General features: G+C 62.8%; 57 protein-coding genes (2 of these 57 only partly in view). 25 read left to right on the forward strand and 32 right to left on the reverse strand.

Translation table 11 applies throughout. The features are described 5' to 3' along the window. Positions 1-893, forward strand: the 3' portion of a protein-coding gene (locus tag AC1DXM_RS08850; protein ID WP_477232702.1) for an apolipoprotein A-IV repeat region-like domain-containing protein. Its footprint begins 5,167 nt before the window's first position; the window shows 893 of its 6,060 coding nt (coding positions 5,168-6,060); the start codon falls outside the window, past its left edge; it ends in the stop codon at positions 891-893. A gap of 263 nt (positions 894-1,156) precedes the next feature. Here AC1DXM_RS08850 and AC1DXM_RS08855 read toward each other — a convergent pair whose 3' ends face one another. Genes AC1DXM_RS08855 through AC1DXM_RS08870 form a run of 4 tightly spaced genes read right to left on the reverse strand, consistent with a single transcriptional unit; the run spans position 1,157 to position 5,231 of the window. Next, positions 1,157-1,798: an ABC-type transport auxiliary lipoprotein family protein gene (locus AC1DXM_RS08855; RefSeq protein WP_477232952.1), complete on the reverse strand. Its 642-nt coding sequence runs from the start codon at positions 1,796-1,798 to the stop codon at positions 1,157-1,159. Between the two features lie 37 nt (positions 1,799-1,835). Continuing rightward, positions 1,836-3,209, reverse strand: coding sequence for an MlaD family protein (locus AC1DXM_RS08860; RefSeq protein WP_477232703.1), 1,374 nt, complete (start codon positions 3,207-3,209; stop codon positions 1,836-1,838). Positions 3,210-3,223: 14 nt separating this feature from the next. After that, the gene (locus AC1DXM_RS08865) at positions 3,224-4,039 is read right to left on the reverse strand and encodes an ABC transporter ATP-binding protein (RefSeq protein ID WP_203279395.1); all 816 of its coding nucleotides are present in this window, start codon (positions 4,037-4,039) and stop codon (positions 3,224-3,226) included. A gap of 4 nt (positions 4,040-4,043) precedes the next feature. Beyond that, positions 4,044-5,231: an MlaE family ABC transporter permease gene (locus tag AC1DXM_RS08870; protein ID WP_477232704.1), complete on the reverse strand. Its 1,188-nt coding sequence runs from the start codon at positions 5,229-5,231 to the stop codon at positions 4,044-4,046. A gap of 77 nt (positions 5,232-5,308) precedes the next feature. Here AC1DXM_RS08870 and dgcA point away from each other — a divergent pair, with 77 nt between their 5' ends. Further along, positions 5,309-6,292 carry an N-acetyl-D-Glu racemase DgcA gene (gene dgcA / locus AC1DXM_RS08875; protein WP_477232705.1) on the forward strand — a complete coding sequence of 328 codons (984 nt, stop codon included), beginning with the start codon at positions 5,309-5,311 and terminating at the stop codon, positions 6,290-6,292. On the opposite strand, the gene AC1DXM_RS08880 is transcribed toward dgcA, so the two are convergent. Together AC1DXM_RS08880 and AC1DXM_RS08885 are read right to left on the reverse strand one after the other, a co-directional pair. Further along, entirely contained in the window at positions 6,263-7,477 is a 1,215-nt protein-coding gene (locus tag AC1DXM_RS08880; RefSeq protein WP_203279326.1) for an MFS transporter, read from the reverse strand. The genes dgcA and AC1DXM_RS08880 overlap by 30 nt on opposite strands. Before the next feature lie 102 nt (positions 7,478-7,579). Then, positions 7,580-8,395 carry a UDP-2,3-diacylglucosamine diphosphatase gene (locus AC1DXM_RS08885; protein ID WP_376740440.1) on the reverse strand — a complete coding sequence of 272 codons (816 nt, stop codon included), beginning with the start codon at positions 8,393-8,395 and terminating at the stop codon, positions 7,580-7,582. A gap of 119 nt (positions 8,396-8,514) precedes the next feature. On the opposite strand from AC1DXM_RS08885, the gene AC1DXM_RS08890 reads away from it, so the two are divergent. After that, positions 8,515-9,294: an SDR family oxidoreductase gene (locus tag AC1DXM_RS08890; protein WP_477232706.1), complete on the forward strand. Its 780-nt coding sequence runs from the start codon at positions 8,515-8,517 to the stop codon at positions 9,292-9,294. 176 nt (positions 9,295-9,470) lie between these two features. Continuing rightward, positions 9,471-11,795 carry an NADP-dependent malic enzyme gene (locus AC1DXM_RS08895; protein WP_477232707.1) on the forward strand — a complete coding sequence of 775 codons (2,325 nt, stop codon included), beginning with the start codon at positions 9,471-9,473 and terminating at the stop codon, positions 11,793-11,795. 5 nt (positions 11,796-11,800) lie between these two features. Here AC1DXM_RS08895 and AC1DXM_RS08900 read toward each other — a convergent pair whose 3' ends face one another. Then, on the reverse strand, positions 11,801-12,418 hold the full coding sequence (locus tag AC1DXM_RS08900) for a DUF1287 domain-containing protein (protein WP_477232708.1): 618 nt from the start codon (positions 12,416-12,418) through the stop codon (positions 11,801-11,803). Between the two features lie 212 nt (positions 12,419-12,630). On the opposite strand from AC1DXM_RS08900, the gene AC1DXM_RS08905 reads away from it, so the two are divergent. Continuing rightward, a complete protein-coding gene (locus AC1DXM_RS08905; protein WP_477232709.1) occupies positions 12,631-13,833 on the forward strand; it encodes a DUF2865 domain-containing protein in 1,203 nt (400 codons plus the stop codon). On the opposite strand, the gene gltX is transcribed toward AC1DXM_RS08905, so the two are convergent. Both gltX and AC1DXM_RS08915 read right to left on the reverse strand, forming a co-directional pair. Continuing rightward, entirely contained in the window at positions 13,751-15,124 is a 1,374-nt protein-coding gene (gltX, locus tag AC1DXM_RS08910; protein ID WP_477232710.1) for a glutamate--tRNA ligase, read from the reverse strand. The two genes, AC1DXM_RS08905 and gltX, sit on opposite strands and share 83 nt — an antisense overlap. Positions 15,125-15,230: 106 nt before the next feature. Next, positions 15,231-15,359: a hypothetical protein gene (locus AC1DXM_RS08915; RefSeq protein ID WP_477232711.1), complete on the reverse strand. Its 129-nt coding sequence runs from the start codon at positions 15,357-15,359 to the stop codon at positions 15,231-15,233. 578 nt (positions 15,360-15,937) lie between these two features. Here AC1DXM_RS08915 and AC1DXM_RS08920 point away from each other — a divergent pair. From AC1DXM_RS08920 to AC1DXM_RS08930, 3 genes are all read left to right on the forward strand, one after another. Further along, positions 15,938-19,711, forward strand: coding sequence for a vitamin B12-dependent ribonucleotide reductase (locus AC1DXM_RS08920; RefSeq protein WP_477232712.1), 3,774 nt, complete (start codon positions 15,938-15,940; stop codon positions 19,709-19,711). A gap of 83 nt (positions 19,712-19,794) precedes the next feature. Next, a complete protein-coding gene (locus AC1DXM_RS08925) occupies positions 19,795-20,415 on the forward strand; it encodes a DUF5343 domain-containing protein (RefSeq protein WP_477232713.1) in 621 nt (206 codons plus the stop codon). Beyond that, on the forward strand, positions 20,405-20,983 hold the full coding sequence (locus tag AC1DXM_RS08930; RefSeq protein ID WP_477232714.1) for a Swt1 family HEPN domain-containing protein: 579 nt from the start codon (positions 20,405-20,407) through the stop codon (positions 20,981-20,983). The genes AC1DXM_RS08925 and AC1DXM_RS08930 overlap by 11 nt, the downstream gene beginning before the upstream one ends. A gap of 86 nt (positions 20,984-21,069) precedes the next feature. Here the strand turns inward: AC1DXM_RS08930 and AC1DXM_RS08935 are convergent, their stop codons facing one another. Both AC1DXM_RS08935 and AC1DXM_RS08940 read right to left on the reverse strand, forming a co-directional pair. Continuing rightward, a complete protein-coding gene (locus tag AC1DXM_RS08935) occupies positions 21,070-21,681 on the reverse strand; it encodes a hypothetical protein (protein ID WP_477232715.1) in 612 nt (203 codons plus the stop codon). A gap of 24 nt (positions 21,682-21,705) precedes the next feature. After that, positions 21,706-22,680, reverse strand: a complete 975-nt coding sequence (locus AC1DXM_RS08940; protein WP_477232716.1) for a DUF3592 domain-containing protein — start codon at positions 22,678-22,680, stop codon at positions 21,706-21,708. A gap of 249 nt (positions 22,681-22,929) precedes the next feature. Here AC1DXM_RS08940 and AC1DXM_RS08945 point away from each other — a divergent pair, with 249 nt between their 5' ends. Further along, positions 22,930-23,871, forward strand: a complete 942-nt coding sequence (locus tag AC1DXM_RS08945) for a phosphoribosylaminoimidazolesuccinocarboxamide synthase (RefSeq protein WP_477232953.1) — start codon at positions 22,930-22,932, stop codon at positions 23,869-23,871. Between the two features lie 33 nt (positions 23,872-23,904). Here AC1DXM_RS08945 and AC1DXM_RS08950 read toward each other — a convergent pair whose 3' ends face one another. Then, a complete protein-coding gene (locus AC1DXM_RS08950) occupies positions 23,905-24,513 on the reverse strand; it encodes a class I SAM-dependent DNA methyltransferase (RefSeq protein ID WP_477232717.1) in 609 nt (202 codons plus the stop codon). A gap of 40 nt (positions 24,514-24,553) precedes the next feature. After that, positions 24,554-24,727 carry a hypothetical protein gene (locus AC1DXM_RS08955; protein ID WP_477232718.1) on the reverse strand — a complete coding sequence of 58 codons (174 nt, stop codon included), beginning with the start codon at positions 24,725-24,727 and terminating at the stop codon, positions 24,554-24,556. A gap of 104 nt (positions 24,728-24,831) precedes the next feature. On the opposite strand from AC1DXM_RS08955, the gene AC1DXM_RS08960 reads away from it, so the two are divergent. Continuing rightward, entirely contained in the window at positions 24,832-25,776 is a 945-nt protein-coding gene (locus AC1DXM_RS08960; RefSeq protein ID WP_477232719.1) for a LysR family transcriptional regulator, read from the forward strand. 4 nt (positions 25,777-25,780) lie between these two features. Here the strand turns inward: AC1DXM_RS08960 and AC1DXM_RS08965 are convergent, their stop codons facing one another. Both AC1DXM_RS08965 and AC1DXM_RS08970 read right to left on the reverse strand, forming a co-directional pair. Then, positions 25,781-26,284, reverse strand: a complete 504-nt coding sequence (locus tag AC1DXM_RS08965) for a DUF2314 domain-containing protein (protein ID WP_477232720.1) — start codon at positions 26,282-26,284, stop codon at positions 25,781-25,783. A gap of 155 nt (positions 26,285-26,439) precedes the next feature. Continuing rightward, positions 26,440-27,525: a glycoside hydrolase family 25 protein gene (locus AC1DXM_RS08970; RefSeq protein ID WP_477232721.1), complete on the reverse strand. Its 1,086-nt coding sequence runs from the start codon at positions 27,523-27,525 to the stop codon at positions 26,440-26,442. A 234-nt stretch (positions 27,526-27,759) separates the two neighbouring features. Between AC1DXM_RS08970 and AC1DXM_RS08975 the strand changes: the two genes are divergently transcribed. Beyond that, on the forward strand, positions 27,760-28,674 hold the full coding sequence (locus AC1DXM_RS08975; protein ID WP_477232722.1) for a hypothetical protein: 915 nt from the start codon (positions 27,760-27,762) through the stop codon (positions 28,672-28,674). Position 28,675: 1 nt separating this feature from the next. Here the strand turns inward: AC1DXM_RS08975 and AC1DXM_RS08980 are convergent, their stop codons facing one another. Both AC1DXM_RS08980 and AC1DXM_RS08985 read right to left on the reverse strand, forming a co-directional pair. Then, positions 28,676-28,873 (reverse strand): hypothetical protein, encoded by a 198-nt coding sequence (locus AC1DXM_RS08980; RefSeq protein WP_477232723.1) that lies wholly within the window; start codon positions 28,871-28,873, stop codon positions 28,676-28,678. A gap of 119 nt (positions 28,874-28,992) precedes the next feature. Further along, complete coding sequence (locus AC1DXM_RS08985; protein ID WP_477232724.1) at positions 28,993-29,391, reverse strand: GFA family protein; 399 nt, start codon at positions 29,389-29,391, stop codon at positions 28,993-28,995. A gap of 199 nt (positions 29,392-29,590) precedes the next feature. Between AC1DXM_RS08985 and AC1DXM_RS08990 the strand changes: the two genes are divergently transcribed. Continuing rightward, on the forward strand, positions 29,591-30,625 hold the full coding sequence (locus AC1DXM_RS08990) for an isopenicillin N synthase family dioxygenase (protein WP_477232725.1): 1,035 nt from the start codon (positions 29,591-29,593) through the stop codon (positions 30,623-30,625). A gap of 63 nt (positions 30,626-30,688) precedes the next feature. On the opposite strand, the gene AC1DXM_RS08995 is transcribed toward AC1DXM_RS08990, so the two are convergent. Together AC1DXM_RS08995 and AC1DXM_RS09000 are read right to left on the reverse strand one after the other, a co-directional pair. Continuing rightward, positions 30,689-31,645, reverse strand: coding sequence for an alpha/beta fold hydrolase (locus AC1DXM_RS08995; RefSeq protein WP_477232726.1), 957 nt, complete (start codon positions 31,643-31,645; stop codon positions 30,689-30,691). A gap of 118 nt (positions 31,646-31,763) precedes the next feature. Continuing rightward, a complete protein-coding gene (locus AC1DXM_RS09000; protein ID WP_008875526.1) occupies positions 31,764-32,012 on the reverse strand; it encodes a ParB N-terminal domain-containing protein in 249 nt (82 codons plus the stop codon). A gap of 155 nt (positions 32,013-32,167) precedes the next feature. Between AC1DXM_RS09000 and AC1DXM_RS09005 the strand changes: the two genes are divergently transcribed. Genes AC1DXM_RS09005 through AC1DXM_RS09030 form a run of 6 tightly spaced genes read left to right on the forward strand, consistent with a single transcriptional unit; the run spans position 32,168 to position 38,207 of the window. Next, positions 32,168-33,808, forward strand: coding sequence for a N,N-dimethylformamidase beta subunit family domain-containing protein (locus AC1DXM_RS09005; RefSeq protein ID WP_477232727.1), 1,641 nt, complete (start codon positions 32,168-32,170; stop codon positions 33,806-33,808). A gap of 10 nt (positions 33,809-33,818) precedes the next feature. Further along, positions 33,819-35,186: an aminotransferase family protein gene (locus AC1DXM_RS09010; RefSeq protein WP_477232728.1), complete on the forward strand. Its 1,368-nt coding sequence runs from the start codon at positions 33,819-33,821 to the stop codon at positions 35,184-35,186. Positions 35,187-35,194: 8 nt separating this feature from the next. Continuing rightward, the gene (gene kce, locus AC1DXM_RS09015) at positions 35,195-36,121 is read left to right on the forward strand and encodes a 3,5-dioxohexanoate:acetyl-CoA acetone transferase (RefSeq protein ID WP_477232729.1); all 927 of its coding nucleotides are present in this window, start codon (positions 35,195-35,197) and stop codon (positions 36,119-36,121) included. Between the two features lie 35 nt (positions 36,122-36,156). Continuing rightward, the gene (locus AC1DXM_RS09020) at positions 36,157-36,654 is read left to right on the forward strand and encodes a 2-thiouracil desulfurase family protein (RefSeq protein WP_477232730.1); all 498 of its coding nucleotides are present in this window, start codon (positions 36,157-36,159) and stop codon (positions 36,652-36,654) included. Positions 36,655-36,657: 3 nt separating this feature from the next. Then, on the forward strand, positions 36,658-37,182 hold the full coding sequence (locus AC1DXM_RS09025) for an N-acetyltransferase family protein (RefSeq protein WP_477232731.1): 525 nt from the start codon (positions 36,658-36,660) through the stop codon (positions 37,180-37,182). Next, positions 37,179-38,207, forward strand: coding sequence for a histone deacetylase family protein (locus AC1DXM_RS09030; protein WP_477232732.1), 1,029 nt, complete (start codon positions 37,179-37,181; stop codon positions 38,205-38,207). The genes AC1DXM_RS09025 and AC1DXM_RS09030 overlap by 4 nt, the downstream gene beginning before the upstream one ends. Before the next feature lie 4 nt (positions 38,208-38,211). Here AC1DXM_RS09030 and AC1DXM_RS09035 read toward each other — a convergent pair whose 3' ends face one another. The 3 genes from AC1DXM_RS09035 to AC1DXM_RS09045 form a co-directional block, all read right to left on the reverse strand. Then, positions 38,212-39,474 (reverse strand): cysteine desulfurase-like protein, encoded by a 1,263-nt coding sequence (locus AC1DXM_RS09035; protein ID WP_477232733.1) that lies wholly within the window; start codon positions 39,472-39,474, stop codon positions 38,212-38,214. A 52-nt stretch (positions 39,475-39,526) separates the two neighbouring features. Then, positions 39,527-40,594 (reverse strand): aldo/keto reductase, encoded by a 1,068-nt coding sequence (locus AC1DXM_RS09040; protein ID WP_477232734.1) that lies wholly within the window; start codon positions 40,592-40,594, stop codon positions 39,527-39,529. A gap of 119 nt (positions 40,595-40,713) precedes the next feature. Continuing rightward, positions 40,714-41,181: a hypothetical protein gene (locus AC1DXM_RS09045; RefSeq protein WP_112561460.1), complete on the reverse strand. Its 468-nt coding sequence runs from the start codon at positions 41,179-41,181 to the stop codon at positions 40,714-40,716. Positions 41,182-41,580: 399 nt separating this feature from the next. On the opposite strand from AC1DXM_RS09045, the gene AC1DXM_RS09050 reads away from it, so the two are divergent. Further along, the gene (locus tag AC1DXM_RS09050; RefSeq protein WP_192253608.1) at positions 41,581-41,745 is read left to right on the forward strand and encodes a hypothetical protein; all 165 of its coding nucleotides are present in this window, start codon (positions 41,581-41,583) and stop codon (positions 41,743-41,745) included. 58 nt (positions 41,746-41,803) lie between these two features. Here AC1DXM_RS09050 and AC1DXM_RS09055 read toward each other — a convergent pair whose 3' ends face one another. After that, positions 41,804-42,310, reverse strand: a complete 507-nt coding sequence (locus AC1DXM_RS09055) for a DUF1993 domain-containing protein (protein WP_477232735.1) — start codon at positions 42,308-42,310, stop codon at positions 41,804-41,806. A gap of 140 nt (positions 42,311-42,450) precedes the next feature. Between AC1DXM_RS09055 and AC1DXM_RS09060 the strand changes: the two genes are divergently transcribed. Further along, positions 42,451-43,500 carry a DUF1176 domain-containing protein gene (locus AC1DXM_RS09060; protein WP_477232736.1) on the forward strand — a complete coding sequence of 350 codons (1,050 nt, stop codon included), beginning with the start codon at positions 42,451-42,453 and terminating at the stop codon, positions 43,498-43,500. 15 nt (positions 43,501-43,515) lie between these two features. On the opposite strand, the gene AC1DXM_RS09065 is transcribed toward AC1DXM_RS09060, so the two are convergent. Genes AC1DXM_RS09065 through AC1DXM_RS09095 form a run of 7 tightly spaced genes read right to left on the reverse strand, consistent with a single transcriptional unit; the run spans position 43,516 to position 49,870 of the window. Continuing rightward, the gene (locus tag AC1DXM_RS09065) at positions 43,516-44,412 is read right to left on the reverse strand and encodes an alpha/beta hydrolase (RefSeq protein ID WP_477232737.1); all 897 of its coding nucleotides are present in this window, start codon (positions 44,410-44,412) and stop codon (positions 43,516-43,518) included. Between the two features lie 32 nt (positions 44,413-44,444). Continuing rightward, on the reverse strand, positions 44,445-46,055 hold the full coding sequence (locus AC1DXM_RS09070) for an NTP transferase domain-containing protein (RefSeq protein ID WP_477232738.1): 1,611 nt from the start codon (positions 46,053-46,055) through the stop codon (positions 44,445-44,447). Continuing rightward, positions 46,052-46,756, reverse strand: a complete 705-nt coding sequence (locus AC1DXM_RS09075; RefSeq protein ID WP_477232739.1) for an XdhC family protein — start codon at positions 46,754-46,756, stop codon at positions 46,052-46,054. Before AC1DXM_RS09075 ends, AC1DXM_RS09070 begins: the two co-directional genes overlap by 4 nt. Positions 46,757-46,762: 6 nt before the next feature. After that, a complete protein-coding gene (locus AC1DXM_RS09080) occupies positions 46,763-47,101 on the reverse strand; it encodes an XdhC family protein (RefSeq protein ID WP_023734542.1) in 339 nt (112 codons plus the stop codon). Between the two features lie 44 nt (positions 47,102-47,145). After that, on the reverse strand, positions 47,146-48,411 hold the full coding sequence (locus tag AC1DXM_RS09085; RefSeq protein WP_477232740.1) for a vWA domain-containing protein: 1,266 nt from the start codon (positions 48,409-48,411) through the stop codon (positions 47,146-47,148). 5 nt (positions 48,412-48,416) lie between these two features. Then, positions 48,417-49,346: an AAA family ATPase gene (locus AC1DXM_RS09090; protein ID WP_023711480.1), complete on the reverse strand. Its 930-nt coding sequence runs from the start codon at positions 49,344-49,346 to the stop codon at positions 48,417-48,419. Next, positions 49,343-49,870, reverse strand: coding sequence for a flavin reductase (locus tag AC1DXM_RS09095; protein ID WP_477232741.1), 528 nt, complete (start codon positions 49,868-49,870; stop codon positions 49,343-49,345). The genes AC1DXM_RS09090 and AC1DXM_RS09095 overlap by 4 nt, the downstream gene beginning before the upstream one ends. A gap of 180 nt (positions 49,871-50,050) precedes the next feature. Between AC1DXM_RS09095 and AC1DXM_RS09100 the strand changes: the two genes are divergently transcribed. Together AC1DXM_RS09100 and AC1DXM_RS09105 are read left to right on the forward strand one after the other, a co-directional pair. Then, complete coding sequence (locus tag AC1DXM_RS09100; RefSeq protein ID WP_477232742.1) at positions 50,051-51,121, forward strand: branched-chain amino acid ABC transporter substrate-binding protein; 1,071 nt, start codon at positions 50,051-50,053, stop codon at positions 51,119-51,121. Continuing rightward, entirely contained in the window at positions 51,121-52,140 is a 1,020-nt protein-coding gene (locus AC1DXM_RS09105) for a P1 family peptidase (RefSeq protein ID WP_477232743.1), read from the forward strand. The genes AC1DXM_RS09100 and AC1DXM_RS09105 overlap by 1 nt, the downstream gene beginning before the upstream one ends. 13 nt (positions 52,141-52,153) lie before the next feature. Here the strand turns inward: AC1DXM_RS09105 and AC1DXM_RS09110 are convergent, their stop codons facing one another. Next, complete coding sequence (locus tag AC1DXM_RS09110) at positions 52,154-52,408, reverse strand: DUF2171 domain-containing protein (protein ID WP_112561447.1); 255 nt, start codon at positions 52,406-52,408, stop codon at positions 52,154-52,156. A 138-nt stretch (positions 52,409-52,546) separates the two neighbouring features. Here AC1DXM_RS09110 and AC1DXM_RS09115 point away from each other — a divergent pair, with 138 nt between their 5' ends. From AC1DXM_RS09115 to purB, 3 genes are read left to right on the forward strand one after another with little or no spacing between them, the layout of a single operon-like run. Next, positions 52,547-53,272, forward strand: coding sequence for a DUF2259 domain-containing protein (locus tag AC1DXM_RS09115; protein ID WP_477232744.1), 726 nt, complete (start codon positions 52,547-52,549; stop codon positions 53,270-53,272). A 56-nt stretch (positions 53,273-53,328) separates the two neighbouring features. Then, positions 53,329-53,793, forward strand: coding sequence for a hypothetical protein (locus AC1DXM_RS09120; RefSeq protein WP_477232954.1), 465 nt, complete (start codon positions 53,329-53,331; stop codon positions 53,791-53,793). Between the two features lie 59 nt (positions 53,794-53,852). Continuing rightward, positions 53,853-55,160: an adenylosuccinate lyase gene (gene purB, locus AC1DXM_RS09125; protein ID WP_477232745.1), complete on the forward strand. Its 1,308-nt coding sequence runs from the start codon at positions 53,853-53,855 to the stop codon at positions 55,158-55,160. 75 nt (positions 55,161-55,235) lie between these two features. Here purB and AC1DXM_RS09130 read toward each other — a convergent pair whose 3' ends face one another. After that, positions 55,236-55,353: the 3' end of a VOC family protein gene (locus AC1DXM_RS09130; protein WP_477232746.1), read on the reverse strand. The gene runs 695 nt beyond the window's last position; 118 of the gene's 813 nt are visible here — the last part of the coding sequence; the start codon falls outside the window, past its right edge; its stop codon occupies positions 55,236-55,238.

Here is a 55,353-nt window from a genome sequence, read left to right on the forward strand (position 1 = left end):
TCGTCGATTCGGCAACCAACCGGTTTGCCGATGCGACCGAGGAGATGCGGCGCACCGCAAGCTCGATCAAGAGCGAGCTCGACCTCACACGCGCCGAGCTCAAGAAGGGCGTCATCGAGATGCCGGAAGAGGCCAAGGAATCGACCTCGGCGATCCGCCGCGCCGTTTCCGAGCAGATTAACGCGCTCAAGGAACTTTCGGATATCGTTGCGAAATCGGGCCGCGGTGGTGGCGACATTTCCGAGCCCCGTAATTTGCGCCCGGCGCCCCAGGCGCCGGTCCAGCGCCCGGCCGAACCTGTACGCCGCCCGCCGCCGGCACCGCAGGCCGAGCGTCCGGCTTCGCCGGCGCCGCTCGGCGGTCTGCGCGGCACGCTCGATATCGAACGTCCTGCCGAAGCACCGCGCCAGCGCGACGCCAACGCCCGCACACCGCAAGGTGGCTGGGTGCGCGACCTCCTGACCGGGGCATCGCGCGAGGAGGACGTTGCCAGGCCGGCGGCGCCCGCGGAAGCACCGCGCGCGGCTCCCGCCCAGCGCTCGCCGCTGCATGTCATGGAGTCGCTCAACTCGCTGTCGGTCGACATTGCGCGGGCGATCGACCATGACGCCTCGATCGAGCTGTGGAACCGCTACCGGCGCGGCGAGCGTGACGTGTTCACACGCCGCCTCTACACGCTCAAGGGTCAGCAGACCTTCGATGAAATCCGCCGCAAATATCAGGGAGAGGCGGAGTTCCGCGCCGCCGTCGACCGCTACTGCGACGATTTCGAAAAGCTGCTCAAGGATGTCTCGCGCAATGACCGCGACAACATCATGGCGCAGACCTACCTGACGTCTGACACCGGCAAGGTCTACACCATGCTGGCCCACGCCAGCGGCCGGTTGCACTGATTGGTGCGACGATTAACTGAACCAGGGCGGGCCACGGCCCGCCTTTTTCGTTCAGGCCAGGTTCGTGTCACTGCCGGAAAGATCACAATCTGTCAGCGCTGCCCCTCATCTGCCTGCCGGCATCTTCTCCCCGTATAGTGACGGCGAGAAGGGGGCTGGCCGCAACGCCGGCACTCTTCCTGTAACGCCGGTGATTGGCGGCAAGGCAATGAGGGGCGGCGCAGACCGACGATCTTGAGTCGATGCGTCGTCCGCTCGGCGATTCAGATCACCGAATCCGTCCAGCGCACGATGTCCTTCGCCGCCTCGCCGAAGGCGCTGTCGAGCGCGCTGACATAGGCCGCATTGCCGCTGCCCGAGACGGGAGCGGATGCAGTGAAGCTTTTTGAGGCGCGCACCTCGCCGTTGCGGTCGTTCAGGATGCGCACGAAGAGGTTGACCTCGGCATGCTCGCCGCCATTGACGCGGACTTCGAAGGAGCGGATCTCGACGATCACCTGATAGTCGATCGCCAGCCCCTCGCCCGGCTTGCCGACGCCGGCAAAGCTGCCGGAGCGCTGGAAGGTTTCGGCGAGCCTTGCCTGCACAATCAGCGGCAGCCGGTCGGCCCATTGCGCGCCCTTTAGATACTGGATCGAGCGGTCCGACGGCTTGATGACGATGTTCTGGCTGTCCAGCGCCTTGAGCGCGGATGGCTGGGCGATCAGGATCTGGCGGCGGCTGTGGCCATGCGCGTCGATCGACGGGGCGGACAGCTCGAACGTATCGAGCGGCGCCGGCTTGCCTCCCAATGCCGCGCAACCGCCAAGCGTCAGCGCAACCAGCACGACAGCAGATTTATACCCACCCAACCTGAACGTCACGCGCGATCCCCGTTGTCCCCGGATCGTAAGACCAACCCGTATTCGCGGTTCAACTTCTTGCGGCGGGCGGGCACGGAAGTCAACGCCGCGCCCTGCCATCGAATTGCCGAACCTCGCCGTCGCCACCCGTCAGGATGCGCTGCGGGTTGCGGCTGAGATCGGTCACCGCCTCTTCGATGCGGCTGATCGAACGCCGGCTGTCCTGAACCAGCGCTTCGACATTCGACAGGCCCTGGCCGGAGAAGCGCGCCAGATTGTCGGTGATGGTGCCAAGCCGGGCATTCAGCGTGTCGGCGACCTGCTTGAACGATTTCAGCGTGTCCCTGGCATCGGCCATCACGCCGTCCGCTTGGCCCGAACCAAGCAGCGTGTCGACCCTTTTCAGGATGCCGTCGACTCGCACCGAGGCATCGTTGAGGCGCTGTGCCAGCTGTCTGGCGTCCTTGATCGTCTCGTCGATATCGTCGGCCCGGTCGGCGAACTTGTCGGTCACCTTGGCGATGTCGGCGGCGGCCTGGTTGGCGTTTTCGCTGGCCTTCTGGATGTTGGCGAGTGCGGTGCGCACTTGCGCCGGATCGATACCGTCAAGCACATTGTCGACCTTGGCCAGTGTTCCTTGCGTTCGCGTGGCGAAATCAGTGACCGAGCCGACCGCCGTGTCGACGTTCTTGATCACGCCGTCGAGCTGCTTCGAGGTATCCTTGAGGTTCCCCGTCACCGTGTCCACATTGGCGACGATGCTCTTGATCTTGTCCTTGTCGACGGCATTGAGCAGGCCTTCGGCGGCCTTCAGCGTGCCGTCGAGCTTGCCGGAAACACCCTTCAACTCGTCCGACAGCGCGCTGACGGCGGTCAGGAACTTGTCGATGCCGTCGGCATTCTTGGCCAGCGCATCGGAAAATGTCTGGGCGTTCTTGACCGTCTGCGTCAGCGGCCCACGCACATCCTTGGTGAAGCCTTCGAGATCGGAAAGCACCTTGTCGGCGCGGGTGAAGATGTTCTGCGCGGTCTGCAGGAGATTGTTGACGGCAGAAGGGTTGGCGACGATCTCGGCGGTCCTGCCTTCCTTTTCCGCCTCTTCAAGCAGGTTCGGTTCCTTGGGATTGGCGCCCTTCAATTCGATGTTGACCTGGCCGGCAAGGCTGGCGATGCCGATATCGGCCTGCGTCGATTTGGTAAGCGGCGTTGTCTTGTCTATCTCGGTCGTGGCAATGGCGGCACTCGGGTCATTGCGGTCGAAATAGACGCGCTTGACCACACCGACCTTGACGCCGTTGAACAGCACCAGGCTGCCGGGGCCAAGGCCTGAGGCTGAGCCCTGAATGCGCACGCGCAACTGGGCCGTTTCGCCCCGATCGCCGATCTGGGCGGTCCAGTAGACGAACGCGAAGGCCGCGAGGATCGCAGCCAGGGTAAAAATCCCGACAATTACGTAGTTGGCTCTGGTTTCCATTGCCCCACTTATCGCTATGCGCGCGCCGCAAGATCAAGTTGCCGGGCGCGTTTTCCGCGGAAATAGGATTTTACCCACGGCTCCTCGCTCTTCAGCATGTCGTCGATCGTGCCTTCGACCAGGATTTTCTTGTTGCCGAGCACCGCCACCCGGTCGCAAGCGGTAAACAGCGTGTCGAGATCGTGTGTCACCATGTAGACCGTCAGGTCCATCGTATCGCGCAGCTTGACGACCAGTTCGTCGAACTCGGACGCGCTGATCGGGTCAAGGCCGGACGTCGGCTCGTCGAGGAAGACGATGTCGGGGTCGAGCGCCAGCGCACGCGCCAGGGCGGCGCGCTTGATCATGCCGCCCGAAAGCTCCGAGGGAAATTTTTGCGCCGCGTCCGGCGGCAGGCCGACCAGTTCGATCTTGAGCAAGGCCAGCTCGTCCATCAGCTTCTTCGGCAAATCGAGATATTCACGCATCGGCACCTGCACGTTTTCCTGCACTGTGAGCGCCGAAAACAGCGCGCCATGCTGGAAAAGCACACCAAGCCGCATGTCGATGCGCAACCGCTCGATGTCGCTGGCCTTGTCGAGGTCGAGACCAAACAGCTTGATCGTGCCAGCCTGCTTGTGCAGCAGGCCGAGAATGGTGCGCAGCAGCACCGATTTGCCGGCGCCCGAGGCGCCGACGAAACCGAGGATCTCGCCGCGCTTGATGTCGAGCGCCAGTTTGTCGAGGATCAGCTTGTCGTCCAGGGAAACCGTGATGTCGCGAACGGAGAGCACGATATCGCCCTCGTCCGTTCCTTGCGCAGCCTTGATCGCCTTTGAGGTCTTACGCATCATGTCAGAACTCGATCGAGGCGTAGAAGATGGCGAAAAGGCCGTCGAGGATGATGACGACGAAGATCGACTTCACCACCGAGGCGGTGACGTGCAGGCCCAGCGATTCGGCGCTGCCGCCGACCTTCATGCCTTCGACGGAAGCGATGATGCCGATGATCATGGCCATGAACGGCGCCTTGATCAGGCCGGCGAATATGGTGCTGATATCGATCGCGCCGCGCAGGCGGTCGATGAACGCGGACGGCACAATGCCGGAATAGAGCCACGCCGCGAGGATGCCGCCGCCAAGCGCTGCGAAATTGGCGATGATGGTGAGACAGGGCAGCGCGATCACCAGTGCCACCAGGCGCGGAAACACCAGCACGCCGATCGGGTTGAGACCGATGACCTTCAGCGCGTCGACCTCTTCGCGCATCTTCATCGAGCCGATCTCGGCGGTGATGGCGCTGCCGGAGCGGCCGGCGATCATGATTGCCGTCATCAGCACGCCGAGCTCGCGCAGGATCAGCACGCCGACCAGGTCGACAACGAAGATGTTGGCGCCGAAATAGTTGAGCTGGTAGGCGCCCTGCTGGGCGACGATGGCGCCGACGATGGCCGACATCAGCACCACCACCGGTATGGCGCCGACGCCCATGCGATCGATCTGGTTGAAGATCGCCGCCGGGTTGATGGCATGGCCGCGCCCGAGCTTCATCTGCGCACCGCCGATGGTGGCGCCCAGGATGTTCATCGAGGCGAGGAAATCGTCCCGCATCTCATAGACCCGGCGGCCAACTGCCTCCAGCGCGCGGAGAATGATGTTGGGGCGCCGGACACCACGCGATTCGTGCTCGCGCCGGACGGCTTCGCCGACGGCGCCGAGCAGGATCGAGGCGACATCGCTTTGCCCCTGCATCTTGATCTCGACGCCCTTCTTCTCGAAGACGCTCACCAGGCGGTCGATCAGCCAAGCTCCGGCCGTATCTATCTTCTCGATGTGAGAAAGGTCCAACGCCAGCGTCTGAAAGCCTTTGCGCTGTTCGATCTTGCGCATCTCGGCGTCGATCAGCGCCACTGTCGATGTCGTCCAAATTCCGGAGAAAGCGCAACCGAGGACGCCGCCCTCCTCGCCGACCGCGACGCGGGGCTGGTGGTCGGCCTCCTTGGCGGCCTTGCCGCTTGCGTCGCGTTTGCCGATGGTCAACATGGCGTCCTGTTTAGCCTGACGGGTCGAACCTGTCGATTTGCCGACAGGCTGATGTTGCATAGCCGGAGCAGAAAAATATGGCGCGTGTCATTTCGGTTGAGGCCGAGCGTTTTCCCATCGCCGGCACCTTCACCATCTCACGCGGATCGAAGACCGAAGCCGAAGTCATCACCTGCACGATCAGGGATGGCGATGATCGCGGGCGGGGCGAATGCGTTCCCTACAAACGCTATGGCGAGACCATGGAGGGCGTACGCGACGCCATCGAGGCGATGCGCCGGCAGATAGAAGCCGGCATCGGCCGCATCGGGCTGCTCGATGCGATGTCGGCGGGTGCGGCCCGCAACGCCATTGATTGCGCTTTGTGGGACCTGGAGGCCAAGATCGGCGGCCAGCCGGTTGCCGCCGATATCTGTCTGGTGGCGCCCAGCCCGCTCGAGACGGCCTACACGCTGTCGCTGGGCGAGCCGGAGGTGATGGCCGCGCAAGCCCGCGCCAATGCCGGGCGGCCGCTGCTCAAGGTCAAGATCGGCGGCGACAACGATATCGCGCGCATCCGCGCCGTGACCGAAGCGGCGCCAGACAGCCGCATCATCCTCGACGCCAATGAAGGCTGGACCGACGACAACATCGTCGAGAACCTCGCTTTCGCGGCCGAACACGGCATCGCCCTGATCGAACAGCCGCTTGCCGCCGGCCATGACGCCATCCTGCGCCACATCGCGCATCCTGTGCCGATCTGCGCCGATGAAAGCGTGCACGAAGCGAAGGACCTTGAATCGCTTGTCGGCCTCTATGACGCCGTCAACATCAAGCTCGACAAATCCGGCGGCCTGACTGCTGCGCTCACTCTTCGCGACCGCGCCCGCGAACTCGGGTTTGGTGTGATGGTCGGCTGCATGGTCGGCACGTCACTGGCGATGGCGCCGGCCGTGCTCTTGGCGCAGGACGCCGACTTCGTCGATCTCGACGGTCCGCTGCTTTTGGCCCGCGACCGCCAACCCGGTCTCGTCTACCGTGGATCGCTGGTCTCACCGCCTGACAGGATGCTGTGGGGCTGAGCGCGCGGCGAGCCCGATCAGCGCCAGGCCGATGATGGCGATCGGGATCATCGCCAGGAAGCCGTCGACGCCGTAACGCTCGTAGAGCGGGCCGGATGCCAGCGTCACCGCGGCCATGAAGAAGCCGTTGAAGAAATAGGCAATGCCTTGCGCAGCACCCGTGCGCTCTTCCGAAACCGTCTCGCCGATCATCTTCTGCAGGCCGATCAGCACCATCGCCACCGACACCGAATGCAAGGTCTGGACGCCGAAGAAGCCGATAACGCCAAGCCCGAGCGGCCAGATCAGCGGAAAGGCGATCCAGCGCACGATGGAGCCGATGCCGGCGATCAGCATCACCTTGACGACCGATACGGAGGCGAAAATACGATTGAAAAACAAAAACATGCAGACTTCGGCTACGACGCCCCAGGCCCACAGCAAGCCGATGACGGAGCCGCTGATGCCGATCGACTTCCAGTAGATGGAGACAAAGCCGTAGAGGAAGGCATGGCTGGCGGTGATGATGCCGACACCGAGGGTGAAATAGAGGAAGTACGGATTGAGAAGGCTGGGCGCCGAATGCTGGATGTCGGTGGCGGACAGCGGCGAGGCCCGGCGTGGGCGGCCAAGGCGGGGCGCCAGCAGCCCGGCGACGAGTGCGGCCGCAAGCGAGACGAAAATGATCACTGGCACGGCCTGCACACTTGTCCAGTACAGGATGAAACCGCCCGCGGCATTGGCGCAGAGATAGGAGATCGAGCCCCATTTGCGCATGGCGGTGTAGTTAGAGCCGAAGCGGCGCACGCCCGACAGCGCCAATGAATCGGCAATTGGCGAATGCGGCGTCCACACCACCGTCAGCGCAAGCGAAACGGCCAGCACCATGGCGTAGGTCGGCTTAAGGAAATAGCCGGCGGAAAGCACCATGGTCGCGGCCACCAGCGCGATATAGACATCGGCCCTGTCCTTCGCGCGGTCGGCAAGCGCGGTAAGCAGCGGCGTTGTCACCACGCGCAAAAACATCGGCGCCGCCAAGATGATGGCGATCTGCTCGGCATGAAAACCCTGGGCCTGCAGCCAGAGCGGGAAATACGGCAGATGCGTTCCCAGCGACACGAAGAGTGTCGCGAATATCAGGCTCATGCGCAGTTCGAAATGGCGCGGCTTGACGAGTTGTTCGGGAGACAGTGGCGGCAGCGACATGAATCGATCCAATTACGCTGCACAAAGGGCTGCAACGCAGATCGATCCCTTAACATGAGGCAATGCGGTCCGAAACTGCTGGACTAACCGATTAACCGGGGTTCACGCCGCTTCGACGACCCTGTCGTCGATCAGCATCGGGATGAAGGGCTCGTCCGGCGCTTCGGGCAGGATTTTCGCCCAGTTGATGATCTCCATCCGGCCGTCGAAATGCTCGACCACAGCCGTGCAGCTCTCCACCCAGTCGCCGGTGTTGATGTACTGCACATCCCCGTAATTCTCGATCGCGGCATGGTGGATATGGCCGCAGATGACACCGTCGACATGCGAGCGGCGCGCCTCCTCCGAGAGCACGGTCTGGAACGAGCCGATGAAGTTGACCGCCTTCTTGACCTTGACCTTGGCCCAGGACGAGAACGACCAGTAGGGAAGGCCGAGCAGATGGCGGAGCTTCGTCACCACGCGGTTCACCATCATGGCGGCGTCATAGGCGTAGTCGCCGAGATAGGCCAGCCAGCGCTGATTGTGGACGACGGTGTCGAACTGGTCGCCATGGATGACCAGCAGACGCCGGCCGTCGGCGGTTTCGTGGATGGCGCGGTCGGCAACGACGATGCCGCCGAAATGCACGCCCTGGAATTGGCGCGCGAACTCGTCGTGATTGCCGGCGATGTAGGTGATCGAGGTGCCCTTGCGCGCCTTGCGCAGCAGCTTCTGGACAACGTCATTGTGGCTTTGCGGCCAATGCCAGCTGCGCCGCAGTCGCCAGCCGTCGACGATGTCGCCGACGAGATAGATGATATCGGCGTCGTGATACCGCAGGAAATCGATCAAGAACTCGGCCTTGGCCGCCTTCGATCCGAGATGCAGGTCGGATATGAACATGCTGCGGAAAGTGCGGGTTTCTGTGCTGGACATCAGATTGTCACCGTTGCTTTCGCGCAGGCTATGCCCCGATTCATGCAACAACCGTATGACGGTTGCGATTGGGCCAGCCAAAGTACTAGCCTGCCGCGCCAATCAACGGAGAAATCGGCATGGATCTCGGTATCAGGGGCAAGAAGGCCATTGTCTGCGCTTCGAGCAAAGGGCTTGGCCGTGGCTGCGCCATGGCGCTGGCCGAAGCCGGTTGCGATCTCGTGGTCAACGGTCGCAACGCCGAACTGGTGGCCAAAACCGCCGCCGAACTGCGCGAACGCTACGGCGTCAAAGTGACCGAGATCGTCGGCGACGTCTCGAAAGCCGAGGTGCAGAAGGCGCTGCTGGCAGCGTGCCCCGACCCGGACATTCTGGTCAACAACAATGGCGGTCCGCCGCTGCGCGATTTCCGCGAGCTCGACCGCGCAAAGATCCTCGAAGGCGTGACGCAGAACATGGTGACGCCGATCGAGCTGGTGCAGGCCGTCATCGACGGCATGGCCAAGCGCGGCTTCGGCCGCATCGTCAACATCACCTCGCTGTCGGTCTACGTGCCGATCCCCGGCCTCGACCTTTCGTCCGGCGCGCGCGCCGGCCTGACCTCGTTCCTGGCCGGCGTGGCGCGCACGGTGATCGACCGCAACGTCACCATCAACAGCCTGCTGCCGGGCAAGCTAGACACCGACCGGCTGCGCGGCCCGCATGAGGCCGGCACGACTGAAGACCCGACTGCTGCCGCGGCGCGCAAGACCCGCATCAGCGCCGACGTCCCGGCCAAACGGCTTGGCACGCCCGAGGAATTCGGCCAGATCTGCGCCTTCCTGTGCTCGGTCCATGCCGGCTATCTCACCGGCCAGAACATCCCGGTCGATGGCGGCCTCTACGTCAGCGCCTTTTGACCAACGCGCCTGCGAAGCAGCAGGAGTCGTTCGCGATGAAATCGGCATAAGCATCTGATGCAACAGGACTTTCAATGCACCGCAGCAGAATGCTGACGACGCGTCATTTAGCGTCGCGACAAACCTTGGCCGCATGCTAAAAGACTCGTCAAAGCAGGTTTTGAGGGAGCGGCCGCATGGAAGGCGAGAACAAGAAGACGGCACGTTCGGACCTCGACGAAGCCGCCCTCTACTTCCACAAGCATCCAAGACCGGGAAAGCTCGAAATCCAGGCAACCAAGCCGCTCGGCAACCAGCGCGACCTGGCGCTGGCCTATTCACCGGGTGTCGCCGCACCCTGCCTTGAAATCCGCGACAATCCGGCGACCGCCGCCGACTATACGGCGCGCGCCAATCTGGTCGGCGTCGTCTCCAACGGCTCGGCCGTGCTCGGCCTCGGCAATATCGGCCCGCTCGCCTCCAAGCCGGTCATGGAAGGCAAGGCGGTGCTGTTCAAGAAGTTTGCCGGCATCGACGTCTTCGACATCGAGATCGACGCGCCCGGCATCGAGCGCATGGTCGAGACGATCTCGGCGCTTGAGCCGACCTTCGGCGGCATCAATCTCGAGGACATCAAGGCGCCCGAATGTTTCGAGGTCGAGGCGCAACTGAAGGCCCGCATGGGCATACCGGTGTTCCACGACGACCAGCATGGCACCGCCATCATTGTCGCCGCCGCTGTGCTCAACGGGCTGGAGTTCGCCGGCAAGACCATTTCGGACATCAAGATCGTCACCTCCGGCGCGGGTGCCGCCGCCCTCGCCTGCCTCAACCTTCTGGTCTCGCTCGGCGCCAAGGTCGAAAACATCTGGGTCACCGACCGTTTCGGCGTCGCCTACAAGGGCCGCACTGACGAGATGGACCGCTGGAAAGACCCCTATGTGAAGGATACCGAGGCGCGCACGCTGGCGGACGTGATCCCGGGCGCTGACGTCTTCCTTGGCCTGTCGGCCGCCGGCGTGCTGAAGCCGGAACTGCTTGCACATATGGCGCCGAAGCCGCTGATCCTGGCGCTGGCCAACCCCAATCCCGAGATCATGCCGGAGGCGGCGCGGGCGGCACGACCGGACGCGATGATCTGCACCGGCCGTTCCGATTTTCCCAATCAAGTCAACAACGTGCTCTGCTTTCCTTACATCTTCCGCGGCGCGCTGGATTGCGGCGCCAGCGCCATCAACGAGGAGATGAAGATGGCCGCGGTCAGAGCGATCGCCGCCCTTGCCCGCGAGGAACCGTCTGACGTCGCCGCGCGCGCCTATTCCGGCGAGACGCCGATTTTCGGGCCGGATTTCCTGATCCCCTCGCCCTTCGACCCGCGCCTTATCCTGCGCATCGCACCGGCGGTGGCAAAGGCTGCCTGCGACACCGGTGTCGCGACCCGGCCGATCACCGACTTCGCCGCCTATATCGACCAGCTCAACCGCTTCGTCTTCCGCTCTGGCCTGGTGATGAAGCCGGTGTTTTCGTCAGCCAAGGCGTCGACCGCCAAGCGCGTCATCTATGCCGATGGCGAGGACGAGCGCGTGCTGCGTGCAGCCCAGGTGGTGCTGGAGGAAGGCATCGCCGAACCGATCCTGATCGGCCGCCCGCATGTCATCGAGGTCAGGCTGAAGCGCTATGGCCTGCGCATCAAGCCGGGCGTCGATTTCGGTCTGATCAACCCGGAAGACGATCCGCGCTACCGCCACTATGTCGACCTTTTGATCGAGCTCGCTGGCCGGCGCGGCGTGACGACGGAGGCGGCGCGCACCATGGTGCGCACCGACAATACGGTGATCGCGGCGCTGGCGCTGAAGCGCGGCGACGCCGACGCCATGGTCTGCGGCCTCGAAGGCCGTTTCGAGCGGCATCTGCGCAATGTGACGCTGGTCATAGGCGCTCGCCCCGGCGTCAAGGACCGCGACCTGTCGACGCTGTCGATGCTGATCTCGCAGCGCGGCATCATCTTCCTCACCGACACCCATGTCTCGGTCGATCCGACAGCCGAAGAGATCGCCGAAATGACCATTCTGGCGGCGGAGGAAATCCAGCGCTTCGGCATCGAACCGAAGGCAGCCCTTTTGTCGCATTCGGATTTCGGCTCGCGCGATTCACCCAGCGCCCTGAAAATGCGCCAGGCGGCGGCGATCCTGGCGCGCGTTGCGCCCGACCTGCAGTGCGACGGCGAAATGCATGCCGATACCGCTCTGTCGGAGCATCTGCGCCAGCGCGTCTATCCGCATTCGCGGCTGAAGGGCGAAGCCAATCTGCTGGTGTTCCCCAACCTCGACTCCGCCAACATCACGCTCAGCGCGCTGCGAACGATGATGGATGCGCTGCACGTCGGACCGATCCTGCTCGGCACCGACAAGCCGGCGCATATTCTGACGCCGTCGGTGACCTCGCGCGGCGTCGTCAACATGACGGCGCTGGCGGTGGTGGAGGCGGCGCACAAGGCGCAGGCGGTAGTTGATTTCGGCTGAGCCCCTTAGGCAGGCGCAAAGCGGTAATGCCCGGTCTGCCGGAAGGCGAACAGCGTGTCCTCCTGCCGGGCGCCCGCCCCGATATTGTGGATGACCAGCGGCCTTTCCGGCACGTCCGCCGAACGGTCGGATGAGACGATGACGATGTGCGGCAGGTTGCCTGGCAGCATCTGGGTGACGAGATCGCCCGGTTGAAAGTCGGCAAGGTGCTCACTGGCGGGCAAGGAAACGCCGTTGCGCGCGAAAAAGGTGGCTAGGTTGCCGACCCGGCGGTGATCGATGTTGCGGTCGGTCGCTTTCAGGCCCCAAATCTTCGGATAGGCGGCGAAATTGGCTGCCATATCCTCATGCACCAGCTTCTGCAGATCGAGCCGAAAGGCGCGGCGATAGGCGCGCACGATGACGTCGGTGCATACGCCCCGATCCGGCGCGACATCGCCGCCGGGATAGTCGAGACGGACATAGGTCGGATCGTAGAAGGTGGTCACGCCGATCTGCTCGCGCGCGGCTTCGACCAATGTGCTACGCCAGTCCGGCGCGGCCAATGCCTCCTGCGCGAGGGCGGGAGCCGCCAAGCACAACACACCGAACTGCAGGGCAGTTCGACGGCTAATCGTGGTCATGCCAGTCCCCGGGGGCAGCGCTTCATCGAAGCCTATTTTCCGGCCGATTGCGCCTTTTTCATGCAGCGACGGAGATCGCCCAGTTGCCACCTTATCCCAACGCCTCGTGCACCTCGTCTATGGGCTAAGACCATCTTTGGTTGTAGATTGAGGGAACGGTTAACCGCGAATCCGGTAGCATCGCGACAGGGCAGGCAAGCGGGGTTCGGACAATGACAGGCGGACGGTGGAAGCTGATGCACCTAGCTGCGCTGCTTGGCGCGCTTGTGCTTTCGGCCGTCGCCATCACCGAGCCGCAAGCCGCTTCGCGGGTCTGCCGGCAGCTGGAAGCCGAGCTTGCTTCTTCATCCAATGGCGGCGGCAATTCCGGCATGGTGCGGAAATACGACAACGCCATCGCCCGCCAGCTCGAACAGCTATCAAAGGTGCGCGGTCGTGCGAGCGATGCGAATTGCGGGTTTTCGCTGTTTTCGCGCAACGTCAGCCAATGTGCTGCGCTGAACAGCAGCATCGATCGCATGAACGCCAATCTCGACGCGCTGCAAGCCAAACGTGCCCAGCTTGCCGGCGGCGGCTCGCGGCGCGACCGCGGCCGCATCCTGGCCGCGCTCGACGCCAATGGCTGTCGCGACGAGCCGGTTGCGCCGCGCCGGCAGGAACCGGTGCAGGAAGCCAGCCGCGAACCGGACGACGGCAACCTGTTCGACCAGCTTTTCGGCGGCAACAGGCAGGTCGACACGCTCGACGATCCCGACGATCCCGGCGAGGAGCGCAATGTGCGCCGCGTGCTCAACCAGCCCGGCGTTCCGGATTTCCCGGCGGTCGGCGGCGAGTTCCATACGAGTTGCGTGCGCACCTGCGACGGCTATTTCTTCCCGATGTCGAATTCGGCCTCGCTCGGCGATTTCGAGCGCGACCAGAAGAACTGCGAATCGAGCTGCCCCGGCACCGAGATGCAGGTGTTCTATTCAAGCGGCATGGATGACGATTCGGCCAACATGACCTCGTCGGTAACCGGCAGGCCCTACAGCGAATTGCCGACGGCCTATCTCTACAAACAGCCCAACATGTCGCGGCCGCCGACCTGCGGCTGCAATGCGCAGGCTGGAAATTTCGAGATCATCGGCGGCAACCCGCCACCGCCCGAGCAATCTCAGCCTGATGTTGAGACGACGCCCTTCATTCCGCTGCCGGCGGCAAAGCCCGATCCGGGCGCGGATCCGGAGACGCTGGCCAACATGCAAGGCGGGCTCGACCGGGACGCCATCAAGCGCCTTGCCGTCAAACCGGTGGTGTCGCCGGTATCGCTGATCCCGCCGGACCAGCGCAAGGTCAGGGTCGTCGGGCCAGCGTTCCTTCCCGACCCAGCAGCGGCAATAGATCTGCAAGCTCCGGCCCGGAAGCAAGTCCGGTAAGCGCTAGCCTCAGCGGCATGAACAGCGCCTTGCCCTTGCGGCCACTTGCCTCCCTGATCCTGGCCGTCCAGTCCTTCCAGACAGTGCCGGTCCATGGCTCTTCCGGCAACAGGTCGAAGGCCTGCTGCAGGAAGTCGCGATCCTCGTCGGAAAACTCCGGCGCGGGCTGCGGTCCGTCGGCAAGGATACGCCACCAGCCGACCGCATCGCTCAGCCGGTCGATATTGCCGCGCACCGCCAACCAGAAAGGTTCGGCCTTGTCGCCGGAGATGCCGAGCACCATCAGCCGGTCCTGCGCTTCGGAAAACGGCATGTGGTGCATGAGCGCGCGGTTGAGCACGAACAGCTCGTCCGGGTCGAATTTTGCGGCCGATTTCGACGTTGCGGCGGGATCGAAGCGCTCGGCGAGCGCCGGCATGTCATGCATCGCCACGACATTTTCCGAGGTTCCGACAAGCACGGCCAGCGATGCCACCGCCATCGGTTCGATGCCGTCCTCGCGCAGGCTCTCGATCGACAGAGCGCCAGTGCGCTTTGACAGCCCCTCGCCCGAAGCCGTGGTCAACAGATTGTGGTGGCCGAAGACCGGCGGCTCTGCACCCAGCGCCTTGAACAGCGCGATCTGCACACCGGTGTTGGTGACGTGGTCGTCGCCGCGGATGACGTGGCTGACCCCCATGTCGATGTCGTCGACCACCGAAGGCAGCGTGTAGAGATAGGTGCCGTCCTCGCGCCGCAGCACCGGATCGGACAGCGAGGCCAGATCGACGGTCTCCTCGCCACGCACGAGATCGTTCCAATGCACTTCGGTGCGTTCCGGTTGCAGCGGGTCGCTGGTGAAGTTGGGCAGCAGGAAGCGCCAGTGCGGCCGGCGGCCGTCCGACCGGTACTCGGCGATCTGCTCCTGCGACAGCGTCAACGCCTCGCGGCCATAGACCGGCGGCAGGCCGCGTGTGCGGCGCACCTTGCGGCGCAGGTCGAGCTCCTCAGGGGTTTCGTAGCAGGGATAGAACACGCCGGTCGCCTGCAGCCGTTCCACCACCGCATCATAAGCCTCGAAGCGCCGCGACTGGTATTCGGTGGCGTCGGGGAAAATCCCCAGCCAGTGCAGGTCGTAGAGGATGGCGTCGGAAAATTCCTGCTTCGAGCGGGCAATGTCGGTGTCGTCGAAGCGCTGGATGAAACGGCCCTTGTTGTTCATGGCAAACAGCCAGTTGAACAAGGCGGTGCGGGCATTGCCGATATGAATGCGGCCGGTTGGTGAGGGGGCAAAACGGACGGTAACTGTCATGGGCGGGGCGTAACGGATGCTCTTAGGATTGACAAGACGCGCCCCCGCGCGACGCGCAAGACATAATGCACGCCAGCTAAAATGAAAAGGCTTGTAACGCCGGCACTTACCCCTCGCCGCGACGCCAGCCGAGCCGTGTCTCGATGCGGCTGGCGCTTTGCCTGACCAGAGCGGTCAGATCGGGGTCTTTCTGCCTGAGCTTCAGGTCGGGCACGACGATCGAGATCGGATCCAAGCGAATTCTGCCTAGGCGGTTTTCTGTCCCCGTTATCCACATATGTGACACACAAGATGTTGGGGTCACAAAAGCTACGCAAACGAATCCTTGACGACGCAAACCGAGTCGCCTTTTATGTGCCATGTGCTCTTGTTGAGGGCGCGACCGGAGAGTTCAGAGCCCGGTCTTTTTTCCCGGATTTTGTGCGTTTTTGCCCAGATTTCCGCCTGTTTACGAGGCTGGCGGAAGCGTTGGGATCGTGGGGGCTTGGGTGGCGAAAGGGAGAATTGTCGGACTGGAAAAAATCATCTGTTAACACTATATTTAGTGTTTGCAGGCAGTCTCGACGCTAGATAATGTGAACCTCCCTCGAACGAGGGAATCGATCAAAGTTTCAGTTGAGGGACCCGCAAGGGTCGGTCTGCAGCCCGGGCAAACGCTGGGGAAGGCGTATTGCTGTCTGCATGCCGGCACTTGCGAAAAGGAGAGTGCCGGCGCTGCTCGCAATGCCGGCAAATGGCGGACTGCGTTTTTCGGCTTGTGGGGCAGAAATCCCTGGGGAAAAGCGCTATATATAGACAAAAGGGACCGGACCAATGCGCATCGAGCGTCGCTTTACCAAGCCAGGACAATCAGCCTATGCGGAGATCGAATTCCGCAAGGCGCTTTCGGAGATCAAGAATCCGGATGGCTCGGTGGTGTTTCGTCTCGATAACATCGATGTGCCGGCGCAATTCTCCCAGGTTGCCGCCGACATTCTGGCGCAGAAGTATTTCCGCAAGGCCGGCGTGCCTGCGCGCCTGAAGAAGGTCGAGGAGAACGACGTCCCCTCCTTCCTGTGGCGCTCCGTCGCCGACGAGGCCGAGCTGGCCAAGCTGCCGGAAGCCGAGCGCTACGGTTCCGAAATCGACGCCCGCCAGGTTTTTGACCGGCTGGCCGGCACCTGGACCTATTGGGGCTACAAGGGCGGCTACTTCAAGTCGGAAGAAGACGCCCTCACCTTCCGCGACGAGCTTGCCTACATGCTGGCGACGCAGCGCGTGGCGCCGAATTCGCCGCAATGGTTCAACACCGGCCTGCACTGGGCTTACGGCATCGATGGTCCGAGCCAGGGGCACTATTATGTCGACCCGTTCACCGGCAAGCTGACCAAGTCGAAGTCCTCCTACGAGCATCCGCAGCCGCATGCCTGCTTCATCCAGGGCGTGCAGGACGATCTCGTCAACGAAGGCGGCATCATGGACCTGTGGGTGCGTGAGGCCCGCCTGTTCAAATATGGCTCGGGCACCGGCTCCAACTTCTCGCTGCTGCGCGGCGAAGGCGAAAAGCTGTCGGGCGGCGGCCGCTCGTCCGGCCTGATGAGCTTCCTGAAGATCGGCGACCGCGCGGCGGGCGCCATCAAGTCGGGCGGCACGACGCGCCGCGCGGCCAAAATGGTCATTGTCGACGCCGACCACCCCGATATCGAGGAATTCATCGACTGGAAGGTCAATGAAGAGCAGAAGGTCGCCTCGCTGGTCACCGGCTCCAAGATCGTCAAGAAGCATCTCGAAGCGATCATGAAGGCCTGCATCAATTGCGAAGGCAATGCCGACGATTGCTTCGACCCGGCGCTCAACACGGCGCTGAAGCGCGAGATCAAGGCGGCCAAGAAGTCGGCCGTGCCGGAGAACTACATCTACCGGGTCATCCAGTTCGCCAAGCAGGGCTACACCTCGATGTCGTTCAAGACCTACGACACCGACTGGGATTCCGACGCCTACCTCACCGTCTCCGGCCAGAACTCCAACAATTCTGTGTCGCTGAAGGACAATTTCCTGCGCGCCGTCGAGGACGATGCCGACTGGCACCTGACCGCCCGCAAGGACGGCAAGGTGCTGAAGACGCTGAAGGCCAGGGACCTGTGGGAAAAGATCGGCTACGCCGCCTGGGCTTCGGCAGATCCCGGCCTGCATTTCAACACGACGATGAACGACTGGCACACCTGCGCCTCGGCCGGTGCGATCCGGGCCTCCAACCCGTGCTCCGAATACATGTTCCTCGACGACACCGCCTGTAACCTGGCCTCGATCAACCTTTTGCCCTACCGCAATGCCGACGGCACGATCGACATCGCTGCCTATGAGCACACGGTGCGGCTGTGGACCGTCGTTCTCGAAATCTCGGTGATGATGGCGCAGTTCCCGTCGAAGGAGATCGCCAAGCAGTCCTACGAATACCGCACGCTCGGCCTCGGCTATGCCAACATTGGCGGCCTCTTGATGACGTCTGGCATTCCCTACGACTCCGACGAGGGCCGCGCCATCTGCGCAGCACTCACCGCGATCATGACCGGCGTCGCCTATGCCACCTCGGCCGAGATGGCCGGTGAACTCGGCGCCTTCGCCGATTACGACCGCAATGCGCAGAACATGCTGCGTGTTATGCGCAACCACCGCCGCGCCGCTTACGGCGAAAAGGGCGGCTACGAGAAGCTGGCCGTCAATCCGGTGCCGCTGGTCGCCTCTGACCTGAAGCAGCAGGATCTGGCCACACACGCCAAGGCCGCCTGGGACCGCGCCATCGAACTCGGCGAGGAGCATGGCTACCGCAATGCGCAGGCGACCGTGATCGCGCCGACCGGCACGATCGGCCTCGTCATGGATTGCGACACCACCGGCATCGAACCCGACTTCGCGCTGGTGAAGTTCAAGAAGCTCGCCGGCGGCGGCTACTTCAAGATCATCAACCGCGCCGTGCCGGAAGCGCTGCGCACGCTGGGTTACTCCGAAAGCCAGATCGCCGAGATCGAGGCCTATGCGGTCGGTCACGGCAACATGAACCAGGCGCCGGCGGTCAACCCCGGCTCGCTCAAGGCGAAGGGCTTCACCGACGACAAGATCGCGGCACTCAATGCGGCGCTGAAGTCGGCCTTCGACATCAAGTTCGTCTTCAACCAGTGGACGCTCGGCGCCGACTGGGTGAAGGAGACGTTTGGCTTCACCGACGAGCAGCTCAACGACTTCTCGTTCGAGATGCTGCCGGCGCTGGGCTTCTCCAAGAAGGACATCGAGGCCGCCAACATCCATGTCTGCGGTGCGATGACGCTGGAAGGCGCGCCGTTCCTGAAGGCCGAGCACCTCGCCGTGTTCGATTGCGCCAGCCCGTGCGGCAAGATCGGCAAGCGTTCGCTGTCGATCAACAGCCACATCCAGATGATGGCGGCGGCACAGCCCTTCATCTCGGGCGCCATTTCCAAGACCATCAACATGCCCAACGATGCGACGGTGGAAGACGCCAAGGGCGCCTACATGCTGTCGTGGAAGCTGGCGCTGAAGGCCAATGCGCTCTACCGCGACGGCTCAAAACTGTCGCAGCCGCTGAACTCCTCGCTGCTCGCCGATGGCGAGGACGACGAGGACGATGCAGTCGAGCAGCTGATCGCAGCACCTGCGGCAGCGCGCGCGGCGCAGATCACCGAGCGGATCGTCGAGCGCATCATCGAGCGCGTGTCGCGCGAGCAGGAAAAGCTGCCGGGACGCCGCAAGGGCTACACCCAGAAGGCAAAGATCGGTGGCAACACCATCTTCCTGCGCACCGGCGAATATGACGATGGCCGCCTCGGCGAGATCTTCATCGACATGAACAAGGAAGGCGCCACGCTGCGCGGCCTGCTCAACAACTTCGCCATCGCCATCTCGCTTGGCCTGCAGTATGGCGTGCCGCTCGACGAATATGTCCACGCCTTCACCTTCACCAAGTTCGAGCCGGCCGGCATGGTGCAGGGCAACGACGCTATCAAGAGCGCGACGTCGATCCTCGACTACGTGTTCCGCGAGCTCGCCATCTCCTATCTCGGCCGCAACGACCTCGCCCATGTCGACCAGTCGGACTTTTCCAACACGGCACTGGGACGCGGCATCAGCGAAGGCAAGACGGATGCGGTCTCCAAGGGCCTGACCCGTGGCGCCTCGCCGGTGAAGCTGGTGTCGCGAGTGACCGGCAGCGAGCCGAAGGGCTTTGCCGGCGCCGGCACCCCTGCCCGCTCGGCACCCACCGCCTTCTCCGGCTCCAACGTGCTGGCGCTGAAGCCGGCCAGCGACGAGGCGGTCGCCTACAAGCGCGACTATGAGGAGCGAGCCAAGGAATTGGCCGAGGACATCGCCTTCGAGGAGGACGCGGCTTCCACCGACGCCACCGCGGCGCTGTTCACCGACGCTGCAGCCAATGAAGCGGCCGAGGCAAAGAAACTCGCCGCCGACCGCCGCGCCAAGTCGCTGCTGCAAGGCTACACCGGCAATTCCTGCTCCGAGTGCCAGAACTTTACGATGGTGCGGAACGGGACTTGCGAGAAGTGCGATACTTGTGGCGCTACGAGCGGGTGCAGCTGACACCACGCCAAGAAACAAGCAGGTAGGCAAAATAAGCTCGCACCTATAAAGTAGGTGCGGGCTTATTTATTTGGGGGGACACTATGGGGCTTACCAACGCTTACCTAGTTGCTGCCGGGCGAGTTCAGGAATTTTTCAAAAGGATACAAGACGGGCAAGCACCAGAGCAATTCACAAGCCAACTTCTCAAGGATTGGGGGTTTGGATCTTCAAATGATCGCGCTTACATTCCTCTTTTAAAGGCGCTGGGCTTCTTGTCGCCAGATGGGAAGCCAACCTCACGATACCATGCATATCGTGACCATTCCCGATCAAAACAGGTAATGGCCGAGGCCCTTCGAGAGGCCTACTCCGATATATTCTTGATAAAAGAAAATCCAGGAGTAAGCGATAAAGTCACCATCAATGGCAAATTTAAGAGCTACCATAATGCAAGTGATAACACAGCATCTCTGATGACAAAGACATTTTTAAATTTGGCTGGACTAGCCGATTTTAGAAATTCGATACCGACGAAACAGCCGCCTCCGGAACCCAAAAAATCAGAAGTCCCGTCAGCTGATGCGACGTTGCAACCTATCAATCTGTCACCAAAAGACCTGAGCCTGAACTACAATATACAAATCCACCTTCCAGCGACCAAGGACGTGGAGGTTTACAATGCGATATTCAAGTCAATAAAGGAGCACCTTATTGACCACTAAGGATTTGAGGAACTTCCTATTTCGCGGGCTAATGTTCGAAGCGGAGGCAGCAAATTTTCAGGCGGCAGGGATACAAGTTGGTGCCGACCAAAGCGACGCTGAAGAACGCCTTCTCGCTGAGTCACTCGCGCCCTTTGGTATACAGAATCGGAACCGGGCTCTCGAGATGGCAAGGCTTTACGCTGTCCTCTTTTGCTTTGAGAACGAAATTCGTTCGTATATCCGAGATACTTTATCAGAGAAGGAAGGCGCGGATTGGGAGGCAAAGCTGCCTCCCAAAATTATTGCGCATGCTGAAAGTCGGCGCGATACAGCCATTAAAGACTCGTGGCTCGAGGGAGAAAAGACCGATCTCTTAGGATTTGTTGAGTTCGGTCATCTAGCCCAAATTATAATAAATAAGTGGGAGCACTTTCCGGTTATTCCGTCTCAACATTGGTTGAAGCAGAGGATGGACGAGATGGAGAAGGTGAGAAATTTTATCGCGCATAACCGCATGCTGCTTCCTTCGGAATTTGGCCGCCTGTATATGTATGTAAACGACTGGAATCGTGTAATCGGCCTATAATTCCTTGATTGAAATACTTTGCACACTCGAACGTTCTCTTGTTCGATGGAAACCTTCCTCGACCCAGATTAGTCTGTTCGAGGCACCTACCCCGCCGGCAACACCCGCAGCGTCTGCTCATCAAACAACGGTTCGTCCTGACCCACCCGGACGAACAGCACCTTCCGCCCCTCGCCCACCGGCACTTCGAAATACTGGATACCATCCGGCATTTCGCCCCAGTCGCCGCAGGGCGGTTCGGGGACCTCGTCATTGGCGGCCGCCTGCAGCTCCTTGGCATAGGCGGCGTCGGGCCTGAATGTGTAGCGTTTGACGCCGGCGGGCACGGTGCCCTCGGTGTAGGGCGCGAGCTCACAGCGGGCGCCGACGGCCTTGTCGGTCTTCTCCAGCAACAGGCGCAGCACGGCAGCTTCGGCGGTTTCGCCTGATTTGATGTCGAACACTTCGACCAGAGGATCGGCCGCGCCGCCATCGCTGAATTTGATGGCGAGTGCGTTGCCGATGAATTCGAAATGGATCTGGCGGAAGCCGAAATCGCAGCGCTGCGCCCAGGCGGCCAGACCGATCGCGTTGTCGGCCAGTTTCTCCCAGGCGCATTTGTCGACCGGCGGGCGCGACGGCGCCGGCTCGTCTGCGCGTGCGATGACGGATAGTGTTGCGGAGGCAAACAGGGCGCAGGCCCAGATGATTGATCTCATGGCGTTGTTCATCACTGCATCCTGTCAAAGAGTGGGCAGCAGCCCGACCAGCCACGCCGCGGCGCCGATAAAGCCAGCCGAACACACCCACAGCAGCCAGAGCCCGCGCACCCTGCATTCGAGCACCGATGAAGCTGGGTTGGCAGGGTCGTAGTGGACGTCGACCTTGCTGCCTTCGGCGTAGCGTTGCGACTCGCCCCGAACCAAGGCGGCCAGAGAAGCGGCGACCGCGGCGCCGAAGGTGACGCGGCTGGAAGTGTAGCGCCGACCGGCAACCTCATAGCTGTAGACGATGCGGGACCGAAAGGCGCGGCGCCAGCGTTGGGAGCCGCCATCGATCCGGACCGTCTCAACTTCCGAAGCATCGATGCGGCCGGCGGCAACGGGCCATTTTGTCGACCGCCTTGCAAGAACCTTCTGGGCTATCCCCATGAGCAGGATGAACAGGCCCATGAAAAACAGAACCATCGCGATGCCGAGTTTTTCCGGCTTGGGCAGGAACGGCCTGATAGCCTCCAGAACACCACCGGTAGAAAACACCAGCACCGCGGAACCGATCACCAGCCCGGCAGACAGCTTGACCATGAATTTGAAGGCGCCGTCCGGCAAGGTGCGCTCTATCACCGCTTTGCTGTGATCGGCCGGGTTATAAAACACCGTCACCTCGGCGCCTGTGGGAAACTGCGCCAGGGTTTCATCGACTTCGAAATTGCCGAGATTTTCCTTCACACTGTAGCGCGAGCCGCGGTATTTCTTGCCGGCCACTTTGTATTCGAAGGTGATGGCGGGAAAATTTCGGATTTCGGTGACCTTCTCGCTGTCGGCGCCGACACCCGAGACCCTCACCTTGCGCGCCTCGACGCGCGACGAGATGATCTTGCCCGGCGTCGGCAGCCAGTGGCTCATCGCCTGCACCTCGCGCCATTTCACGAAGGTGATGAGCGACAGACAGGCCGCGATCACGCAGAAAAACCCGACGACCAGAAATTGCAGTTCCACCCGTCCCCGCTCCCCCAGAATTGCAGGAAGCTTCAAATAGACAGCACGGCGACGGCAATGTCTTGTTTATTCGCAAAAGCCGGCACATTCGGAATGGCGGCATGCCATGCCGATCGATTGATGGGGCTGACGTGGGGCGGGCTTTTCTACAGGCGATTGCCGTCTGTTCGGTATCGAAGCGCCATCGACTTTGTTAATAGTCGCCCCGGAAACTCACGTCGTTGGGAGCCACGACACCGAATGACAGCACTGCGCGTTCTCTCCGATGCCTTCATTCCGGAATTGCCGAACCACTACAAAGGCAAGGTCCGCGAGAATTACGATCTGCCGGATGGCCGCCGCATCATCATCGCCACCGATCGGCTGAGCGCCTTCGATGTCATCCTGACCGCGATCCCGCTCAAGGGCGAGCTGCTGACGCAGACGGCGCGCTACTGGTTCGAGGAAACCGCCGATATCTGCCCGAACCATGTGCTCGACTATCCCGACCCCAATGTCGTCGTCGGCACGAGGCTCGACATATTGCCGGTGGAAATCGTCGTTCGCGACTACCTCGCCGGGACCACCAGCACCTCAGTACTGACGAAATACAAAAACGGTGAGCGCGACATGTACGGCATCCGCCTGCCGGACGGACTGCGCGACAATGAGAAGCTGCCGCAGGCCATCATCACGCCGACCAGCAAGGCGCTCGATGGCGGGCATGACGAGCCTTTGACGCGCGACGATATCCTGACGCGCGGCCTGTTGTCGGAAGAGCAATGGGACACCGTCTCCCGCTATGCGCTGGCGCTGTTTGCGCGCGGCAAGGCGCTGGCCGCCAAACGCGGCCTGATCCTGGTCGACACCAAATACGAATTCGGCACGAACAAGGACGGCACGATCATCCTTGCCGATGAGATCCACACGCCCGACTCCAGCCGCTACTGGCTCGCGGAAAGCTACAAGCAGCGTTTCGAGGCTGGCGAGCGGCCGCAGAGTTTCGACAAGGATTTTATCCGCGCCTGGGTCACGGCGCGTTGCGATCCCTACAAGGATCGTATTCCGAAAATCCCGGCCGAGCTCATCGAGCAGACGTCGCGGGTCTATACCCAGGCCTACGAAACCATCACGGGGAAGCACTTCGTTGCGGATACGTCGGGAAAGACGGTGCTTGACCGCATTCGCGAGAATTTGAAGCCTTATTTCTGATGGCGGCTGGCGGCCTGGCAACAGGATCTCGCGTTATGACGGCCTCACAGCGAGGAAGGTGGTCCACTCCTCGCGATCGCGGCCGACGTTGAATTCATCCCCGACAAGGATCAGCCCGGCGCTCTCGAGGCGGGCCGCGAAGTCGTCCCTGCGCCAGTAGACGGTATGATACTCGTCGCTCTTCTCGCCATCGCCAATGCGCATCGATACGAGGAAGGCGCCGCCCGGCCGCAGCGACCCGGCAATCTTGGCAAGCACCCGGTCGGTCTGCTCGCGCGGCACATGGATCAGGACGCACAAAGCGAGCACCGCGTCATAGGGGCCGCCGAGATCGTCGGTGATGAGATCGAGAACCTCACCGTGCTTGCCGCGTGCGGCCTGCAGCTCGAGAAACCGCTTTGTTGCGTCGGTGCGCCGGACCTGAGCGCCGAGCCCCTCGACAAAGTCCGCATCGTATCCCGGTCCCGATCCGACTTCCAGAATCCGTCCGCCTTTGCCGGCGATCTCCACGAGCCGCTTAAGCCATTTCTGTTCCCTTTGGTTCGGAACATGCCGCACGATGGCATCGTAGCGTTCGGCATAGTCTTCATAAGCGTTGATCGTTTGACGGCTCTTGGCCAGATCCTCGGACAGCACAGTCATCTTTCCCTCCCTCGTATCTTTTCAGGTCAAAACAGCTTGCCTAGCGAATGGTGCCGGGAGGCACGCGTCCGTCAAGCATACCGATATCCCTAAGGAAATGATCCGACAGCGAGCGGTGGTCGAGCAGGCCGCGCTTGCGGGGTCTGAACGGCGCGGTGAAGAGGTCGAGCATCGGGCGGCGAAGCGTGTTGTAGAGAGCGATTGGGGTGGTCATTGCTGTGTCCTCCAGGGTTTGATCTGATGGACGCAACATGCCGTTTTCCCGGCTTGGTTTCCAATCGAACGTCGCGTAGTATGCATCAGGAGGATTGATGCGTCATGAGCTGGGAACTGCCGCCATTAGGGGCTATCAGGGTGTTTGAGGCCGCGGCGCGGCTTGGCAGCTTCACCAAGGCGGCCGAAGAACTCGGCATGACCCAGTCAGCCGCCAGCTATCAGATCAAGGTGCTGGAAGAACGCGCCGGAACGCCGCTTTTCATAAGAAAAACAAGGCAGATCGCCTTGACCGAGGCTGGACAGCAGCTGGCGCCGCACGCATCCGGCGCATTCTCGGCGCTGGCCGATGCTTGGGTCGCCACCAAGGGTGGAGCCACCGGCGTGCTGTCGGTGACAACCATGGAAACCTTCGCAACGAACTGGTTGGCCGTGTGGCTTGGAACATTCCAGCTGATGCATCCAGACCTCGCCGTGAAGGTGAATACATCCCAGGGGCTTGTCGATTTCACGCGCGGCGACATGGATGTCGGCATCCGCACCGGCTCCGGAAAATGGCCCGGCCTGACGGCGCATTATCTGTTCAAGGCGGACTACACACCGATGCTCAGCCCAAAGCTCGCCGAGAGCGTCGGCGGCATCCATCGCCCCGAAGATCTCTACAAGGTGCCGCTATGCTGTGCCGACGATCTGTGGTGGGAAATCTGGTTCAAAGCGGCCGGCGTGCCGTTCGAGCCCGATCGCATCATGGCAGGCCCGAAACTGGGTACACAGGCTTATGATGCAATGGCGGCGCTGACCGACAAGGGCGCCGCGATCCTGACCAAGAACCTTTACAGCGCCCTTTTGGCCAAGGGCCAGTTGATACAGCCATTCGACGTGCTTGGATCCGATGGCGACGGCTATTGGCTGGTGCATCTGGAGACCCGGCGCAACACACCCAAGATCAAGGTGTTCCGCGACTGGGTGCTGGCGCAAACGGCAGAGATACGCGAGCACGAGCGGCGCGATGTCCCTCAAAGCGTGGCGATGGAGCTCGCCCGCGCCTAGGTCCTCAATCCTTGAAGGTGAACCCGTATTTTGCAACCTGCTCTTTCGGCATGTCCGCAAGCGCCTGGCGGGTGGTGTAGCCGCCGTAGATCACCTTGCCGTTCTTGATCATCCAGTCCTCGACGTCGGCCTCAGTCACCGTCATCCTGTCGCCCATCTTGTACTTGTTGCCGTTGACCGGCACGTCGGCGAGCAGGCCGATATAGGAGCCGTCGCTGTAGCCGACCAGCTGCATCCAGATATGCTCGGTGGCGCCGTTCTGGGTGAGCGGGAATTTTACCGTGTAGGTGCCGGGCGTGCCGGCGTCCATCAGCTCTTGGAAGCGCTTGAGCGTAGAGCGGCCGCTGTCCTTGGCAGCCTGCATCGCCTTGTCCTCGGTGGAATAGGACACGACGTTTTGCTTCGACTCCGCCAGCGAGTCGCCACCACCCGCCATATGCCCGAGCGAATTGAAAAACCCGTAGCCGACAGCGGCGACAACAGCGATGGCCACAACTGGATTGCGCATGGACCCCTCCGAAACCCGATCACGGGCACGTTACCGGAAGGCTGTTGCGATACCGCTAAAGGACAGAGTGAGCGGATCCTTAGCGCGACGCTGAAAATTCAACCCAAGGCGTCGCCCAAATGGCCACGGCCGGCGAGTGGTTAGCTCCCGCGTCCTCAGTTGGCGTCGGCGACGGTCATCTGTCCGCCTGCCCATGCCCGCCAGGCGCGCTCATCACCGTGGAAGACGTTGAGGTCGATGCGGCCGGTCACACCGTGCGACAGGCCGGAACCGGAATACTGCCAGAACAGCCATTTGCGGCCGGGATAGACTTTTGAGGGGTGCCGCGCCACAGCGCGCAGCCAGAACGGATAGTCTGGAAAGGCGCCCTTGAGATTGTCGCGGTAGAAATCGGGGCTGGTGTAGATGATGGGCCGCTGGCCGTAATGGCGCTCGAGCTTGTCCATGAACACCTGCATCTTCTCCAGCACCGTGGCACGCGACGGCCGCCGCTTGCAGGAGGATTCGCCGTTCCATTCGACATCGATCACCGGCGGCAGCGCGCCGTCCATCTTCGGCACATTGCGGATGAACCAGTCGGCCTGCTCGCCGGCGGTGCGGCACCAGTAGAAGAAATGATAGGCGCCGCGCTTCAGCCCGGCGGCGTCGGCATTGCGCCAGTTCTTCATGAACATCGGGTCGAGATGGTCGCCGCCATCGGTCGCCTTGATGTAGGCGAAATTGGCGCCCTGGGCGCGCAGCTTGCTCCAGTTGACGTTGCCCTGCCAGCGCGAGACGTCGACGCCATGCACGGCGAGATAGCGCGGCGACGCCTTGCCGAAATTGATCGGCTTGGCATCGCGAAAGCCGTAACGGGTGACCGGCGAGGCCAGCATGGCAGGCGCCGCGCGGGTCAGCCGCTTCGGCGGCGACATCAGCGCAACCGGCTCAAGCTGCGGGCTGGCGTTGCCATCGGCCGAAGGCGCGTCCGCGACAATCGCCTCCTCTTCCTCGACCATCGAGAATGGTGGCGCATTGTCGGCCACGGCATTGTCGGCCACAGTGTTGTCGACCACCATGTCGGACCGCATTGGCGCGAGGTCGGCGGTCTCCACCGGAGCCGCCGCGACCGGCGCTCTTGGCCGCACGACCGAACTGGTGGTCTCATTCGACGGCTGCAAGTCGTCGATGCCCGCTGTGGACGAGCAGCCGGCAAGGCACAGCGATGCCACCATAAAACCGACGACGCCTGAAATCCGCATCTGGACCTGTACGCAAAACACAACAGACCGAAGGCAGAAGGACGCCGCCGGACAAACCGGCTTCGATTACTAACGATAAATTACCAACAAAGTTTGAATCAAATATTAGCCATAAACCAGCGACCCGTCGCGGCCCTCCCTTCTCCCCTCCTGTCCCCAATCCCGCTTGACAACGTTCGTGTTTATATTACCCTCCTAACCTTACATTGTAAGGTAACAAGCCGGGAGGAGGTCATGTCGTCCGACGCACTGTCCGAATTGCAACCCGTTGCCCTGCCCGAACCGCATCAACCTGCCCTCGCAATGGAGGACGTCTCCCGCGATTTCAGCCGCGCCATCGAACGCGCCGAGGTCAATGCCTGGCTGGACCTTTATCGCGCCGCTCCCGCCGACTTTGCCGCGCGGCTCGGACTGTCGATCGCCGAAGACGGCAATCTGGTCTGGACCACCTGCACGACGATCCCGTTCATCCATTTCAACTGCGTGAAGAATTTCGGCGTCGATGGCCCGGCCACCGAGAGCCAGCTTGACGCGCTCTTGGCGCATTACCGCACCGCCGGCATTGCGAGGCCGTGGTTCTATGCCAATCCGAACGCCGAGCCCTCTGCGCTTAGACGCTGGCTCGAGGCGCGCGGCCTGCAGCGCCTGAGTGGCTGGGAACGGATTTTTCGCGAGGCAGCACCTCTGGCGGCTGAACCGCTGTTCCCGATCGAGGGCGTTTCGGTCGAGCGCGTGACGCCGGCAACGGCAAGCGAATGGGCAGGCTTCATCGACAGCCAGTACCGGCTGCCGACCTCACCATGGCTGCTGACGCTGGTCGGCCGACAGGGCTGGCATCACTACGTGGCGCGGCGGGACGGTGCGGTGGTGGCTGTGCGCTCGCTGTTCATCGGCGTTGACGGCACAGCCTGGAGCGGCATCGACGCGCCGGTGCCCGGCATCATGGCGCCAAGCTTCGATCTCGATGCCATGCTCGGCGACGCCATGGTGCGCGACGGCCTGGCGGCCGGCGCGAAGCTGTTTGTCGCCGACATCGAAGCGCCGCACCCCGACCGCGACGGTCCGGCCTATCGCAACTATGCGCAGCTCGGTTTCAAGCTGGCCTATTTCCGCAGCCATTACAGCTATTTGCCGGCAAACTCGGGCTGACCTATCTGCCCAACCACTGCCGCAGGCAGGTCTTGGCGACGACATGCGCCGGCGGCACCAGCGGCCCATAGACGGCAGGGCGACGTGCGCGTTCGAGCAAGACGCGCACCTGTTCGGGCTTTATGCGGTCGCGCTCCATCACCAGCAGGACCATCGGATCGCTCAAAAGCTCGTCCAGGGTGTTGATTCTGTCGCTCATCGGTCGCCTCCTCGAATACCAGACCCGCAGCCGATAGATAGGCAGGCAATCATGGCCCGCCAATGACGTTTTGCCGGCTATGTCGTGTTTTCGGGATTACTTTCTCGTAAGGCCCGGCGTCAGTTCGGAGGCGGCGCGCCTTCATAGTGCGGCAGGCCGTCATCGAGCCGCAGCCAGGGCTGCTTCGAGGCGGTCCACATGTGCATTTCCGGCTTGAACAGCGAAGGATCGTCGAGCGAGCCGGTGGTGATGCCGACAATCCCGGCGGAGTCGCGTCGGGAAAACAGCGTCGTGCCGCAGGCGGCGCAAAAGCCGCGCTTGAGGTCCGGCGAGGTGTTGACCGTCGCCACCTGCCCCTCGACCGTGACATCATCGATGCGAAACAGCAGACGCGCGTTGAAGGCCGCGCCGATCACCTTCTGGCAGCGCCGGCAATGGCAGACGCGCTGGTTGAGCGGCTCCGCTTCGGTGCCGTAGCGCACTACCCCGCACAGGCACCCACCCTGATATTTCGCCATCACCTGAATCCCATCGCGCTGAAGGTCCCTGGAAGGTAACGACAGACACCTTTCGGTCAATTGAAAAACCCTGATGGCGCGATCGATTGCCTTGATACGACCGATGGACCGCCACTGGCCCAACCTCAGATACCGGCGAAGGATTGACACCCGGCCGGCCGCCGCGCCTGCTTGCCCTGGGCCGACCGGGAGGGACATCATGGCGCAGGACATCGAAACCATTGCCGTCGCGGATCTGTTCGGGCCGCCCTCGCCCGGCCGCGAGCGCACCGACGCACGGATCCTGGCCGCCGCCTCCGGCATCGGCTTCATGGCGATCCGCGATTTTCCGGGTGACGACTGGCTGACACGGGACAAGCGGGCACAGTTGCTCAACATCTTTGCCTTGCCCAATGCCGAGAAGGCAAAGCTGCTGCGCCGGAATTTCGACCACACGAAGAAGAACGTCTATCGCGGCTGGTTCCCGCTGCAGCCGACTGCCGTCTCCTACAAGGAAGGCATCGACATGGGGCCGGACATTGCGCATGCGCAAACCGCCGGCTCCAACGACGCGGACGACCCGTTGCGCGAGCCGACGCCATTGCCATCCGAAGCAGCGTTGCCCGGCTGGCGCGCTTCTGCCGCCAGCTATTACCTGGCTATGGAAGCGCTCGGCAACGCGCTGATGTGCTCGATCGCGCGCGGCCTCGGCCTGCCGGAGACAATCTTCGACGCGGATTTCTACGGCGGCATCTCGACGCTGCGGCTGATCCGCTATCCCTTGCGCGATGCCAACATCAGCGTCGATCTGAGCGGGCCAGAATTTTCCGTCGTCCACAAGGGCGAGACGCGCACCATCATCGGTCGCGAACATGCCGATTCCGGCTTCGTCACATTGCTGGCGCAGGACGGTGTCGAGGGGTTGCAGGCAAAAAACCTTGCCGGCGAATGGATCGACGTGCCGCCCGCCGACGGCACGCTGGCGGTCAATTTCGGCCAGTTGCTCGAGCGCTGGACCGGTGGGCGCGTGCGCGCGACGCGGCACCGGGTGATCGCGCCGAAGACTGCGCGCTATTCGATCCCGTTCTTCTACGAACCGCGCGTCGATGCGGAGATCGCGCCGCTGCCGCTGGCGGGTGCTGCCCCTTTCGAGCCGTTCCTCTATGGCGACTATCTCTGGGAACAGGCGACGAATTTCGTCGAGATGAGCGGCATCAAGCATTTGCGCGAGCCGCGCCGCGCCAAGGCTTCGTAGCTTCGCAGGCACAGAAAAGCCGGCCGTCTCGCTGGAGACGGCCGGTTTCAACTTTCGGCAGACCTACTCGGTTTCGCTGACGACTTCGTCCCAGGTCTTCACCTTGGTCTCGCCGTTGAGGAAGGGCAGCGCAGCGGCCGTCAGTTCCGGCGCGAAGAAGACGTCGTAGTGGGTGCGGTTCGGAATGATGGCCAGCCGGTTCTGCGACAGGTTCTCGCGCATCCAGCCGGCATCTTTCAGCCCACCGCCGAGCATCTGGTAGAACTTGATCTCGTGCTCGGGCTTGTACATGTCGCTGTCGCCATAGGCGAGCATGACCGGCATCTTCAGCTTCGCGACATCGGCGGAATAGTCGTAGTCCTTGCGCATGAAGTTGCCCAGCGCGTCGAGGAGTTTCGGGAAGTCTTCCGGATACGGCGCCACTGCAACGTAGGACTTGTACATCGGGGTGTCCTTCATGAACGGCGCGGCAGCGGCACTCACCTGCGCCTGTTGCGGACGCATCTCGTCATAGAAGCCATTGGCGGCGTAGCCGGTCGACACCAGGACAAGCCTGCGTATTGTCTCGGGGTGCTGGACGGCCATGCGGAAGGCGACGCCGCCGCCCAGCGAATAGCCAAGCACGTCGACCTTGTCGTAGCCGAGCGCCTTGACGACATCAGCCATGTCGTCGCCGATCGCCTCCAGGCTGAATGGCCGGTCGCCAAGCGCCGTGCGGCCATGCCCCTGCAGGTCCACGCCTATGACCGTGCGGTTCTCGGCAAGCTTGGGCAGGATCGGCGCGAACATGTCGATCGAGCCGAGACCGCCATGCAAGAGAAGCAGCGGCTCACCCTTGCCGTAGACGGCGTAATAATAAGACAACCCGTTGATAGGCAGCAGGCCGGACCTTTCCGGCGTCGGCATGGCATTGGTCTCGGTCGTCATGGCGGTCTTCGTCTCCTCTGCATTGGTCAGGCCCGGTGCCGCGAACAAGGCCGCAACCGAGGCAACCATGGCGAAAAAAATCGATCTGGACATGTGTCAGTCTCCTCAGGATCTGCCCCAAGGACGAGCGGGCACGCCGCACGCCGACACGCTCCGGGAAAAAATCTGCGGAGCGTCGGCCCGCTGTTGTTGATCGGTCGGAGGCTGCGCCTCAGTGGCGCTTGGCTTGCACCAGATAGGCGTCGATCTCGGTTTCGCCGAGCCATTTGGCGGCTTCCAGCCGATGCAGGCCCTCGACGAGGATGTGACGCTTGCCGTCATGACGGACCTGGATCGGCGTCTTCATGCCGTTTTCCAGAATGTCCTCGGCCAGATGCCGGACCGTTTCGGGATGCAGCGTTTTCTTGCGCGCCGTCGGCACGTAGATGTCGTCGACCTTGACCTTCTGCACTCTCAGCATGCCGGCTCCCGAGACGGAAAATACCGCCTCGCCTGAGATAGTCGGTTTGCCGGGTGCGGCCAAGAGCGGCTAAGCAATTGCTGGCCCGATCGTTTCCATTTGACGCTTGGCCGGCAGATGGCCGAAATGGCGGCCTTCGATCTTGTCCGGTGTTCATGACCCAGCTGCCGACCGAATTCCCCGATTTCGGACTGACGCCCGAGCAGCGCCGCGAGGCGGTGCGCGGCCATTATTACGAATGGCCGGGGATGGATGGCGAGCGCGGCGAGATCTGGTGCTATTCGGACCGATTTTCGTATCGTGCCGGTGAAACGGTGGCGCTGCATGTCAGTTCGACCGCGCCGCGCTTCAGCCTCGCCATCGTTCGCGACGGCAGCACCGAGACAAAAATGTTCGAGCAAACAGGCCTGTCGGCGCGTTGGCAGGACACGCCCGACCAATGCTCGGTCGAAGGCTGCGGCTGGGAGGCGTCGTTCGAATTTCGGGTCGGTGACGACTGGCCGTCCGGCGCCTACAGGCTGACGCTGACAGCGGATGGCCGCGACGGCACGCCGATCCAATGCCACCATCTCATCATCGTCGGTCCTCTGCCTGGCAAAAAACCCGGCCGCGTGCTGCAGGTGGCCGCGACCGGGACCTGGCTCTCCTACAACACCTGGGGCGGCTCAAACCACTACCAGGGCATCACCGGGCCGAACCGCAATCAATATGCAACGATGGTGTCGACGCAGCGCCCCTGGTGCCGCGGTTTTGTGGTGCTGCCGAAGGACGCGCCGCGTGTGCCGCTGGAGGTTGCCGTGCCGCCCAAGACGGTGCCGCGCTATCCCCATATGGAATGGGCGTTCGCCACGGGACACTCGAAGAAATACGCCTCTTCCGGCTGGGCGAGCTATGACAGCCACTTCTTCCGCTTCGCCGAGCGCGCCGGCTACGGCGTCGATCTCGCCAGCCAGCACGATTTGCATTTCTCGCCCGGAATCCTCGACGGCTATGACTGCGTCGTCTTCGTCGGCCATGACGAGTACTGGACCTGGGAAATGCGCGACGCGGTCGACGCCTATGTGACGCGCGGCGGCCATGCAGCCCGCTTTGCCGGCAATTTCATGTGGCAGACCAGGCTTGAGGACGAAGGCCGCCGGCAGGTCTGCTACAAATATCGGGCGCGCGCCGAAGACCCGGCCTATCAGGACGGTGACGTGACCCGCGCCACCAATTCCTGGGAAGCGCCGGAGATCGGTCGCCCCGGCAGCGCCACCTTAGGGCTTAACGCCACACGCGGCGTCTATGCCGGCTGGGGCGGCTGCGCGCCGCGTGGCGTGCGCGGCTTTCCGGTCTACCGGCCGGAGCATTGGGCCTTTGCCGGCACCGGCATCTATTATGGCGACCTGCTCGGCGCCGACAGCCACGTCTATGGCTATGAAGTCGACGGACTCGATTTCGAGATTCGCGGCGGCCTGCCCTATCCGACATCGGACAGCGGGGCACCTGACGGTTTACAGGTGCTGGCCGTCGGCATGGCGAGCCAGGTCGAGGAAAGCGCCGACATCCCGATCGAGGACCAGTTTTTGACCGACGAGGACGGCCGCTTCACCGCCGAGACGCTGTTCGGCGAGGCAAGCGACGCCAATCTCGAAAAAGTCAAACGCGGCAACGGCATGATCGTCAATTTCCCGCGCGGCAAGGGCGAGGTGTTCCACGCTGGAAGCTGCGAATGGGTGGCCGGCCTGCTAAGGCAGGACCCGATGGTCGAGCGCGTGACCAAGAATGTAATCGACCGCTATCTCGGCCTAAAGTAAGAGGGGTTGAATGATCGCTTTGCAGTCCGTCGAATCCGACCGTCGACCGAACCTTTTCCATTTCACCAGGTTGCAACGACCAATGGTGGACCGCGCCGATGGCATCTACCTGTGGGACAAGAGCGGCCGCCGCTACATCGACGGATCGAGCAGCGCGGTCAACGTCAATGTTGGCCACGGCAACCGCAATGTCATCGACGCGATGAAGCGGCAGCTGGACCGCGTCAGCTTCGCCTACATCTTTCAATTCGAGAACGAACAGGCGATCGGGCTGGCGCGCGCGCTGGCTGATCGCCTGCCTAACGGGCTCAACCGCATCTATTTCGTTTCCGGCGGCTCCGAGGCGATCGAAGCCTGCCTGAAGCTCGCGCGGCAATGGGCCGTAGCAACAGGTCAGCACAAACGCTGGAAGACCATCGGCCGCATGCCCTCCTATCATGGTGTCACAGTCGGCACGCTTGCCGTAACCGGCGATGACATTCTCACCAAGACCTTCGATCCGATCGGTCGGCCAATGCCATTGGTGCCGGCCCCGTTTGTTCATCGCGATCACGACAACCTGTCAATGGAACAGCGAGGTGTCCGCTACGCGAATATGCTGGAGGAAAAGATCCTGGAGGAAGGGCCGGAAAGTGTGCTCGCCTTCATCATGGAGCCGATCGGCGGCGCCGCGACCGCGGCGCTGGTCCCGCCGGACAGCTATTTTGCGCGGATCCGCGAAATCTGCGATCGCTACGGCATCCTGCTCATCCACGACGAAGTGATGACTGGCATCGGACGCACCGGCAAATTCCTGGGCGGTGACCACTGGTCCTGCCGGCCGGATATCGTCGCGCTATCGAAGGGCCTTTCATCCGGCTATGCGCCGCTTGGCGCACTTGCCGCGACGCAGAGGATCGTCGGGCCGGTCATTGACGCGGGTGGATTCCTTCATGGCCACACATATGGCGGCAATCCCGTCGCTTGCGCAGCGGGCGTTGCGGTTCTTAGCGAGGTCGACCGCCTTGGCTTGGTCGAGAATTCCGCCGCCATGGGCGAGATTCTGAGGGCCGAGCTTGAAGCCCTGTCGAGCCGCTTTCCTTTCATAGCCGACGTGCGAGGCAAGGGCCTTTTCATGGGAGCGGAACTCTACGCGGACCCCTTGGCCAAGACGCCACTGCCACAAAATCTCAACGCCAATTTGCGGCTGATCGATCTGGCCTTTGAACGCGGACTGATCATCTACTCGCGGCGCGTGCGTGGCGGACCGGTGAGCGACAATTTCATGGTCTGCCCGCCGTTGATCACGACCCACGACCAGATCGGTGAGATTATCGCGGTCCTTGGCGACACTCTGGAAGCACTTGCTGTCGAACTCGACCTGCCGGTCAATCGCTGAGGCGCAAAATGGCGAGAAAAGTCATCATCACCTGCGCGGTCACCGGCTCGGTGCACACGCCGTCCATGTCGCCCTATCTGCCGGTCACACCGGACCAGATCGCCACGGACGCCATCGCGGCGGCCGAAGCGGGCGCTTCGATCCTGCATCTGCATGCCCGCGACCCAAAGGACGGCAGGCCAACCGCCGATCCTGAGGTGTTCATGCAGTTCCTGCCGCGCATCAAGCAGGCGACCGATGCGGTGCTCAACATCACCACCGGCGGCTCGTCGCTGATGACGCTGGATCACCGGCTGGCGGCGCCGCTCAGGGCCGAGCCCGAAATGTGCTCGCTCAACATGGGGTCGATGAATTTTGCACTGTTTCCGATGCTCGACAAGCCACGGGAATGGCAGCACGAGTGGGAGCCGAAGCTGCTCGAAGCCACCCGCGATACGATCTTCAAGAACACTTTTGCCGACATGGAAGGCGTACTGGAAAAGCTCGGCAAGGGCTGCGGCACGCGCTTCGAGTTCGAATGCTACGATGTCGGCCATCTCTATTCGCTGGCGCATTTTCGCGACCGCGGCCTGGTGTCGGGGCCGCTCTTCATCCAGTTCGTGCTCGGCATTCTGGGCGGCATCGGCGCCGACCCGGACAATCTCATCCATATGAAGCGCATCGCCGACAAATTGTTCGGCGACAGCTACCAGTTCTCGGTGCTCGCCGCCGGCCGCAACCAGATGCCGCTGATCTCGATTGCGGCGGCGATGGGCGGCAATGTCCGCGTCGGGCTGGAGGACAGTCTCTACGACGGCCGCCAATTGGCGAAATCCAACGCCGACCAGGTGCGCCGTATTCGCGGCATTCTCGACGGGCTGTCGCTGGACGTCGCCACACCGGCCGAAGCGCGCGACATGCTGGCGCTGAAGGGTGGCGACCGGGTAGCCTTCTAGGGGCGCACCGGATCGCGTGGTAAAAGGAGGCTGACATGGAAAGGATTCTGGTCTCAGCCTGCCTGCTCGGCAGCCACGTCCGCTACAACGGCTCTTACCGGCTCAACAACCATCCGGTATTGACGCGATGGCAGGCGGAAGGGCGGGTCGTGCAAATCTGCCCCGAGGTTGCGGCAGGCTTCTCCACGCCGCGGCCGCCGGCGGAAATTCGCGGCACAGGCGACGCTGTGCTGCACGGCCAGGGCCAGGTGGTCGAGCAGACGGGAAACGATGTGACCGCACTCTATCTCGAAGCCGGGCAGCTTGCTCTCGAACTCGCCCGGGAAACCGGATGTCGCTATGCGGTTCTCACCGACGGCAGCCCGTCCTGCGGCTCAAGCTTCGTCTATGACGGCAGCTTTTCGGGCAAGCGTGTGGCCGGCCGTGGCACGACCACCGCGCTCCTGGAAGCCAACGGCATTCGCGTCTTTTCGGAAGACGATATCGGCGAACTTGACGATCTCCTGAACGGCTCAGCCGGAACCGTGGCCTGATCCATGGCGAAGAAGATCAGCATGACCGGCGATATCGTCATCCGCCCCGGCACCATCAAGGACGTCGACACCATCTACGCCGCGCTTCTGCGCCTCGGCACCCATATCGGCGCGCATCAGGAAATCACCTCCACCGCTGATGATCTTCGCCGCTACGGTTTTGGCGAAAAACCCGCCTTCTCCACCCTGATCGCCGAGGTCGGCGGCGAGTTTGCCGGGCTGTGCCTCTCTTTCCCGATCTTCTCGACCTGGATGGGACGGCCCGGCGTCTATATCCAGGACCTCTATGTCGAGGACCGGTTTCGCGGCCGCAAGATCGGCGAAAAGCTGCTGCGCCGCGTCGCGCGCGACTGCCGCAGGGATGGTGGCGCCTATCTCAGGCTGTCCGTCGACACCGACAATGACGGCGCCAAGGCGTTTTATGAGAAGCTCGGCATCGGCTGGGCGCACTACGAGCAGACGCAGAAGATCGTCGGCGATGCCTTCTTCGCCTTTGCCGATGCAATGCAGGATGAGGAGACGGAATGAAAGCTTTCTTTGCCGAGGAGCAGAAACGCCACGATCCGAAAGCCTTTCTGTCCAGCGGCGCGCCGCAACCCAACCCCGAGCAGCCGGCGCGCGCCGAGCGATTGTTAGCCGGCGCAAAATCTGCCGGGTTGACGGTCGAACGGCCCCGGGATCATGGTCTCGGCCCGGTGGCGGCCGTGCACACGCCCGAATATCTCGCCTTCCTCGAGCACATTTTTGCGCGCTGGCAGCGCATCGAAGGCGCCTCGGCGGAAGTCATCCCCAACATCCATCCGCTGGCGCGCGACGGCGCCTATCCGGCCTCGGCGGTCGGCCAGGCCGGCTACCACATGGCCGACACCGCCTGCCCGATTTCGGCCGAGACCTGGCAGAGCGCGCTGTGGAGCGCCTGGAGCGCGGTCGAGGCAGCCGAAACCGTCATGGCTGGCGCGCCTGCCGCCTATGCGCTTTGCCGGCCGCCGGGCCACCACGCCTTTGCCGATGTCGCCGGCGGATTCTGTTTCATCAACAATTCGGCGGTCGCAGCACAGGTGTTGCGCAAGCAGGCCGCGCGGGTGGCGATCCTCGATGTCGACCTGCATCACGGTAACGGCACGCAAGGCATTTTCTATGCGCGATCCGACGTTCTCACCGTGTCGCTGCATGCCGATCCGGTGCGCTTCTATCCGTTCTTCTGGGGCTATGCCGACGAGCGCGGCGAAGGGCCGGGCCTCGGCTATAATTTCAACCTGCCACTGCCGCGCAAATCCGTCGATGCGGCGTTTCTCGAAGCACTTGGTGTAGCGTTCCAGCGTATCCGCGCCTTCGCGCCGGACGTGCTGGTCGTGGCGCTCGGCCTCGATGCGTTCGAGGGCGATCCGTTCGGCGGGCTTTCGGTGACCACGCCCGGCTTTGCGCGCATCGGCGAGGCGATCGCCAAGCTCGGCCTGCCGACGGTGATCGTCCAGGAAGGCGGTTATCTCTGTGACCCGCTCGGCGACAACCTCACCGCATTCCTCACCGGCTTCGGCGGCAAACAGCGATAATTGACTAGCGCTGTTGTCTCAGCATGGCGATGACCCGGTGCACGCTTTCCAGCGTCTCGTCGATCTCCGCCGCCGAGTTGTAATGCGCGATGCCGATGCGCACGACGCCTTGCTCGGCCGGAATGCCGAGCTGGTGGACGATCTCCCAAGCGTAGTTGTGGCCCGACCACAGGAAGATGTTTTCAGTATTCATCTGCCGAACGATCGTTTCCGGAACGATGCCGTCGACCGTGAAGGACACCGTCGGCACGCGCTCGCTGATGCGCTTCGGATCGGTAATGCCGCGAATGGTCAGGCACTCGATATCGGACAGGCCTTCAATCAGTCTCAGCGCCAGCGGGTTTTCATGGGCGATCGAGACTTCGAATGCCCTGGCAATCTTGCGCCTGCGCGAACCGCCCTCGCCGGCCGCTGAACCCAGATCGGCGAAATAGTCGACCGCGGCGGTCAGCCCGGCCATCAATTCGATCTGCGGCGTGCCGAGTTCGAAGCGCTCCGGCAAACCATTGGACGAGCAGCGGCATTTGTAGGGTTTCAGTGCGTCGATGACGTCGCGGCGGCCCCAAAGGATGCCCATATGCGGGCCGAAGAATTTGTAGGCGGAACAGACCAGGAAATCGCAGCCGAGCTCCTGCACGTCGATCAGGCCGTGCGGCGCGAACTGCACGGCGTCGACATAGACCAGCGCGCCGGCCTGTTTGGCGAGCGCCGTCAGCGCCTTGACCCGGTTAATCGAGCCGGTGAGGTTCGAGGCATAGTTGAGCGCCACCAGCCGCGTCTTGTCGGTGAGCAGTGCGCTCAGCGCCGCCTCCTCGACCTGCCAGCTGTTCTCGTCGAACGGCAGAAAACGCAGAACGAGGCCAAGGTCCTCGGCCAGCTGCAGCCAGGGCGAGACATTGCCCTCGTGATCCATGCGGGTGACGATGATCTCGTCACCCGACTTGAAATCGCGGCCGAGCGTGCGCGACATGTGATAGGTCAGCGTCGTCATGTTGGCGCCGATGACGATTTCCTCATGGCTCGCCGCGCCAAGGAAATCGGCCATCGCCGCATGCGCGTCGTCGACCACCTTTTGCGCCGCAAGCGTGGTTTCGAAATATCCGCCGAGATTGGCGTTGGTGGTCAAGAGACAGCGCGCTACTGCGTCGGCAACCACTTGCGGCACCTGCGTGCCGGCCGGATTATCGAGATAGATGCGCCGGCGGCCTTTGTCGGTCAGGTCCAGCGCCGGAAATTTCCCCCTGACGGTCTCGATCGGAAAATCCATTGCTGTCCCCTTCCCCTTGTCTTTGCTTGGCAATTCCGTCCGAACTGCCGCGTTACGGGCACGGGTTGCCGACGCGCTGGTGGATCGCATCCACGCCCTTCTGCATCTCGTCGGTCCAGGTCACGTCCGCCGAAGACAGCGCCATCTCAAGCTGCGCAATCGTCGTCGCGCCGATGATGCTCGACGTGACGAAGGGCCGGCTGGCGACATAGGCATTGGCGAACAGCGCCGGCTCGAGGCCGAAGGAGCGCGCCAGTTCGTTGTATTCGAGCTGCGCCTCGGCGGCATTCGGCGTCTCGTAACGCTGGCCGCGGTTGAAGAGCTGCGAACGCGAGCCTTGCGGGCGCGCGCCATGATCGTATTTGCCGGTGAGATAGCCTTGCGCCAGCGGCGAATAGGCGAGAAAGCCAACCTGCTCGCGTTCGCAGACCTCGGCGAGGTTCACCTCAAAGGTGCGGTTGACGAGATTGTAGGCGTTCTGCAGCGAGACGACACGCGGTCCGACGCCCTTGTCGGCCTCGGCGATGAAGCGCATGACGCCCCAGGAGCTTTCGTTCGACAGGCCGAGATGACGGATTTTTCCGGCCTTCACCAGTTCCTCGAAGACGGCGAGCGTCTCGGCGATCGGCGTCTCGCCGGCCGGCGCGCCAACGGCGTCGACACGGCGCGGCGTGGCGCCGACGCGGGTCGGGTTGGCGCCCCATGGAATGTCGCGCTCTGGCCAGTGGATCTGGTAGAGATCGAGATAGTCGGTGCCGAGCTTGGCCAGCGATTTGTCGATGGCGTCAAAGATGTCGGCGCGCACCAGTTTTGACGGCCGGTCGCCACGAAACCAGCGGTTGGCGGTGCGGCCGACCACTTTCGAGGCGAGGATGACCTTGTCGCGATTGCCCTTGGCCTTCATCCAGCTACCGATGAACTTCTCGGTCCGCCCCTGCGTCTCCTCTTTGGGCGGGATCGGGTAGAGCTCGGCGGTGTCGATGAAATTCACGCCGCGCTCAAAAGCCAGATCCATCTGCGCATGCCCTTCGGCCTCGGTGTTCTGCTGGCCCCAAGTCATAGACCCCAGGCAGATCTGGGTAACAAGAAGATCGGTCCGACCGAGACGGCGCTTGTGCATGGAATTTCTCCGGCGGGAATTTTTGCGCGGCTGCGCGGAAAATGAAGCCGCATCTATAGGGAAAGCAGAGACGCTCTCCAAGCCTCAGGGAACCCGACTTTCGCGTGAAGGAGAAAAAATCAGCGCCTTGCGCCGGCGACAGCGCGCCGCTTGGCTTCGTCGATCAGCATGTTTGCCACCTGCATGCGGATCATGGCGCGCTGGCGCAGATGCGGCGCGACGCGATCAGGATGATTGGCGAAGGCAAAGCTGCGGCGCATGCGGCCGAGATCGGCGTTCTTGACGGGATGATCGAGACCGAGCTCGACGGCAATCGCCTCTGGATCGATCGGCGGCAGTCTTTCCTCGGGCTTTGCTTCCTCGCCGGCCAGTGCCAGCTTGGCCTGGTCGAGGAGTGCGGCGAATTCGGCGGCAAGATCGGACCCAGACTCGCGATATTCGGCGGTGAAGGTTTCGCCGGAGACTTTTATGCGACCGGAATGAAGCTCGTCAGCCACGGACAGATAGTCGAACGGGATCGACGGCCGCGCGCCTGTCTCCTCACCAGCCTCGTCCTTGTCGGAGGCGACGAACAGATCGTCGAGCAAGGAAGCGAAATCCCGCTTGGCGCCGATGTCAGCCTCCCCCTCTTTTTGCGCATGCGAACAGAGCCGGTCGCACCATAGAACCGGCTCGTTAAAAATGAATGCCACTGATCTTAACCAGTTTAGGCGTTCCCCGGGCTTGCGCGGATCGGTTGATGTGAGGGAAGCCTAACAAAAAGCCGGACCGCATTTTCATGCAGCCCGGAAATTCGCCAGGAGTAGCGAGGAAAAGCCGGCCATGTGCCAGCGTCTATGCGTACGGTCGGGCCGCGCCAAGAGTTTCAGCAGATGAGCCAATTGTGCCGAAAAAAATTGGCATGGCTGCCATGCAAATGCTGCACTGCACAATCTTCACATTTTTCCTATATTCGATGCCGTGGAGGATCAACTAGGGGCCGAATCATGGGGTTCTTCACTGAAATGTTTGCCCGTCCGCGTCCGCAGGAGCATCAGCGTTACCGCTCGGCACTGGCACTGCTGCATTCGATGAGCAATGCCGACCGCGCCGACGTCGGCATCAAGCCTGCCGATTTCCCGCGCATCGCACGCGAAATGTCGATGCGCTGAACCAGCGCAAGACGAGGTTTCCCGGCAGCGACCGGGAAACCTCGAAACGCCGAATTCCTCAACGATTGCCGAGATAGGCGCCCTTGGTCAGCGGCACGCCGTTGTGGCGCAAGATGTCGTAGGCGGTCGTGACGTGGAAATAGAAGTTGGGCATGGCGACATGCAGCAGGTACTGCAGTCCGGGCATCGAGACCTCGCGCTGGCCAAACTTCAATTCGACGATCCTGTCATCCGAGCCATCGAATTCGGCAGCCGAGAATGACGCCAGCAATTCAAGCGTCTTGGTGAGGCGCGCCTGAAGCTCGGCGAAACTCGCTTCATTGTCTTCGTATTTCGGCACTTCGCGGCGGGCCAGCCGCGAGGGCGCGCCCTTGGCGTGGTCGGTTGCGACCTGCACCTGCCTGGTCAGCGCGTACATGTCCGGCGCCAACCTTGCGGTCAAAAAAACTTGCGGGTCGATCTTGCGCTCAAGCGCATTCTGTTCGGCAGCCGTCAGAATGCTCGACAGCGCCTTCAGCCTGGCCGAAAACACCGGCACGGAGGCTTCGTACATCGATATCGTCATGTCTGTAATCTCCTTGCGGCCAAGCGCCGATAGTTGGACGTAGCGCTTCGGCGCGCGATTCTTCAAGCTGCGGGTGAAGGGCGTCACTGCGTCGCCGCAATCGCCGTGGTAGAATCTTCGTTACCGAGCGGAGATTCCCTATGAGATGCATCCTTCTCGCAGCGACTGCCATTCTCTCCCTTGCCGGCATGGGCCAGGCAGCGCTCGCCGCCGACGACGCCCCCCAAGCACCTTATGTCGATGACCGATCGAGCCCCGAGGCCGTGATCCGCTCGCTCTACAGCGCCATCAACCGGCACGAATTCGCACGCGCCTGGGGCTATTACGGAGATACCAAGCCGGCAAAGGATTTCGACACATTCGTCAAGGGCTATGACGGCACCGACAAGGTCGATGTCGAAACCGGCGCCGTTTCCGATGAGGGCGCGGCCGGCAGCATCTATTACAGCGTCCCCGTCGCCATCCGCGCCAGCGGCAAGGACGGCAAAGAGGCGGTCTTCGCCGGCTGCTACACGCTGCGCCAGGTTAACGCTCAGGTCCAGGCTCCGCCGTTCCAGCCGATCTTCATCGACAAGGGCGCGCTGAAGCCGTCCAAGGCCGATTTCGAGGAGGCGCTGCCGCCAAGCTGCGGCGACGGACCGCCGCCGCCGAAAAAGGACACCGCGCTCGAACAGGCCAAGAAGGCTTTCCTGGCGACTTATGGCGACCAGTGCGACAAGCAATTCCTCGGCGAGGAGCCGAACGCTTTTTCGATCAAATACAAGGACAAGGACGCGGCTGAAGGCGATCCCGACAAGGAGACGCGGCTGTTCGAATTCTACTGTTCCGCCGCTGCCTACAATACCGCCTCGATCTACTACATGACCGACGCGCTTGGCGGTGTGCTGCAGCTGCAGTTCGCCGAGCCGGAACTGGACATACGCTACGAAAACAACGACAGCGACGGCAAACTGCTCGGTGTGACCGTCACCGGCTTCCACACGACCGGCTGGGCGACCAATCCCGAATATGACGAAGAAACCAGGACGATCCGCACGTTCAACAAATGGCGTGGTGTCGGCGATGCCTCCGACAGCGGCACCTATCTGTTTCGCAACGGCGATTTTTCGCTGGTCCAGTACGACGTGGACGCGTCTTATGACGGAGAGGAAAACCCACAGACAGTGGTCGACTACAACACCGCGCCTTGATCGATTGCCATCGGCTCAGGGCGCTTTCGACAGCATCCAGTTCAGCGTTTCGCGCCAATCCACCATGCGGATCGGCGTGCCGTGGGTGCCCGTTTCAAAACGGACGAAGTGTGTCGGATAGGGATAGGCTTTCGAGTTCGCGATAATGGAGCGGAAGAAGGCTTCCTGCTTCTCCACCGGAAAGACCGGGTCCTTGCTGCCCTGGCCGAAGAACACCGGCACATGGCGCCTGTAGGCCGGGCTCGACAGGAAACTTTCGTCCCAGAGCGAGCCGAGCAGCAGCAGCCCGTTGATGCGCCGTCCCGTGTCGTTGCGGCCGGCCAGCTTCCAGCACAGCGCGCCGCCCATCGAGCCGCAGGCGACGAAAATCTTCGCGTCCGGCGAGGCCTCGGCATAGTGGCCGATCAGCGCCGCGACCTGGGCCGCGCCCTTGTCGCCGAAATCGGTGAAATCCGGTGACAGATAGAGGCCGCCATTGCCGGCCATCAGGTTCTTGATGCGGTTGAAATTGCCGCCGAAGGTGAAGTCGTCGACGCCCTGTTTGCGGCTGCCGCCCTGCCCGTGCAGATAAAGCACGATGATGCCGGCGCCCTCGGTCTTGCCGACAGCGACGTGCCTGACATCGCCGGCATCGGTTTTCAGCAGCAAATCCTGCTGCACCTTGCGCACGCCGGTGTCGGTATACTGCGCGTGTACGCGCTTTTCCGGCACTTCATCGCGGGCATTGATGTCGCGCATTTCGCGATAGTCGATGACCGTATAGGCACCTTTATCCGTGGACGAGAGCGTCGCCGGATAGGCGAAGAGATCGTCCTTGTAAGGCTTTAGTTCGAGGGCGTCGGCACGGACGGCGGACAGCGAAAGAGCGATTGCGGTTAGCAGCGCGCGGGAGAGTTGGAAGCGAAGAGCCATGCTTCAGCCATGCGTTTTTCGGCCGCGCTTTGTCAATCCTGCAGCACGCCGCCGGCGTCTTCCATTGCCTCGCGTGTGTCGACATCGATTGATGCGCCGTCGCCGATCTCGACATCGATAACGTCGAACCCTTCGGCCTCGACCAGATGGCGGGCGCCGGTGTCGCCTTCGAGATGGGCGATGGCTGGAAACAGTGCGCGCGGCAAAAGCACCGGATTGCCGCGGCGGCCGTCATGCGCCGCGCGCACCACCGAATGGCCGCCGTCCCTACGGAAGGCCTCGATCAGCCTGTCGAGATCGGCTGAGGAGACGCCCGGCATATCGCCGAGAACGACCATCGCGCCGGCTGCCTCGGCTCCTACCCGGGCGATACCGGCTTTGAGCGACGAGGACAGGCCGTCGGCGAAATCCGGATTGTCGGCGAAGATCACGTCGAGGCCAGCCAGAGCCTGGCGCACCCGCTCACGCTGATGGCCGGTGACAACGATGGTGCTGGATGCTCTCGAGCCGAGCGCCCTTTCAGCAGTACGGCGCACCAGCGGCTTGCCGTCGAACAGCGCGAGCAGCTTGTTCGGGCCGCCCATGCGGCTGGAACGGCCGGCGGCGAGAAGGACGATCTCGACCTTCACCCCGGCTTTCGCCGGCAACGGCTCGCGCGGCTGCGGCCGGGTTGGGATTTCCATCAAGAGGCCGCCGACGCCCATGCCGGCAATATCCCCAGCCGTGACATCGAGGCCGGCGATCAACCGGTCGAGCACCCAGTCAAAACCGTTCTCCTTGGGGCTGCGCGCGCAACCGGGCGCGCCGATGACGCGCTTGCCGTCGAGCATACCCAGCACCAGCAGATTGCCGGGATCGACCGGCATGCCCGCGCGGATGACAGTCCCGCCTGCGCGTTCGATCGCCGCCGGAACAACATCGCTGAAATCGCTCATCGCCGAGGCGCCGAAGATCACCACCATGTCGTTGTCACGCGCCAGCGCGGCCGCTGCCTCAGCGACGGGCGCAACCTCGTGCGGCGTGCGGCGCTCGGCGGTCAGCCGGGCGCCCGAGCGCGCCAGCCGCGCCTCGGTGACGCGCAGCGTCTTGTCGAGCACGCTGGCCTTGATGCCCGGCAGCACCGTCTGGATGACGCCGATGCGCATCGGCTGATAAGCGTTGACGGCGAAGATCTCGCCGCTGGCGCAGATCTTTGTCACCGCATCGACCAGGGCCGAAGCGACAGCGAACGGGATGATCTTGACCGTCGCCACCATCTGGCCCTTCTCGACCGGCGCATGTTGCGCCAGCGTGGCGATGGTGATGGTCGGGTCGACGGCATTAATGGCGTTGATCATGGCCGGGTCGACAGTGAACACGCCGGCTGCCTCGGCATGGAGGTTGACACGGCCGGTCGCAGCCGGCTTCGCTTCGATGTTGCGGTGGCGCATACCGGCCGCGATCTTTTCAGCCGCTGCATCCTCGCTGAGATCATCGGCGGCGAGCACCGCAGCGACAATCTCGGAAACGCCGGCCGCCTTCAGCACCGCCACATCTTGGGCATTCAGCCTGTGTGCCTTGCGAAAACGCCGCTCACCGGCCGTGGTGGAATGCGCGAGCACTGCGCCTTCGGCCTGATCGATCGGAACCGGACCGAATTTCACGCCGCCGCGCCTTTCGCTTCAAGGCCGCGCGAGCGGAAGGCGTGGATCGTCTGCGCCAGGACGGCGACGGCAATCTCGGCGGGGCTGGCCGCGCCGATGTCGAGGCCGATCGGTGCATGGATGCGCGCGATCTGGTCGGCGCTGGCGCCCAGCGCAAGCAGGCGCTCGACCCGCTTGGCGTGGGTCTTGCGGCTGCCGAGCGCGCCGATATAGAAGCAATTGGCGTCGAGCGCGGCCTTTAGCGCGAAATCGTCGATCTTCGGATCATGGGTGACCGCGGCAAGCGCCGTGTAGCTGTCGAGCGGCTGGCGCTTCAGCACATCCTCGGGCCATTCGGCATGCAGCGCGACATCGGGAAATCGGTCCGGCGTGGCGAAGGCGGTGCGCGGATCGACGATCTCGAGGGGATAGCCGGCGATCTTGGCCATCGGCGCCAGTGCCTGGCTGATATGGACGGCGCCGATCACCACCAGGCGCGGCTGCGGCAGATGCGCGTTGAGGAAGAAGGTTCGCCCTTCCGCCTCGACCGAGCCGGAATTGCCGGTGCGAAATGCCTTGGCAATGGCCGCTCCCAAATCACCGGCGACGGGATCGCCTTCGCGCACGATGCGGTCGCGGCCGTCACCGAGGTCGGTAACCAGGATCGCCGCGCGGCGGGCGCGGCGTTCAGCATTCAGTGTTTTGAGGGCGTAGGGGTCCATAAGCGGTCAGCCCAGTCTTTCCACATAGACCTTGATGCGGCCGCCACAGGACAGGCCGACCTGCCAGGCGGTTTCGTCGGCGACGCCGAATTCCAGCATCTTGGCTTTCCCCGAGTCGATGACGTCGATCGCCTCGCTCACCACCGCGCCCTCGACGCAGCCGCCCGAGACCGAGCCGTGAAAATTGCCTTCGGCATCGATGACCAGATGGCTGCCGACCGGCCTTGGCGCCGAACCCCAGGTCTCGACCACGGTGGCAATGGCGACATCCTTGCCATCCTTCATCCAGCCTTCCGCGATGATCAGCGGGTCGCGGGCCTCATCGAGATAGATGCTGTTGTCCATGATCGCTTCTCTCAGAGTCTGTTTTTGCAGAAGTAAACATATGGCTATGCTGCGCGCCTGATGCCAGCGTCCAGCCAGCGGCGCGGATCGACTGAAGCAGCCGATTTCTTGTCCAGCGAGGCGCAGAGGTCGGCCAGCGCATCGAGATTGTGCACCGAGCGGAACTCATCGACATGCGGCAGCATCGCCTTGACGCCGCGGGCGCGGGCCTCGAAGCCGTCGAAGCGCAACAAGGGGTTCAGCCAGATCAGCCGCCGGCAGGATTTGTGCAGGCGCTCCATCTCTTCCGACAGGCCGGTGACATCGTCGCGCTCCAGACCGTCGGTGATCAGAAGCACCACCGCGCCCTGCCCCAGCACGCGGCGCGACCACTGTTTGTTGAACTCGGCCAGCGTATCGCCGATGCGGGTGCCACCGGACCAGTCCTTGACCGCCGCCGAGCAGTCGGCAAGGGCGGCATCGGGGTCGCGGTGGCGCATCTGCCGCGTCAGATTGGTCAGCCGCGTTCCGAAGACGAAGGTGTGCACACGCCGGCGTTTTTCCGTCAGCGCATGCAGGAAATGCAGGAAAATGCGCGTGTACTGGCTCATCGAGCCTGAGATATCGGCGAGCACGACCAGCGGCGGATGGACTTCGCGGGCCGAGCGGAATTTCGGCAGGATCAATTCGCCACCGGTGCGCGCGGCCGACCGCATCATGGCGCGCGGATCGATGCGGCGGCCATGCGGATCAGCCCGGAAGCGCCGGGTACGGACCATGTCGAAGGGCAGCCGCAATTGAGCGATCGCCTTCTTGGCGTCCGCCATCTCGGCGGCGTTCATCTGGGCAAAGTCCTTGCCGCGCAGCACCTCGTTGCCGGAGAAGGTGAAGCGCGCGTCGACTTCGAACTCGGGGATTTCCTTGACCGGCTGGTTCTTCTGGTGGCCTTCGAACATCGCCTGGCTGACGCGGTTTTCAGCGGCGCGGGGCTTTTGTTTCTCCCTGGTGTCGGGCGCCACCGGCGAAAACATCGCCAGCAGCTTTTCGATCAGTTCGCGCGATTTCCAGAACAGCCGGAAAGCTTCGTCGAAGACAGGATGATCTTCGTGCCGGGACACCAGCACGGCGTGCAGCGTCCAGTAGAAATCATCGCGCGAGCCGATGCCGGCGGCGAGCACCGCCTCGATCGCATCCTTGACCGAGGCCGGCCCGACGCGCATGCCTGATTTGCGCAAGGTGCGGGCGAAATAGACGATGTTGTCGGCTATGCGCCCGTCTTCCGTCGCCTCTCTGGGGTCGGCCTCTTCGGGGTAGGCACCTGGCGCCTTCACTGCTACTACTCCGCTGCCGCCAGTTCGGCCTTGACCTCGTCGAGGATGCGCCTGCCCTCGCCTGCGCCGATGCGGGCAATGTCGTCCTGGTATTTCAGCAGCACGCCGATCGTGTCGGAGACGGTTTCGGGATCAAGCGCCACCTTGTCGAGTTCGGTCAGCGCGCCGGCCCAGTCGATGGTTTCGGCAACGCCCGGCGCCTTGAACAATTCGACCTGGCGCAATTTCTGGATGAACGACACCACTTCGGCTGAAAGCCGGCTGTTGGCTTGCGGCACCTTGCGGCGCACGATCTCCAGCTCGCGCTCAGCGTTGGGATAGTCGACCCAATGATAGAGGCAGCGCCGCTTCAGCGCGTCATGGATTTCGCGGGTGCGGTTGGTGGTGATGATGACGATCGGCGGCTCCTCCGCCTTGATCGTGCCGAGCTCGGGTACCGTCACCTGGAAGTCGGACAGGATCTCGAGCAGGAACGCTTCGAAAGCCTCGTCGGTGCGGTCGAGTTCGTCGATCAGGAACACCGGGGCAGCACCGGCTTTGCCGGTCAGCGCATCAAGCACCGGGCGGCGGATCAGGTATTTTTCGGAGAAGACGTTGCGCTCCATGTCGGAGCGGTCGACCGAGCCTGCCGCCTCCTCCATGCGGATCTCGATCATCTGGGCGGCATAGTTCCACTCATAGACGGCGGAGGAGACGTCGAGGCCTTCATAGCATTGCAGGCGGATCAGCCGACGGCCGAGCGCCTGCGCCAGCACCTTGGCGATCTCGGTCTTGCCGACGCCGGCCTCACCTTCGAGGAACAGCGGCCGCTGCATGCGCAGCGAAAGGAACAGGACCGTTGCGAGCGAGCGGTCCGCGACATAGTCCGCACCGGTCAGGAGATCGAGCGTTTCGTCGATCGTCCGCGGCGCGGGGCGCGGTTTCAGCTCGGTCATTCTTTCTCCGTTGACGCCTCTGCTCCGCTTTCCAGCACGTGGTAGTCGCGGGCGTGGTAGATCAGCGGCCGCAAATTATCGCCCATGCGCAGGCCTGTCACCTTGCCAAAAAGCACACGATGGGTGGCCAGATCCTTGGTGTCGATCAATTCGCAGTCGAAAACGGCGAGAGCGCCTTTAAGCGTCGGGGCGCCTGTCGATATGACATCCCACTCGCCGAGCGCAAAACGGTCACCGGACGACAGGCCGGTCAGGCCCGAAAACGCCACCGATAGCGGCTGTTGGTGGGAAGCCAGTGTGTTCAGCGCAAACCGGCCGTTTTGCATGAACAGTTCGTTCTTGGCATTCTCGCGGTTGAGGCAGACGAGCACGGTCGGCGGTGTGTCCGACACCGAACAGGCGGCGATCACCGTCGTACCGCGTTTGCCGGCGGGACCGTCGGTGGTCACCACATGGACGTGGCCGGCAAAATGCGCCATCGCGTCGCGATAGGCCTGCGGCCCTATGTCGTTCAACTTCAGCACCGATGATTTTCCATAAGCGGGAATCCAAGCGTTATATATGGCGGCACACAATAGGCCACAAGCGAAGTGCTTGACGCCAATCCGCAAATTCGCGTGTTGCGCCTGGCGCGGGCAGCCTTTAGGTCTTGGCGCAAGAGACGCTGGAAGCATGCGACCGGCACGGAGGAATTCTTCGTCAGAATGCGACCCCTAACAGCTGTAATAGCGGCACTGCTCTGGCTGTTGCCGTCAAGCGCCGGCGCTCAGACGCTGCTTGTCGGCGTCGCAGCCCCCCTGTCCGGTCCGTCGGCGATCCTCGGAAAGCAGATAGAGGCCGGCGCTGGCCTGGCAGCTGAAGCCAACGGCGTAGAGATCAAGACGGTTGATGATGCCTGCACCGCCGATGGCGGGGCCGACGCCGCCAGGGAATTCGCCGCGGCGAAGGTCAATGTCGTCGTCGGCTTCCTCTGCACCGAGGCAATCCAGGCGGCGCTGCCGATCTTGAAGGACGCCAACATACCCGTCATTACCGTCGGCGTGCGCACCGAAAGCCTGACCGACCGCCGCGCCAAGACCGGCTGGCCGGTCTATCGGCTCGGGCCGCGGGGCGACGACGAGCGCAATGCGGTGGCGACCATTCTCACCCGGCTGTGGCAGGGCGAATTGTTCGCCATTGTCGATGACGGCACCATCTATGGCCGCGAAATCGCCGAGACGCTGCGGGCCGCAGCCGAGCAGGCAGCGCTGAAGCCGGTGTTCACCGACACGTTCCGGCCGCAGCTCGACAACCAGATCGGGCTGATCGGCCGGCTGAAGAAGGCCGGCGCGACGCATGTCTTTGCCGGCGGCGACGGCGACGATATCGCCATCATGGGCCGCGACGCCCGCCAGCTTGAGGCCGGCATTATTTTTGCCGGCGGCGAGAATTTGCGCACACCGCCCGGCGACGTGCCTTACGCCGTCGGCACACTTATGATCGCGCCGCCGGAATGGGCCGATGTCGCCGACCCCAAGGTGTTGGCCGCCTTTGCCGCCAAAAACATCGTGCCGGACGGCTATACGCTACCAGCCTACGCGGCGGTGGAGATCGCCAAAGCGGCCTCGGCAGCAGCAGAGACGTCGGGCAAGGGGCTGGCCGACGCGCTCACCGGGCATGATTTCACCACCGCGATCGGTCCGCTGCGTTTCGACGACAAGGGCGATCTGAGCCAAAACCTCTACCGCGCCTTCCGCTTTGACGGCACACGTTTCGTGCCGGCGGAGACGAACTGATGTTCCGCACCGGGCCGCGCAATCTGATCACCGATGTCGCCGGCCTGCGGGTCGGCAATGCCAGCGATGCCAGGCTGAAATCGGGCGTTACGACCGTGCTGTGCGACGAACCGGCGGTGGGGGGCGTGCAGATCCTCGGCGGTGCGCCCGGCACGCGCGAGACCGATTTGCTCGAGCCGCATAATTCCATCGAGGCGGTGCATGCCGTGGTGCTTTCGGGCGGCTCGGCCTTCGGCCTCGACGCCGCCTCCGGCGTGCAGGCTGCATTGCGCGAAAAGGGCATTGGCGTCGATGTCGGCGGCTTTCGCGTGCCGATCGTGCCGGCGGCGATCCTGTTCGACCTGCGCAACGGTGGCGACAAGGATTGGGGCCGCTATCCGCCCTACCGCGACCTCGGCTATGAGGCGGCGCAAAATGCTGTCACCGACTTTCCCCTTGGCACCGTCGGCGCCGGCACCGGGGCGCTGAGTTCCGGGCTGAAGGGCGGCCTCGGCTCGGCCTCTACCGTGCTCGACAACGGCGTCACCATCGGCGCGCTCGCCGCCGCCAATCCGACCGGTTCGGTGACCATTGCCCGAACGCGCTATTTCTGGGCAGCACCTTTCGAGATCGGCGATGAGTTCGGCGGGCTCGGATATCCCTCGCCGATGCCCGACGACGCCAGGCGGATCCTGCTGAAATATCGCGACAAGCGCGTCGGCGGAAACGGCGAGGCCGGCGGCAACACCACCATCGCCGTCATTGCCACCGACGCCGTGCTGACCAAGGCTGCTGCCAAGCGGCTGGCCATATCGGCGCATGACGGTTTCGTGCGTGCAATCTGGCCGGTGCACACGCCGGCCGATGGCGACCTGGTGTTCGCGCTGGCGACCGGCAAGAGCGGTATCGAGCTTTCAGCTGACGATGCCGTCGACTTCTTCGCCGCCGCCGGCGCAACCATGGCGCGCGCCATCAGCCGCGGCATCCATGCGGCAACGCCGGCCGATGGCGATCTGTTTCCGGTGTGGTCGTCGCGCTAGGCGCGTAATCCGATCAGGTCGGGTCGGATTTTTCTTCCTCGAAGCTGACCGCGACGTCCGAATTCGCCGACAGCCAGACTTTCTTGCCATCGACCTCGGCCAGCAGGCTCAAGGGAATGTAGTGGTGATGGCCTTTGTGCCCACCCATGCCGCTGTCGGCCTTGGTCAGCTTGATCCGGTCGCCCTCGACCTTGTCGACGGTGCCGAGATGAACACCGTCGGCGCCGACCACTTCCATATGTTCGCGAATCTTGCTGGCCTCGGTCATGGGGAGTTCTCCTTTTGAAAACGATCGACGATAACAAACAGCGGCGCAATTGGATGCATCGCCTTTTGCATAGCACGATGTTTTGACTGTCTCATGATAGGGAACGATCGAACCATGGCAGCCGGAGCGGGAACCTCGATGCGAAATCTTGTGCTGATTGGCGTTTGCCTGCTGGTGCAGCTGGCATCCGGCATCGCCGCCCGGGCGGGCGATGTCGCCGAGCTCGAGATCCTCGGCTTTACTAGAGATGGCGGTGTCTTTGCCTTCGAGGAATACGGCGTCGCGGATGGATCGGGCTTTCCCTATGCCAACCGCTACTACATCGACACCGCCGACGACACATTCCTGAAAGGCACGCCGATCCGGGTCCGGCTGGAGGACGAGAACGCCTCGCTGGACGCGGCCCGCCTGCAGGCAAGGCAAAAAGGCGAAGTCATCATTGCCCAGGCCGAGCTTACCGCAAACCGCGGCATCACCGCCGGCTTCAATCCTGTGACCGAACTGTCGGCCGACCCGTTCCGCATGGTGGTCAACCCGCGGCCGATCTTTTCGCCGGTCGACCCGCCGCTGGAATTCCGGCTCGACGAGATCGGCGTGAACAATACGGCAGGCTGTGAGAGCCAGGGCGAGATCAACGGCTTTCGGCTGCTGCGCATCGAGGCCAGGGATAGCGGCCAGACCCATCTTTTGCATGAGGACAAATCGATCCCGAAAAGCCGCGGCTGCCCGAACGGCTACCGGATCGGCGCGGTGCAGACGTTTTCCATCGACAGTATCAGCGCCTATGCGGTGCTGATTGCGGTGCGCCAATACGGCTTCGAAGGGCCGGATTTTCGCTGGATCGCCGTGACCGGCCGCCTGTGACAGCGCTCGATCAACCCAGCTGGCGCCAGCGCGCCGGCAATCGTGTCCGCCGCGCGGTGCCGTCGACGGTCGCGGCGCTTTTCGGCGCCTTGCTGTGGGCCGTGGCGATGGGCGCCAGCGCGCTGACCGGGCTTTGGCTCGACAATTGGGAAACGCCGGAAAAGATCCGCTTCGTCGTCCTGCTCTATGCCATGGGTGCAGCACTTGCCTTTCCCATCGGCCTGTTCGCGGCGCGGCTGATCTCGCTCGACCGGCAGGCGGAAGTGGCGTTTGCCGCCGCCTTCATCTGCCTGCTTGCCGCGACACTCGCCTTCACTGGCGGGCTGTTTGCCCTGCAATACCGCTCCTACTACGCCGAATGGCACGCCGAGGCTTTCACCGTCCTCTGGGCGTTCGAACTGGTGTTCACCTCACTGACGGCGCTCTACCAGTTCGTGGTGCTGGGTGTCAGGCTCTATTTTCCACTCGGATTCATCGCGCTTGCCGTCGCCAGCGTGTGGTTTGCGCGCCAGCAGCGTTGAGCATTTGGTCCGCCTCTGTTAGGAGGCGGACTTAACCACCGACATATCAGGACTGACGGATGATCCCTCGCTATTCCCGGCCGGAAATGGTCGCCATCTGGTCGCCGGAAACCCGCTTCCGCATCTGGTTCGAAATCGAGGCCCATGCCTGCGATGCGCTGGCTGAATTGGGCGTCATCCCCAAGGAAGCGGCGAAAACCATCTGGGAAAAAGGCGGCGCCGCCAAATTCGACGTCGGCAAGATCGACGAGATCGAGGCCGTCACCAAGCACGACGTCATTGCCTTCCTGACCCATCTCGCCGAATTCGTCGGGCCGGACGCGCGTTTTATCCACCAGGGCATGACCTCGTCGGACGTGCTCGACACTTGCCTTGCGGTGCAGCTCAGCCGAGCCAGCGATCTGTTGCTCGCTGATCTCGACGGCCTGCTGGCGGCGCTGAAGCGCCGCGCCTTCGAACACAAGGACACCGTCACCATCGGCCGCAGCCACGGCATCCATGCCGAGCCGACCACCTTCGGCATCAAGCTGGCGCAGGCCTATGCCGAATTCTCGCGCTGCCGCGAGCGGCTGGTGCATGCGCGGGAGGATATCGCGACCTGCGCCATATCGGGCGCGATCGGCACCTTTGCCAACATCGACCCCTATGTCGAAGAGCACGTCGCCAAAAAGCTCGGGCTGAAGCCGGAACCAGTGTCGACGCAGGTCATCCCGCGCGACCGCCACGCCATGTTCTTCACCACGCTCGGCGTCATCGCCTCGTCGGTCGAGCGGCTGGCGACCGAGATCCGCCATCTGCAGCGCACCGAGGTGCTGGAAGCGGAGGAGTATTTTTCGCCGGGCCAAAAAGGCTCGTCGGCCATGCCGCACAAGCGCAACCCGGTGCTGACCGAAAACCTCACCGGCCTTGCCCGCATGGTGCGCTCCATGGCGCTGCCGGCGATGGAGAATGTGGCGCTCTGGCACGAGCGTGATATCTCGCACTCGTCGGTCGAGCGCATGATCGGCCCGGACGCCACGGTGACGCTGGATTTTGCGCTGTCGCGGCTGACCGGCGTCGTCGACAAATTGCTGGTCTATCCCGACAACATGCTGAAGAACATGAACAAGTTCCGCGGCCTGGTGCATTCACAGCGCGTGCTGCTGGCGCTGACGCAGGCCGGCGTCAGCCGCGAGGACGCCTACCGCCTGGTGCAGCGCAACGCCATGAAGGTGTGGGAACAAGGCGCTGATTTCCTTGAGGAACTGTTGGCCGACAAGGAGGTCACCGCGGCCCTGCCCGAAGCCGAGATCCGCGAGAAATTCGACCTTGGCTATCACACCAAACATGTCGATACGATCTTCAAGCGGGTATTTGGGGAAGCTTAGCTTCCTTCCCCCCGTCACTACACGGGGAGAAGGACGATTTCGCCGCCGCTTTCGCCAACCGCCAACGTTATCTAATCAAGCCTTGCCGGGAACTGTCCTGATCACCGTGCCCCACGGATCCTCGCGGCTCGTTTCCTTGGTCACATTGTCCGACCGCATCTCGACCCAGGCGAGGCCCGAGCGAGACGGATCG

The sequence above is a fragment of the Mesorhizobium sp. P3_A2 genome (assembly GCF_056403115.1).

Coding starts and splice junctions, on each gene's coding strand:
- AC1DXM_RS08980 (WP_477232723.1), bottom strand. CDS start 28,873: ATGAGCGACAGAATCAACACCCTGGACGAGCTTTTGAGCGATCCGATG.
- AC1DXM_RS08960 (WP_477232719.1), top strand. CDS start 24,832: ATGAGCTGGGAACTGCCGCCATTAGGGGCTATCAGGGTGTTTGAGGCC.
- AC1DXM_RS08995 (WP_477232726.1), bottom strand. CDS start 31,645: ATGTCCAGATCGATTTTTTTCGCCATGGTTGCCTCGGTTGCGGCCTTG.
- AC1DXM_RS09075 (WP_477232739.1), bottom strand. CDS start 46,756: ATGGACCCCTACGCCCTCAAAACACTGAATGCTGAACGCCGCGCCCGC.
- AC1DXM_RS09020 (WP_477232730.1), top strand. CDS start 36,157: ATGGAAAGGATTCTGGTCTCAGCCTGCCTGCTCGGCAGCCACGTCCGC.
- dgcA (WP_477232705.1), top strand. CDS start 5,309: ATGGCGCGTGTCATTTCGGTTGAGGCCGAGCGTTTTCCCATCGCCGGC.
- AC1DXM_RS08880 (WP_203279326.1), bottom strand. CDS start 7,477: ATGTCGCTGCCGCCACTGTCTCCCGAACAACTCGTCAAGCCGCGCCAT.
- AC1DXM_RS09025 (WP_477232731.1), top strand. CDS start 36,658: ATGGCGAAGAAGATCAGCATGACCGGCGATATCGTCATCCGCCCCGGC.
- AC1DXM_RS09005 (WP_477232727.1), top strand. CDS start 32,168: ATGACCCAGCTGCCGACCGAATTCCCCGATTTCGGACTGACGCCCGAG.
- purB (WP_477232745.1), top strand. CDS start 53,853: ATGATCCCTCGCTATTCCCGGCCGGAAATGGTCGCCATCTGGTCGCCG.
- AC1DXM_RS08950 (WP_477232717.1), bottom strand. CDS start 24,513: ATGACTGTGCTGTCCGAGGATCTGGCCAAGAGCCGTCAAACGATCAAC.
- AC1DXM_RS08975 (WP_477232722.1), top strand. CDS start 27,760: ATGTCGTCCGACGCACTGTCCGAATTGCAACCCGTTGCCCTGCCCGAA.
- AC1DXM_RS09050 (WP_192253608.1), top strand. CDS start 41,581: ATGGGGTTCTTCACTGAAATGTTTGCCCGTCCGCGTCCGCAGGAGCAT.
- AC1DXM_RS08955 (WP_477232718.1), bottom strand. CDS start 24,727: ATGACCACCCCAATCGCTCTCTACAACACGCTTCGCCGCCCGATGCTC.
- AC1DXM_RS09010 (WP_477232728.1), top strand. CDS start 33,819: ATGATCGCTTTGCAGTCCGTCGAATCCGACCGTCGACCGAACCTTTTC.
- AC1DXM_RS09100 (WP_477232742.1), top strand. CDS start 50,051: ATGCGACCCCTAACAGCTGTAATAGCGGCACTGCTCTGGCTGTTGCCG.
- AC1DXM_RS09055 (WP_477232735.1), bottom strand. CDS start 42,310: ATGACGATATCGATGTACGAAGCCTCCGTGCCGGTGTTTTCGGCCAGG.
- AC1DXM_RS09080 (WP_023734542.1), bottom strand. CDS start 47,101: ATGGACAACAGCATCTATCTCGATGAGGCCCGCGACCCGCTGATCATC.
- AC1DXM_RS09030 (WP_477232732.1), top strand. CDS start 37,179: ATGAAAGCTTTCTTTGCCGAGGAGCAGAAACGCCACGATCCGAAAGCC.
- AC1DXM_RS09115 (WP_477232744.1), top strand. CDS start 52,547: ATGCGAAATCTTGTGCTGATTGGCGTTTGCCTGCTGGTGCAGCTGGCA.
- AC1DXM_RS08885 (WP_376740440.1), bottom strand. CDS start 8,395: ATGTCCAGCACAGAAACCCGCACTTTCCGCAGCATGTTCATATCCGAC.
- AC1DXM_RS09035 (WP_477232733.1), bottom strand. CDS start 39,474: ATGGATTTTCCGATCGAGACCGTCAGGGGGAAATTTCCGGCGCTGGAC.
- AC1DXM_RS08905 (WP_477232709.1), top strand. CDS start 12,631: ATGACAGGCGGACGGTGGAAGCTGATGCACCTAGCTGCGCTGCTTGGC.
- AC1DXM_RS08860 (WP_477232703.1), bottom strand. CDS start 3,209: ATGGAAACCAGAGCCAACTACGTAATTGTCGGGATTTTTACCCTGGCT.
- AC1DXM_RS08925 (WP_477232713.1), top strand. CDS start 19,795: ATGGGGCTTACCAACGCTTACCTAGTTGCTGCCGGGCGAGTTCAGGAA.
- kce (WP_477232729.1), top strand. CDS start 35,195: ATGGCGAGAAAAGTCATCATCACCTGCGCGGTCACCGGCTCGGTGCAC.
- AC1DXM_RS09090 (WP_023711480.1), bottom strand. CDS start 49,346: ATGACCGAGCTGAAACCGCGCCCCGCGCCGCGGACGATCGACGAAACG.
- AC1DXM_RS08985 (WP_477232724.1), bottom strand. CDS start 29,391: ATGGCGAAATATCAGGGTGGGTGCCTGTGCGGGGTAGTGCGCTACGGC.
- AC1DXM_RS08900 (WP_477232708.1), bottom strand. CDS start 12,418: ATGACCACGATTAGCCGTCGAACTGCCCTGCAGTTCGGTGTGTTGTGC.
- AC1DXM_RS08865 (WP_203279395.1), bottom strand. CDS start 4,039: ATGCGTAAGACCTCAAAGGCGATCAAGGCTGCGCAAGGAACGGACGAG.
- gltX (WP_477232710.1), bottom strand. CDS start 15,124: ATGACAGTTACCGTCCGTTTTGCCCCCTCACCAACCGGCCGCATTCAT.
- AC1DXM_RS09000 (WP_008875526.1), bottom strand. CDS start 32,012: ATGCTGAGAGTGCAGAAGGTCAAGGTCGACGACATCTACGTGCCGACG.
- AC1DXM_RS08895 (WP_477232707.1), top strand. CDS start 9,471: ATGGAAGGCGAGAACAAGAAGACGGCACGTTCGGACCTCGACGAAGCC.
- AC1DXM_RS08990 (WP_477232725.1), top strand. CDS start 29,591: ATGGCGCAGGACATCGAAACCATTGCCGTCGCGGATCTGTTCGGGCCG.
- AC1DXM_RS08870 (WP_477232704.1), bottom strand. CDS start 5,231: ATGTTGACCATCGGCAAACGCGACGCAAGCGGCAAGGCCGCCAAGGAG.
- AC1DXM_RS08935 (WP_477232715.1), bottom strand. CDS start 21,681: ATGAGATCAATCATCTGGGCCTGCGCCCTGTTTGCCTCCGCAACACTA.
- AC1DXM_RS09105 (WP_477232743.1), top strand. CDS start 51,121: ATGTTCCGCACCGGGCCGCGCAATCTGATCACCGATGTCGCCGGCCTG.
- AC1DXM_RS08920 (WP_477232712.1), top strand. CDS start 15,938: ATGCGCATCGAGCGTCGCTTTACCAAGCCAGGACAATCAGCCTATGCG.
- AC1DXM_RS08970 (WP_477232721.1), bottom strand. CDS start 27,525: ATGCGGATTTCAGGCGTCGTCGGTTTTATGGTGGCATCGCTGTGCCTT.
- AC1DXM_RS09065 (WP_477232737.1), bottom strand. CDS start 44,412: ATGGCTCTTCGCTTCCAACTCTCCCGCGCGCTGCTAACCGCAATCGCT.
- AC1DXM_RS08890 (WP_477232706.1), top strand. CDS start 8,515: ATGGATCTCGGTATCAGGGGCAAGAAGGCCATTGTCTGCGCTTCGAGC.
- AC1DXM_RS09110 (WP_112561447.1), bottom strand. CDS start 52,408: ATGACCGAGGCCAGCAAGATTCGCGAACATATGGAAGTGGTCGGCGCC.
- AC1DXM_RS08965 (WP_477232720.1), bottom strand. CDS start 26,284: ATGCGCAATCCAGTTGTGGCCATCGCTGTTGTCGCCGCTGTCGGCTAC.
- AC1DXM_RS09060 (WP_477232736.1), top strand. CDS start 42,451: ATGAGATGCATCCTTCTCGCAGCGACTGCCATTCTCTCCCTTGCCGGC.
- AC1DXM_RS09040 (WP_477232734.1), bottom strand. CDS start 40,594: ATGCACAAGCGCCGTCTCGGTCGGACCGATCTTCTTGTTACCCAGATC.